This is a genomic window from Streptomyces sp. GbtcB6 (genome assembly GCF_019091475.1).
Taxonomy (GTDB): Bacteria; Actinomycetota; Actinomycetes; order Streptomycetales; family Streptomycetaceae; genus Streptomyces; species Streptomyces hyaluromycini.
Genome location: NZ_JAGXJL010000007.1, coordinates 57672 through 114748 on the forward strand (window position 1 = coordinate 57672; position 57077 = coordinate 114748).

Sequence of the window (57077 nt, forward strand, 5' to 3'; positions counted from 1 at the left end):
CCGGCCGTTCACTTCGATCCTCCCCTTCTTGTCGCAGCAGACCACATGGTCTCCTCCCACACCGACGACGCGTTTGATGTAGTCGGCGTCCCCGAAATATCCGGAGCCGTCGAACACCACGACATCTCCCCGGCGCGGCCCGGCACCGAAACGGTACGCCAACTTATTTACGAGAACCCGGTCTCCGATCCTCAATCCCTGTTCCATGGATCCGCTGGGAATCTGGAATGGTTGCGCCACGAAAGTGTTGAGGACGAGCAAAAACGCCAGGCAGGCGAAGAGGGTGAGGGTGAACCAGCCGCCCGGCAGCCAGTCGGTGACCCGCGCCACCAACGCGAAGCGCGACCGGTCCTCCGCGGCCTCTGGTTCGGGGCGGGAGGAGCGGTCGCGCTCCGTCTGCTGTGCTTCGGTGTCCATCGGGGCCAGATGCTATCCGGCCTCGCTGAGACTCCTTCTTACCGGCTCGTCGGCCTACGGCTTCCGGGTGCCGGCACGCGACATCACCTGTCGCGCTTCTCCTTGATCTTCGCGGCCTTACCGCGCAGGTCGCGCAGGTAGTAGAGCTTGGCGCGACGCACGTCACCACGGGTGACGAGCTCGATCTTCTCGACGATCGGGGTGTGCACCGGGAAGGTGCGCTCGACGCCGACGGAGAAGGAGACCTTGCGGACCGTGAAGGTCTCGCGGACACCGCTGCCCTGGCGGCGGATCACAACGCCCTTGAACTGCTGCACACGGGAGCGGTTGCCCTCGATGACGCGGACGTGGACGTTGACGGTGTCACCCGGGCGGAAGGCCGGGACGTCGCTGCGCAGCGACGCGGAGTCGACGGTGTCGAGCAGGTGAGACATTTCGTCTGCTTTCTTCGCAAATGCCACAGGTCATCGGCGGAAACTAGGTGTGCCATGAGGACTGCCGTGCGGGTCGGGGCGGGCGTCGTGTCCCCCTGTGGCAGGGGCGCACACCGGACGGACGCACAACAGCGGTCTATTCTTCCATGCCCTCTGGTCTGCGCCAAAATCGGCCGTGGGGTTCGCCCTCCGGGTCCGGGGCCCAGCCCAGGATGGAGAGCATCTCGCGGTCCTTCTTGTCGAAGGCCTTGGGGTCGCAGCGCTCGATCAGGTCGGGCCGGTGGGCGGTGGTCCGCTTCAGGGCCTCGTCGCGGCGCCAGCGGGCGATCTTGCCGTGGTGGCCGCTGAGCAGCACGTCCGGGATGTCCCGGCCGCGCCACACCGGCGGCTTGGTGTAGACGGGGCCCTCCAGGAGGTTCGCCATCGCGCCGGGTGCGAAGGAGTCGTCCCGGTGCGACTCGGCGTTGCCCAGGACGCCGGGCAGGAGCCTGGCCACGGCCTCCGTGATGACCAGTACGGCCGCCTCGCCGCCGGCGAGGACGTAGTCGCCGATGGACACCTCGTAGACCGGCATCCGGGTGGCGTACTCGTCCATGACGCGCCGGTCGATGCCCTCGTAGCGGGCCGGCGTGAAGATCAGCCAGGGCCGCTCGGAGAGTTCGACGGCGAGTTCCTGGGTGAAGGGGCGGCCGCTCGGGGTGGGCACGATCAGCGCGGGCGCGTGCGCGCCGGTCTCGTAGCCGTCGGCGAGCGCCGAGTCGAGGGCGTCGCCCCAGGGCTCGGTCTTCATGACCATGCCGGGCCCGCCGCCGTAGGGCGTGTCGTCGACCGTGTTGTGCCGGTCGTACGTCCAGGCACGCAGATCATGGACATGGACGCCGAGCTGCCCACGCGCGCGTGCCTTGCCGACGAGCGAGACGTTCAGGGGTTCGAGGTACTCGGGAAAGATCGTGACGACGTCGAGGCGCATCTCTTACGACTCTTCCCGCGAGGACGGCTCCTCGCGCAAGGACGGCTCCTCGCGCGACGACGCGATCTCGGCCTGGTCGTCGATCAGACCCGGCGGGGGCGCGATGACCGCCTTCTGCTCCTCCAGGTCGATCTCGGTGACGATTGCCTCGACGAACGGGATCATCACCTCGCTGCCGTCGGGCCGCTCCACGATGAAGAGGTCCTGGGAGGGCAGGTGCGAGATCTCGGTGATCCGGCCGACCTCGGTCCCGTCCTCGGTGACCACGTCCAGGTCGATGAGCTGGTGGTCGTAGTACTCGTCCTCGCCCTCGGGCAGCTCCTCCGGGTCGATCTCGGCGATCAGGAGGGTGTTGCGCAGGTTCTCGGCGCCGGTGCGGTCCTTGACGCCCTCGAAGCGCAGGAGCAGCCGGCCGCTGTGCACCCGGCCGGTCTCGATGGTGAGCGGTCCCGTGGACGCGGGATCGGTGGCGAGTACGGCGCCGGGCGCGAGCCTGAGCTCCGGCTCGTCGGTACGTACCTCGACGGTGACCTCGCCCTTGATGCCGTGGGCGCGGCCGATCCGTGCGACTACCAGCTGCACTGTGCCTGTTCTCCTGTCATCTCCTGCTCATACGACTGCGGGCCGGGGACGGCCGGTAGCGGCCCTCCCCGGCCCGAGCCGGTGCTGCGAAAAGCGTCAGCGGACGTGGTCGACGTCGACGAGGTCGACGCGGACTCCGCGGCCGCCGATGGCGCCCACGACGGTGCGCAGGGCACGCGCGGTGCGGCCGTTGCGGCCGATCACCTTGCCGAGGTCGTCGGGGTGCACCCGGACCTCCAGCACGCGCCCGCGACGCAGGTTGCGCGAGGCGACCTGCACATCGTCAGGGTTGTCGACGATGCCCTTCACGAGGTGCTCAAGCGCCTCTTCGAGCATGCTGCTCAGGCCTCGGTCGACTCGGACTCAGCCGCGGCCTCGTCCTTCTTCTCAGCCTTCTTCTTCTGGGTGATCGCCTCACCCTTGCCCTCGTCGTCACCGCCGAGCGCCTCGAACGACGGACGCGTGGCCTTCGGAGCGGCCACGAGCAGCGGCGCCGGGGCGGGCTCGCCCTTGAACTTCTGCCAGTCGCCGGTCTTCTTCAGGATGGCGAGCACGGGCTCGGTCGGCTGGGCGCCGACGCCGAGCCAGTACGCCACGCGGTCGGCGTCCACCTCGATGACCGACGGGTTGTAGGTCGGGTGGTACTTGCCGATCTCCTCGATCGCACGGCCGTCACGGCGGGTGCGGGAGTCGGCGATGACGATGCGGTAGTGAGGCGAACGGATCTTGCCCAGACGCTTCAGCTTGATCTTGACTGCCACGGGAGTGGGTTCTCCTGGTTTTGACGTGGTTGGGCACGGCGAGACTGCCGCGTGGGGTTGCGGTACCCGAGTGCCCGATGGACGCGTCAGCCGGAGGAGAGAGGGGTCCTGTGCGGCTGTCGAGTACAGCTAGCCATTGTGCCATACCCAGCGGGTCGCTTTTGGCCGACGGTCGGGTGAGGGGTGCGCGGGCATGACGGAGAGGCACCCGGCGTGGAGGTGAGGTCACGTCGGGTGCGCCGCCCGGCGCCGATGAGGTGCCGTCCGCGCCCACCCGTGCCGCCCCGGCGGCGCTACTGCCCGCGGGGAGACGGGGGGCCAAGGGTGTGGCGATGAGCAATGGCTGCGGCTGCCACGAGCAGCCGTGGCCTATGCCGCTCCCACGACCTCCGGGATACGGAAGGGCTTGCCGCAGCCGCCGCAGACGATGGGGGCCTGGGCCAGGACCGACGGGACCACCCGGACGTTGCGACCGCAGTCGCACACCGCCTTGACCCGGACGCCGCCGCCGGAGGAGCCGTGGCGGGCGGCCGGGCCGCGGAAGGTGCGGGAGGTGTCGGCGGACGTGGCCACCGTGTGCGCCTTGAGGGCGCGCTGCAGTCTCTCGATGGTCGGGCGGTAGCGTCGCTTCGCCTCGGGGTTGAGCGTGACCAGCGAGAAGCCGCTGCTGGGATGCGGCTCGTCGGGGTGGTCCAGGCCCAGCTCCTCGGCGATCGCGAGGAATCGGCGGTTGTGGTAGCGGCCGGCCCGGGAGGTGTCGCGGACTCCGCGGGAGGCGGCGATGCCGTGGACTGCCTCGTGGAGCAGCCGTTCGAAGGAGAGTTCGTGACCGCACGCGGACGACGACTCCCCGATCAGGGACTCTGGCGCGGCAAGGTCCGGCAGCTCGGGGTGGTACCGCTGAATGTCGGCCCACGCCTGCGCCAGCTCTGCGGCGAGAACAGGTGGTGTCTGTGTCGTGCTCACGTAATGAGAACGAGCGGGAGTGCCCCTGTGTTCCTATTCCGGGGCATCCCAAATAATTTGCACGTACCCGTCAGTTGCCGCTGATGCGTGGAGACGAGTACGGGTGCGCTGATCTGCGGAGAAGCCTCACAGCTCATACCAAGCCGGTGCGTAGCCTGACGTACGACCCGTCACGTACCCCTGGCCCGGACGCCTGGACGACGAAGGTCGGCGGATGCGCAAGAGGCGTTTCGGTCGCTCTCGTGGCGGGAGTCCCATCCCGGTCAGCGTGCGCGGCGGCCCCGACGTTACCCGCAGCCCGTCATCATCCGGCGCCGGCCCGTCTCCGGCGACCGGACACCGCGCGGTCACTGTGCCGGCCGACCATGGCCAGAACCGCCGTGCCGTGGGTCCGATGGTAGAGCCCCAAGTTGCCGGGATGTGAAATCTCGCCACAGTCACAGCCCACGTACAAGCCGGGACCCGCGACCTCTGGACGCCACCGCGAGCCCGGAGTTATGTGGCATAGGTGGGAAGTGCGAGCGCACGGCACGGGGGCCACGGAATCGGTCAGTGCGTAACTCTCGGCGGATTGGGGCGCTTACCTATGACACCTACGCTCGTGCGGCAGCTCCGGTCTCACGCGGATTCCACCCCCCGCGTGAACCTGTGGGCACGCGCGCGTGACTGGTCCGAGATCCAGGAGCGGATGCTGGTGCCGCTCTACGAGACCGTCCACGAGCGACTCGAAGTGGGCCCCGCCACCCGGCTGCTCGGCCTGCGTTGCGGTTCCGGTCTCGCCCTGCTGATGGCGGCGACCAGAGGGGCCGCGGTCACCGGTGTCGACTCCTGCCCCGAACGGCTCGCCCTCGCCCGTGAGCGCCTGCTGCCCGACCCGGCCCTGAGCGCACGCGCGCGTGGCCGTGCCGCCCGGATCGTCGAGGGCTCGCCCAGGGACGCGGCGGACACGCAGGCACCGGCGTACAACCTGATCACCGCCTTCGACCCGATCGGCTGCCTGGCAGGCGACGCCGAGGGGCTCGGTGACCTGCTCGCCGAGGCGACGCCGCTGGCGGAGCGCGGGGCGGCCGTGGTGCTGGCCGGCTGGGGGCCGCCGGAGCGCTGCGCGACCTCGTCCGTGCTGCGGGTGGCCGCGAAATTGGCCGATCCTTTGCGCAGTGCGAGCGGTTGGCGCCCGGCCGGTCGGGACGATCTGGAGGAGGTCGCCCAGCGGGCCGGTCTGCGGATCGACGGCTCCGGGCGGGTCTCCTGCCCGTTCGGGTACGCCGACGCGGACAGCGCGGCGCGCGGGCTGCTGTCGACCGGGCTGTTCGACGCGGCGATCGCGGCGACCGATCAGGAACAGGTCGGCAAGGAGCTGACCGAGGCGCTGCACCCGTATCAGCGTGCGAACGGGACGGTGTGGATGCCGAATGTCTTCCGGTACCTGATCGCGCGGCTTCGCTGACGCTGGGTCTCGGCCGACGATTCGAATGCGACGCCGTCGTGGCTGGTCGCGCAGTTCCCCGCGCCCCTTCGGGGCGCTACAGCTGGGGCGCTCGGATTCGGGGCAGTCGGATTCGGGGCGCCTCAGACCTCGTCCGGGTCCTTGGTCAGGCGGGTGATCCCCGCGATCCGGTACGCGTCCGCCTCCTCCAGCGTCTCGTTCTCCAGCAGTGCCTGGGCCAGCGCGTCCAACTGGCCCCGGTGGTCGCGGAGTTTGCGGCACGCCTCCTCGTAGCACTCGTCGACGATCCGGCGCATCTCCGTGTCGATGACGTCGAGGGTCTGGGGCGCTGCGGCGAGTCCGTAGGCCTGCTGGGCGTCGTTCGGGAGGGCGGAGAGGCGGCCGACCTCCTCGCTCATGCCCCAGCGGGACACCATCCCGCGCGCGATGTTGGTGACCTGTTCCAGGTCGCTCTCCGAGCCGGTGGTGATCACGTCGTACACGACGTGCTCGGCGGCCATGCCACCGAGGGCGCCGATGATCCGGCCGCGCAGGTACTCCTCGGTGTAGGCGTACTTGTCGGCGTCCGGAGTGGAGAGCGTGACGCCGAGGGCGCGGCCGCGCGGGACGATGGTGATCTTGCGGACCGGATCGGCGCCGGGCTGCAGCATGCCGAGCAGGGCGTGCCCGCTCTCGTGGTAGGCCGTGCGCCTGCGCTCCTCCTCGGGCATCACCAGCGGCCGTTCGGCGCCCAGCTGGACCTTCTCCAGTGCCTCCGAGAGGTCGGACTGGGTGACCTTGTCCTGCTTGCGCTTGACGGCGAGCAGGGCGGCCTCGTTGGCGAGGTTGGCCAGTTCGGCGCCGGTCATGCCCGGGGTGGTGCGGGCGACCTGGGCTAGGTCGACGCCCTCGGCGAGCGGGATCTGGCGGGTGTGGATCTGCAGGATCGCCTCGCGGCCGGTGCGGTCGGGGGGCGAGACCTGGACCACCCGGTCGAAGCGGCCGGGGCGGGTCAGCGCGGGGTCCAGGATGTCGGCGCGGTTGGTGGCCGCGATGACGATGACGCCCTCGGAGCCGGAGAAGCCGTCCATCTCGGTGAGGATCTGGTTGAGGGTCTGCTCGCGCTCGTCGTGGCCGCCCATGGAGGCGCCGCCGCCGCGGGCCCGGCCGATGGTGTCGATCTCGTCGATGAAGATGATGGAGGGGGCGACCTTGCGGGCCTCCGCGAACAGTTCGCGCACGCGGGATGCGCCGACGCCCACGATCATCTCGATGAACTCGGAGGCCGAGGCCGAGAAGAACGGCACGCCCGCCTCGCCGGCGACGGCCCGCGCGAGCAGCGTCTTGCCGGTGCCGGGCGGGCCGGCGAGGAGTACGCCCCTCGGCATCTTGGCGCCCATCCTGCGGTAGGCGTCGGGGTTCTTCAGGAAGTCGACGACATCGTTGAGCTCGCCCTCGACCTCGTCGATGCCGGCCACGTCCTCGAAGGTGGTCCGCTGCTGTCCGGGCTCCAGTTCGACCGGCTTGGGCGGCGCCTTGCGGCCCAGCATGCCGCCCGCGCCACCGAGCCCCGCGCTCATCCGGCGGGCGATGAAGACCCACACCGCGACCAGCAGGATGATCGGCGCCAGCGAGATCAGCAGGTTCGCGAGAAAGCTGCGGTGCTGGACGACCGGTTCGGCGGTGACCGTCACGTTGTGCTTGGTCAGGCTGGACCAGAGGTCGTCGCCGGCGAACGACGGGCGTTCGGTGTTGAACTTGGTGTAGTTCCCGCCACCGCTCTCGGGGTTCTTCTGTTCCTTCTTCAGCTGACCCTGGATCGAGTCGCCCTTGGCGTAGATCTTCTCGACGTTGCCCGCGTCCACCTGCTTGCTGAACTCGGTGTACGAGATCGTCGGCTCGTTGGCCTGGTCGAAGTACGACAGCACCAGGTTGGCCAGCAGGTACACGACCAGCGCCGTGACGATCAGCCGCCACCAGCCGCCGTGCATCCGACGCCCGCCGTTCGGCGGCTTCGGGGGCTCCTCGGGAGCCCCCTCGGTACGCCAGGGCTGGTCGGGTGACTTGCGCGGCGGCGCGGGGTTGGTCATATGCGGACCGTACGACACCGACCAACCCCTGGCACGCGCACAGGTGAACTCAGCCCATGAACTTCTTGAACTCGTCCGGCAGCTCGAAGTCCTCGGCGCCCTGCTGCGGCAGTCCGAAGGCGTTCCCGCCCTGTGCGGCGGCCTCGCGGCGCTGGGCCTCCTCCAGCTCCTGCTGCCTGCGCTTCATCGGGTTGCCGGAGCGCTGCTTGCCCTTGGCCTGCTTCGGCTGCTTCTTCTGCCGGCCGGGGCCGCCGCCCATGCCGGGGATCCCCGGCATGCCCGGCATACCGCCGCCCTGCGCCATGCGGGACATCATCTTGCGGGCCTCGAAGAACCGCTCGACGAGTCCCTTGACCGCGCTGACCTCGACACCCGAGCCCTTGGCGATACGGGCGCGGCGCGAGCCGTTGATGATCGTCGGGTCCTGGCGCTCGCCGGGGGTCATCGACTTGATGATCGCGGCGGTGCGGTCGACGTCCCGCTCGTCGAGGTTGTTGATCTGGTCCTTGATCTGCCCCATGCCGGGCAGCATCCCGAGCAGCTTGCTGATGCTGCCCATCTTCCTGACCTGTTCCATCTGGGCCAGGAAGTCGTCCAGGGTGAAGTCCTGGCCCTGCTTCGACGCCAGCTTGGAGGCCATCTTCTGGGCCTCTTCCTGGCTGAACGTCTTCTCCGCCTGCTCGATCAGGGTGAGCAGGTCACCCATGTCGAGGATGCGGGAGGCCATCCGGTCCGGGTGGAAGGCGTCGAAGTCCTCCAGCTTCTCGCCGTTCGACGCGAACATGATCGGCTTGCCGGTGACCTGGCGGATGGAGAGCGCGGCACCACCGCGGGCGTCGCCGTCGAGCTTGGACAGGACGACACCGTCGAAGCCGACGCCGTCCCGGAAGGCCTCGGCGGTGGTGACGGCGTCCTGACCGATCATGGCGTCGACGACGAAGAGGATCTCGTCGGGCGAGACGGCGTCCCGGATGTCGGCCGCCTGCTGCATCAGCTCCTGGTCGATACCGAGCCGGCCGGCGGTGTCCACGATCACGATGTCGTGGACCTTGGACTTCGCGAACTCGATGGAGTCCTTGGCGACCTTGACCGGGTCGCCGACGCCGTTGCCCGGCTCGGGCGCGTAGACGGCGGCACCGGCGCGCTCGGCGACCACGCTCAGCTGGTTGACGGCGTTGGGGCGCTGGAGGTCGGCGGCGACGAGCAGCGGGGAGTGGCCCTGCTCCTTGAGCCAGTGGGCGAGCTTGCCCGCGAGGGTGGTCTTACCGGCACCCTGGAGACCGGCCAGCATGATCACGGTGGGCGGCTGCTTGGCGAACCGCAGCCGGCGCGTCTCGCCGCCCAGGATCGTGACCAGCTCGTCGTTGACGATCTTCAGGACCTGCTGGGCCGGGTTCAGCGCCTTGGAGACGTCGGCGCCGAGGGACCGCTCCTTGACGTTCTTGATGAACGTGCGGACGACCGGGAGGGCCACATCGGCTTCGAGCAGCGCGATGCGGATCTCCCGCGCCGTGGCGTCGATGTCGGCTTCGCTCAGACGCCCTTTGCCGCGCAGATTCTTGAAGGTCGCTGAAAGGCGATCGGAGAGAGTGTCGAACACGGCGGCGTCGGTCCTCGGAGTCGGGGGCGGTGAGCGTCTTCCAGGGTATCCGGCCGCGCAAGTAAGTGGTCCCCGCCTTGCACGACCGTGCGGTCAGGCCCTGAGCGTCTCCTCCAGCTTGCGCGCCACGGAGGTCGCCTCCTCCGCCGGCAGCGGCGCGTGGTCGGTGCCGGTCACGTAGAAGGCGTCGACGGCGTTGGAGCCGAGCGTGCTGACATGCGCGCTGCGCACCCGTACCCCGGCGTCCTCCAGCGCCCGCCCGATCCGGAACAGCAGCCCCGGTGCGTCCTGGGCCCGTACCTCGAACACCGTCGCGTGCCGGGAGGCCGCCGAGGCCACCGTCACGCGCGGCGGCGGGGCCACCCAGCCCCGGCGCCTCGGGTAGGCCGCGTCCCGCTCCGCCAGGCGGCCCGCGATGTCCAGCGAGCCGTCCAGGGCGCGGACCAGGTCGGCGCGGAGCCGGGTCGCCTGCGGCAGGGAGCCGTACTCGGCCGCGACCCGCCAGTTGAGGAGCAGGACCGTGCCGTCGTCGACGTCGTCCGGGAGCCGGAGCGAGCGCAGCTCGGCCGTGCGGACCGCCAGGCGGTGAACGGCCAGCACGCCGGCGACGGCCGGGAGCACGCCCGGCTGGTCCGGTACGGCGATGAGCAGCTCGACGCCGAGCGGTTCGGGGTCGCCTGCGGGCTCCTCGTCCGTGGCCGCCGGCTCGGTCTGGGCGCGCAGGGCGAGGACCGGGGCGCCGGTGCGGAAGGCCTCGATGGCCAGCCGCTCCTGCTCGGCCGTGGGCGCGCCCGGTTCGGGCTCGTCGGCGGAGTCCCCGGCGAGGACCGCCGAGACCCGCTTCACCAGGTCGGTGACGAGCGAGCCGCGCCAGGACGACCAGGCCGCCGGGCCGGTGGCCAGCGCGTCGGCCTCGGTGAGGGCGTGCAGCAGCTCCAGGGTGCCCTGGGTGCCGACCGCCTCGGCGACCAGGCGGACCGTGGCCGGGTCCTCCAGGTCGCGCCGGGTGGCGGTCTCGATGAGCAGCAGGTGGTGTCGTACGAGCGTCGACAGGACCGCCACGTCGGCGCGGTCGAAGCCGATCCTCGCGGCCACGTCCTTGACGATGATCTCGCCGGCCACCGAGTGGTCGCCGGGCCAGCCCTTGCCGATGTCGTGCAGCAGGGCGGCGACCAGGAGCAGGTCGGGGCGGTGGACACGGCGGGCGAACTCGGAGGCGCGGACGGCGGTCTCGATCAGGTGCCGGTCGACGGTCCAGATGTGCACGGCGTTGCGCTGCGGCCGGCAGCGGACCCGCTCCCAGTCGGGGAGCAGGCGGGTGATCAGGCCCTCGGCCTCCAGCGCCTCCCAGACCTCGACGGTCGGGCGGCCGGAGCCGAGCAGGGTGACGAGCTGCTCGCGGGCCTCGGCGGGCCAGGGCGTGGGCAGGGGGCGTGCGGTGGCGGCCATGCGCCGTACGGCGTGCAGGGAGAGCGGGAGGCCGGCCTGGGCGGCGGCGGCCGCGGCGCGCAGCGGGAGCACGGGGTCGCGTTCGGGGCGGGCGGCGCGGGCGAGCACCACCTCGCCGTCCTGTTCCACCACGCCTTCGGCGAGCGGGGAGCGCTCGGTGACGGGCTTGCCGCCGCCCAGCATGGCGCGCAGCCGGGGACGCACAGCGCGTGAGCGCAGCACCCGTCCCACCTCGCGCCAGGTGACGTCACTGGCGTACGCGATGACGCGCGCGGACTCGTAGACCTGGCGCAGCAGGGTGTCGGCGTCGAGGAGGTCGAGTTCGGCGGCGACCTGGTCCTGCTCCTGCAGCGCAAGACGGTCGGTGGCGCGCCCCGTGGTCAGGTGCAGGGCGTCGCGGACGTCGAGGAGGCGCCGGCGGGCGTCGGCGAGGCCCTCGCGCGGGGCGTCGGCCAGCCAGGAGGCGGCGACGGCGCGCAGGGCGGTGGCGTCCCGGAGGCCGCCACGGGCCTCCTTCAGGTCGGGTTCCAGGAGGTACTGCAGCTCGCCCTGGCGTTCGGCGCGCTCGGCGCAGAGTTCCTGGAGTTCGGGGAGGCGTTTGGGTGCCTGGTTGCGCCAGTCGGCGAGGATCGCGGTGCGCAGTCCCGAGGTCAGGCCCAGGTCGCCGGCGATGTGCCGGGCGTCGAGGAGGCCGAGCTGGACCTTGAGGTCCTCGCCGGCGGTCTTGCGGGCCTCGGCGGGGGTGCGCACGGAGTGGTCGAGGGCCAGGCCCAGGTCCCAGACGGGGTACCAGAGCCGGTCGGCGACGGCGGCCACCGCGCCGGAGTCGCCGCCGTCGTGCAGCAGCAGGAGGTCCAGGTCGCTGCGTGGGGAGAGTTCGCTGCGGCCGTAACCGCCGACGGCGACCAGGGAGACGCCGCCCCTGATGCCCTCGGTGGCCGCCGCGAACAGCCCGGTCAGCCATTCGTCGGTCAGCTCGGCGAGGGCGGTACGGCGCGGCGGCCCGGACCGCGCCCCCTCGGTGAGGAGGCGCAGCCGGGCCGCCGCGTAGCCGCTGGGTCCCGTGTTCTCTGCGTCGTTCCGAACTTCCGTACCCGTCACCCAGCGACTCCTGCCTGTATTCAGATGGTTCTGTTCTACAGCGCGTCCGGACCGCGCTCGCCGGTGCGGACCCGTACCGCGGTCTCGACCGGGACCGACCAGACCTTGCCGTCACCGATCTTGCCGGTGCGGGCGGCCTTGACGACGACGTCGATCAGCTGCTCGGCGTCCTCGTCCTCGGCCAGCACCTCGATGCGGATCTTGGGCACCAGGTCGACCGTGTACTCAGCACCACGGTAGACCTCGGTGTGGCCGCGCTGCCGACCGTAACCGCTGGCCTCGGTGACCGTGAGGCCGTGGACGCCGAAGGCCTGCAGGGCCTCCTTGATCTCGTCGAGCCGGTGGGGCTTCACGACGGCGGTGATGAGCTTCATGCGTCCACCTTCTTGCTCGAGCCGGCCAGCGCCGCGGAGACGGAGCTGACGACACCGCCGCCCGCACCGCTGAAGTCGTATGCAGTCTCGGCGTGCTCGGCCTGGTCGATACCGGAGACCTCTTCGTCCTCGGTGACCCGCATGCCGAGGGTCTTGTCGAGGAGGAAGGCGAGGACCGCGGAGGCGACCAGGGAGTAGCCGAGGACCGCGCCGACACCGGCGAACTGCTTCCACAGCTGGGTGAAGGAGTGGTCGCCGTAGAAGACGCCGGTCGCCGCGGACTGGCCCTTGCCGGTGGCGAAGAAGCCGATGAGCAGGGAGCCGATGATGCCGCCGACCATGTGGACGCCGACCACGTCGAGCGAGTCGTCGTAACCGAACTTGAACTTCAGGCCGACGGCCGCGGCGCAGGCGACACCGGCGATGGCGCCGACGGCGATCGCGCCGAGCGGGGAGACCGCACCGCCGGACGGGGTGATCGCGACCAGACCGGCGACCGCACCGGAGGCGGCGCCCAGGGTGGTGAACGCGCCGTGCCGGATCTTCTCGTAGGCGAGCCAGGCCAGCATGGCGGCGGCGGTGGCGACCTGCGTGTTGACGAACATCAGCGCGCCGACGCCGTCGTCGTTGCCGAGCCACGAGCCGGCGTTGAAGCCGAACCAGCCGAACCACAGCAGACCGGCACCGAGCATGACCAGCGGGAGGCTGTGCGGGCGCATCGGGTCCTTCTTGAATCCGACGCGCTTGCCGATGACCAGGATGACGCCGAGGGCGCCCGCACCGGCGTTGATGTGGACCGCGGTACCACCGGCGAAGTCGATCACACCGAGCTTGTAGGCCCAGCCGTCGGCACCCCAGACCCAGTGGGCGACCGGGACGTAGACGATCGTGAGCCACAGGGCGACGAAGAGCGCCCATGCCGAGAACTTGACGCGGTCGGCGATGGCACCGCTTATCAGGGCCGGCGTGATGACCGCGAACATCATCTGGAAGACCATGAAGACGAAGATCGGGATCGTGTAGCCGTCCCAGAGTTCCGTCAGGCCGACGTTGCTCATGCCCAGCCAGTCGGAGTTGAATCCGATGAAGCCGTTGCTGGAGCCGAAGGCCAGGGAGAAGCCGTAGAGCACCCACAGGATGGTGACGATCCCGATGCTGACGAAGCTCATCATCAGCATGTTCAGGGTGCTCTTGACGCGGACCATGCCTCCGTAGAAGAAGGCGAGTCCCGGCGTCATGAGCAGCACCAGGGCAGAACAGATGAGCATGAAGCCTGTGTTCGCGGAGGACAGCTTGGGTGCCTCCGCGGCAAGCGTGATGGCGGCTGGTGCCATCGGCGTCTCCTCGTCAATTGGTACGGCCCCGTGTGCGGGCGTTGCCTGAATGCGGTCCGGTCAAGCGGGGGGTGGGCCGGTTATGCGCCATGAGATTGGCGCAGCGCGGTTTCGGTCGGTGCCCCTCGTTGTTTCGCCGGAGTGACGAAGGAGTCGCGGGTGTTACGCGTCGGTGAACTGCCTGATGTTCGCCGACTGGATCGTTATCGTGGCGCAACCTTCTCTCGGAGGAATAGAACCGGCCGCGGTGGCCTTCCGATGACCTGGCGTGGGGGAGCCGAGTCGGGCAGTTCGGGAGGGCCGGCCGCGGCCGGGGTCTTGGGGTTACCGGGGTTCAGACCGCCTCGGCGGTCTCCGGGAGGTCGACGGCGAGCTGGTCGGTGAGGTCGACGACCGCCGCGAGGTCGCCGTAGTCGCGGACGGCCGAGTCGACCGTCTTTCGAATACGAGTGTTCACGCGCTCGGAGCGCACCTTCTTGGCGATGCCCATGGCCTCGGAGGCCAGAACCGTGCTCTGGTCGGCCTCGCCCCGCAGCAGGTGCACGGTGGCCATGCCGATGAGGTTGAGTGCGTACGACCGCTGGTGCTCGGCGTCCTTGGCGAACAGCTCCACGGCCTTCTGCATCAGCGGCTCGGCCAGGGAGGCGTAGGTGGGACTGCGGCCGGCGACATAGGCGAGGTCGCGGAAGGAGTGGCTGTTCTCGCCGTAGAGCTCGGCCTCGGAGAAGAAGCGGATCCAGTCGGGGTCCGGGTCGTCCCACTCGTCGGCCTCGGCGAAGGTGTCCTCGGCCATCCGGACCGCCCGCTTGCACTTGCCGGGCTGTCCCATGTTGGCGTAGGCGCGGGCCTCCATCGCATACAGCATCGACTGGGTGCGCGGGCTCGCGCAGTCCCGGCTGCCGTACTGGGCGAGGTGGATCAGCTCCAGGGCGTCGTCGGGCCGGCCGAGGTGGATCATCTGGCGGCTCATGCTGGACAGGACGTACGAGCCCAGCGGCTTGTCACCGGCCTCCTTGGCCGCGTGCAGGGCGAGCACGAAGTACTTCTGGGCGGTGGGCTGGAGGCCGACGTCGTACGACATCCAGCCGGCCAGCTCGGCCAGCTCGGCGGCGACCTTGAGGAGCTTGCGGGCGGTGGCCTCGGGCTGGGGTTCCTGGAGGAGGTCGGTGACCTCGTGCAGCTGGCCGACGACCGCCTTGCGGCGCAGGCCGCCGCCGCACTGGGCGTCCCACTGGCGGAACATCACCGTGGTGGACTCCAGCAGCTCCAGCTCGGGCTTGGAGAGGCGCCCGGGGCGGCGGGAGTCGGCGGCCGACTCGGGGGGCGGCTGCGGTCCGGCGGGCGAGGGGACCAGCCAGCGCTGCATCGGCTCGATGAGGGACGGGCCCGCCGACAGCACCAGCGAGGTTCCGAGGAAGCCGCGCCGCGCCAGCATCAGGTCGCTGCGCGAGAACTCGCTGAGCAGGGCCACCGTCTGCGGGCCCGTCCAGGGCAGGTCGACGCCGGTCGCGGAGGGTGACTGGCGGGCGGCCCGCAGTCCGAGGTCCTCGACCGAGACGACGCAGCCGAACCGCTCGGAGAACAGCTCGGAGAGGATCCGGGGGATCGGCTCGCGCGGGTTCTCCCCGTCGAGCCAGCGGCGCACCCTGGACGTGTCCGTGGAGATGTGGTTGGCGCCCAATTGGCGTGCCCTGCGGTTCACTTGCCGCGCCAGCTCGCCCTTCGACCAGCCGCTGCGCACGAACCACGAGTTGAGCAGCTCATTGGGGCGCTTGTCCGTACTGGTCGCGGTCGTCCCGCTACCGCCGTTGCCGCCCACTGGAACGCCCCCATCCCTGAGACCACTTGATGCCGGATGCGCCAAGCCCTATCAGAATGCCGGTAAATACGGCCGCCCGTCCGGTAGTTCTCACCCTTCGAACGGGATACCGAGTTGCCTCCGGCATACCCACGAGTGCATGTGCCCCCAGGCCTCGTGCACACAAAGTAATCCTACGATCACTGCTCCAGCCATGGCGATCCCGGAAACGCCACCATTCGCCACCCCTTCGAATGAACTCACGATGCCCTTGTCGCGATTCACTTGACATAGGACGGCCGGGAGTAGGCGGAGCGATGCACTCAGGGGCGCACACCCCCAGGTGCACCACCTGGGGCGCTTCAGGGCGCTGCCATGACCTTGCGGGCGCGAGGGAAGGCGGAGCCGTAGCGTCACGTTCCGTTTCCGTCTCATTCCGTGTCGTAACCACCGGCGCGCCGGACCCGTTGGAGGGGGCATGGGCTTCACGATCGGCGGCATTCGCGAGATCCGCTCCGGCACGCGTCGGCGCGGTCGTTCATCGGACTGCACCGCCGTCGCCGAGTTCACCGGACTGTGGGGCTGGGACGTGGTCCCGGGTGCCCGGTCCGCGGCCGGCGCGTGCTCCTGCGGGCACGTCGACTGTCCCGCGCCCGGAGCGCATCCGCTGGACTTCGCGCCTCAGGTGTCCGCAGGCGCCACGCTCGACGAAGTCACCAAGGCCTGGGGGGAGTTCCCGGGTGCGGCGGTGATGCTGCCGGTCGGCCGCGCGTTCGACGTGATCGAGGTCGCCGAGCCCGCCGGGCGCCGCGCCCTGGCCCGCCTGGAGCGGATGGGCCTCCCGCTCGGCCCGGTCACCGCCACGCCGGACGGCCGCGCCCACTTCTTCGTCGCCCCCGGCGCCACCACCGAACTCCCCGAGCTGCTCTACCGCATGGGCTGGGACGACCCGACCTCCCTGGACCTGCGCGGCCTCGGCCCGGGCACGTACATCACCGCCCCGCCGTCCGACCGGGGCGGCCTGGGCCCGGTGCGCTGGCTGCGCCCGCCGGCCCTGGACTCGGCGACGAGGCCGCCGGCCGCGAGGCTGCTGCTGGGGACACTGGCGTACGTGGCGCACCGGTCGCGGGCGTAACGCCGGGCTCAGACGCCGAAGTGCCCGATCCCCCGCTGGATCTCGGGGATCGGGCACTTCCTGACCAGCTCCCAAATGTGGGAGGTGAGCTCGGTTCCTGAAAGCTGGAGGTCACTCGCCGATAAGGGCATCCACGAACGCCTCCGGCTCGAACGGCGCCAGGTCGTCCGCGCCCTCGCCCAGGCCGATGAGCTTGACGGGCACGTTCAGCTCGCGCTGGACCGCGATCACGATGCCGCCCTTGGCGGTGCCGTCCAGCTTGGTGAGCACGATGCCGGTGATGTCGACGACCTCGGCGAAGACCCGGGCCTGGACCAGGCCGTTCTGGCCGGTGGTGGCGTCGAGGACGAGCAGCACCTCGTCCAGCGGGGCGTGCTTCTCGACGACCCGCTTGACCTTGCCGAGCTCGTCCATGAGGCCGGTCTTGGTGTGCAGCCGCCCGGCGGTGTCGATGAGCACCACGTCGACGCCCATCTCCTTGCCCTCCTTCACCGCGTCGAAGGCGACGGAGGCGGGGTCACCGGCCTCAGGGCCGCGCACGGTGTAAGCACCGACCCGCTCGCCCCAGGTCTGGAGCTGGTCCGCGGCGGCGGCCCGGAAGGTGTCGGCGGCGCCGAGCACGACCGTACGGCCGTCGGCCACCAGGACGCGCGCGAGCTTGCCGGTGGTGGTGGTCTTGCCGGTGCCGTTGACGCCGACGACCATCACGATGCCCGGCTTGCGGTCCTCGGGCTCGGTCTTCACCGCGCGGTCGACGTCGGTGCCGATCAGCTTGAGCAACTCCTCGCGCAGCAGGCCGCGCAGCTCGTCGGGGGTGCGGGTGCCGAGCACCTTGACGCGCTCGCGCAGCCGGTCCACCAGTTCGGTGGTGGGCTGCACGCCGACGTCGGCGGTGAGCAGGATGTCCTCGATCTCCTCCCAGGTCTCGTCGTCGAGGTGCTCACGCGAGAGCAGCGTGAGCAGCCCCTTGCCGAGGGCGTTCTGGGACCGGGAGAGCCGGGCGCGCAGCCGGACCAGGCGGCCGGCGGTGGGCTCGGGGATCTCGATCTCGGGAGCGGGGGGCTCTTCCAGGACGACGGGAGCCGAGCCGTCGGGAAGGTCGACCTCCTCTATCGTCCGGCGCGGTTCGTCGCGCGGTGTCTCGGCCTCGTCGCCGACGTGCGGCTCGGCCGGGGGCGCGGTGATGTCGGGCGTGGCGGGGGGCGGCGGGGGCAGCGACTTCTTGCGCCGGCTGCCGACGATGAGCCCGCCGAGCGCGCCGAGCACGACCACGGCGATGACTACAGCAAGGATGACGGTTTCCATAACCCGTCCAGTATCCATCCCTCCCCCGCGGCCGACTTTGCTCCCTCGCGCGGGAGTTTCTGGATGATCCTCCGAATCCGGATGTCCCTTTTAATGGTATTCGTCGGACTAACGTACGATGACTACCTATGGGCACCACCGCCGGACACGATGGCGCGCTCGAACATCTCGAAGAGTCGCTGGAGCACCACGGCCTCGAAACCCGGGGCATCGAACCGGTCCCGGACTCCGAGCGCACCGGTACACCCCGCGGTCTGCTCCCCACCTGGATCGCCGCCAACATCACCGTCCTGCTGGTGACCATGGGCGCGAGCCTGACGGTGTCGTTCGGGCTGAACTTCTGGCAGTGCCTGGTGGTCGGCGTCGCGGCGCCGCTCGTGTCGTACGGCCTGGTCGGCCTGACCGGCATCGCGGGCAAGCGCGGTGGCGCACCGGGGATGGCCCTCTCCCGCGCGGTCTTCGGCCAGCGCGGCAACCTGCTCCCGGGCGCACTGATCTGGGTCGCGCGCTGGGGCTGGGAGACGATCAACGCGGTGACCGGCGCCTATGCGCTGCTGACCGTCCTGGACATCCTGTTCGGGATCAGGCGCAACACCGTCCTGGTCATCGTCACCCTGCTCCTCTTCGTGATCACCACGTTCGCGATCTCGGGCATGGGCATCAGGGCGGTGCGGTACTGCAACCGGTGGGCGACCTGGCTGTTCGGCGCCTTCTCCCTGCTGGTCCTCGGCCGGCTGATCGTGGCGGTGGACTGGACCGCGGTGTTCGGGCAGCGCGCCGGCCCCGCGGCCGCGATGGTCACCGGGGCCGGGCTGATCGCGGCGGGCGGGATCAGCTGGGCGCCGACCGCGCCGGACTTCACGCGGTACCTGCCGGGTACGGCGTCCTCGGCGGCGATCGTACGCAACACGGTCGGCGGTGCCGGGATCGTCGTACTCCCCCTGGTCCTGATGGGCGCGGTGACGGCGTCCGCCACCCCGGGCCTGGCCAAGGCCACCGACCCGGTCTCCTTCCTCGGCGAGATCCTCCCCCTCTGGCTCGCGGTCCCCTACCTTCTCGTCGCCCTGGTCGGGATGCTGCTGATCAACGCGATGTCGATGTACTCGGCGGGCTTCACCGCACAGACGCTGGGCTTCCGCGTCCACCGCCACTGGGCGGTCTCCGTCAACGCGGTCATCTCGCTGGTCCTCGGCGGCGTCCTGATGCTGGCAGCGACCTCCTTCATGGCCTCGTTCACCGCCTTCCTGTCACTGCTGGCGGTGGCGTTCTCGGCGTGGGTGGGGGTGTTCGGGGTCGACATGCTCCGGCGGCGCGAGTACGACGCCACGGCCCTCCTCGACACCACCCCGGCCGGCGCCTACTGGTACCGGGCCGGCTTCTCCCCCGCCGCCGTCACCGCCTGGGCGCTCGGCCTGGCCGCCGGCCTGGTCTTCACCACCTGCGACTGGTTCACCGGCCCGCTCGCCGCCAACAACCCCGTCGGCCGGTACGGCCTCGGCTGGATCGCGACGATCGTCGTCTCGGGCCTGCTGTACGCGGTGCTGCCGAAGCCGGCGGTGGTCCCGGCGACGGCCGGGAAGCCCGCACCCCTGGCTGTCTGACGCACCGTCAGCTACTGTCCCCGCACACCGCCCGGCCAAGGTGAAGGGGAACTCCCATGCCCGTCTCGGTCGTCCGCTTCAACCTCGTCGAGCCCGGCGCCTCCCCGGCCTCCCTGGGCGCCCGGTACCGAGCGGCCCTGGACATGGCCGCGTACGCCGACGAGCACGGGGTCACCACCGTGCAGACCGAGGAGCACCACGGCGTCGGCAACAACTGGCTGCCGTCGCCGTTCGCCTTCGCGGGCGCGGTGTTCGGGGCGACCCGGACCATCGCGGTGACCGTGTCGGCGGTGATCGGCCCGCTGCACGACCCGCTTCGGCTGGCGGAGGACATCGCCGTCCTTGACCTGCTCAGCGGGGGCCGGCTGGTGACGGTGGCCGGGATCGGCTACCGACCCGAGGAGTACGCCCTGTTCGACGTGGAGTGGAAGCGGCGCGGGCGGCTCCAGGACGAGCTGCTGGAGACGCTGCTGAAGGCGTGGACCGGGGAGGAGTTCGAGTACCGGGGCCGTACGGTGCGGGTCACGCCGCGCCCCTTCACCGATCCGCACCCGCTGCTCCTGGTCGGCGGTTCCTCCAGGGCCGCCGCCCGCCGCGCCGCCCGCCTGGGCCTGCCGTTCTTCCCTAGCGCGCATCTGCCGGAGCTGGAGGCGTACTACAAGGAGCAGCTCACCGAGTACGGCACGGAGGGCTGGACGATGATGCCCACGGCCGAGACACCGCTCCTGCACATCGCCGAGGACCCGGACCGGGCGTGGGCTCAGTACGGCGAGCACTTCCTGCACGAGGCCCGGACGTACGCGTCCTGGCAGTCCGGGGACATCCGCTCGGCGGTACGGTCCGCCGCGACCACCGTCGGGGAGCTGCGCGAGGAGGGCGTCTACCGCATCCTCACCCCGCAGGAGTGCGTGACGGCGGGACTGGACAACCTGGTCCTGCATCCGCTGGCGGGCGGGATGCCGGTGGCGGAGGGGTGGCGGAGCCTGCGACTGTTCGCGGAGACCGTGCTCCCGGCGCTGCCGGCCTAGCGGGAGCAAGGCATGCCGGCGGACGGCCACGGGAGCGGCGGCACCGCCGGACAGCGCCGTCGTGGCTGATCGCCGTTGCGGCGGAGAGACATTGTGCCCGGAGACCATCAGGGGCCTGTATGCGAACCGCCGCCCCGCCCGGGCAGTGACCGGGCGGGGCGGCGGGGGATACGAGGAGAGGGGCAGCGGGGACTTGGCCCTTCTCCTCGAGTCGGGGGGTGTGGTCAGCCCATCTCCTCCAGGGCCTTGCCCTTCGTCTCCTTGACGTACTTGAGGACGAACGGGATGGAGAGGGCCGCGAAGACCGTGTAGATCACGTAGGTCCCGGAGAGGTTCCAGTCGGCCAGCGACGGGAAGCTCGCGGTGATGGCCCAGTTGGCGATCCACTGCGCTGCGGCGGCCACGCCCAGGGCGGCGGCGCGGATCTTGTTCGGGAACATCTCGCCGAGCATGACCCAGACGACCACACCCCAGGACAGGGCGAAGAAGAGGACGAAGATGTGGGCGGCGACCAGGGCGGTCCAGCCCTGCGTGGACGGGAGCTTGCCGTCGACCAGGTGGTAGGAGAAGGCCCAGGCCTCCAGGGCGAGGCCGACGACCATGCCGACCGAACCGATGAGGGCCAGCGGCTTGCGGCCGATGCGGTCCACGAAGATCATCGCGATCACGGTGCCGATGATGTTGATGATCGACGTCGTGAAGGAGTAGAAGAACGAGTCCGTCGGGTCGACGCCCACCGACTGCCAGAGCGTGGAGGAGTAGTAGAACGCCACGTTGATGCCGACGAACTGCTGGAAGACCGAGAGGCCGATGCCGACCCACACGATCGGCTTGAAGAAGAAGGAGCCGCCGAGCAGGTCCTTGAACGTGGACTTGTGCTCGCTCTTCATCGCGTGCTCGATCTCGGCGACACGGGTGTCCAGGTCGGCGCTGTTGCCCTCGACCTCTTCGAGGATCGCGCGGGCGCGCTCACGCTTGCCGACGGAGAGCAGGAAGCGCGGGGACTCGGGGATCGCGAGGGAGAGCAGGCCGTACAGGACGGCCGGGACCACCATCACGCCGAGCATGACCTGCCAGGCCTCCAGGCCCATCAGCTTGCCGCGCTGGTCGCCGCCGGCGGCGTTCAGCAGACCCCAGTTGACCAGCTGCGAGATGGCGATGCCGATGACGATCGCGGCCTGCTGGAAGGAGCCGAGGCGGCCGCGGTAGGCGGGCGGGGCGACCTCGGCGATGTAGGCGGGGCCGATGACGGAGGCCATGCCGATGGCGAAGCCGCCGATGATCCGCCAGAAGGCGAAGTCCCACAGGGCGAAGGGCAGCGCCGAGCCGACGGCGCTGATGGTGAACAGCACTGCCGCGATCTGCATGCACCGGATACGGCCGATGCGGTCGGCTATGCGGCCGGCGGTCGCGGCGCCGATGGCGCAGCCGATCAGGGCGATGGCGATGACCTGGGCGAGGGCCGCGGACCCGATGTCGTAACGGCTCCGGATCGCCTCGACGGCACCGTTGATGACGGAGCTGTCGTAGCCGAAGAGGAAACCACCCATGGCGGCCGCCGCCGCGATGAAGATGACATGCCCGAGGTGATCGGGGTGAGCCGTCCCGGCTCCTGACTGGGGTGCCTGCGCAGTGCTGGTCACAAGAAACTCCTCGGGCCACCGGCAACGCCGCCGGGGGTGGGGGGGTGAGCCCTCTCAGGTTTAAGTGGCGCACATCAACACACCGCTCACACCTGAAGGTAAAAGCAACGTTGCAGAGACTATGCCTTCAAGTTTCGAAGTCAATAGGCGGTGGAGTGTGAAGTTGTAGATAGCACGCAAGAGACATGCGTTCACTTCTTGAAGAAGAGGAGGAGATGATCTACCAAGGGGCGCGGGGCTGTGTCGATTTGCGGCTCCGCCGCGGGGCGCGACCAGCCACAACGGCGCCGCACCCGGAACCGTCGGCCGAGACCCGGCGTCAGCGAAGCCGCTGGCTGATGACCTTCGACACACCGTCGCCCTGCATGGAGACGCCGTACAGCGCGTCGGCGACCTCCATCGTGCGCTTCTGGTGCGTGATCACGATGAGCTGGGACGATTCCTGGAGCTCCTGCATGATGCGGATCAGCCGCTGCAGGTTGGTGTCGTCCAGGGCCGCCTCGACCTCGTCCATGACATAGAACGGGCTGGGGCGCGCCTTGAAGATCGACACCAGCATGGCGACGGCGGTCAGCGAGCGTTCGCCGCCCGACAGCAGGGAGAGCCGCTTGACCTTCTTGCCCGGCGGGCGGGCCTCGACGTCCACGCCCGTGGTGAGCATGTTGTCGGGGTCGGTCAGGATCAGCCGGCCCTCGCCGCCCGGGAAGAGGCGGCTGAAGACGCCCTCGAACTCCCTCGCCGTGTCCCGGTAGGCCTCCGCGAAGACCTGCTCGACGCGCTCGTCGACCTCCTTCACGACCTGAAGCAGGTCGGTGCGGGTCTTCTTCAGGTCCTCCAGCTGCTCACTGAGGAACTTGTGCCGTTCCTCAAGGGCCGCGAACTCCTCAAGGGCGAGCGGGTTGACCTTGCCGAGCTGCTGGTAGGCCCGCTCGGCGGCCTTGAGCCGGCGCTCCTGCTCGGCCCGGTGGAAGGACTTCGGCTGGTTGCGCGGGTGCTCGGGGTCGTCCGGCAGCACCTCGCCCTCTGCGGGGAGCGAGGGCGGCACCGGCTGGTGCGGGCCGTACTCCTCGACGAGCCCCGCCGGTTCGACACCGAGCTCCTCCAGCGCCTTGGCCTCCAGCTGCTCGATCCGCAGCCGCTTCTCGGCGCCGAGCACCTCGCCCCGGTGAACCGAATCCGTGAGTTTGTCGAGCTCGGCCTTGAGGTCGCGGCCGGTGGTGCGGGCGGCGGTCAGCTCCTGCTCCCGCCGGGCCTTCGCGGCTTCGGCGGCGGCACGTTCCTGCTCGGCCCGGCCGACCGAGACCTCCACATGTGCGAGCAGCTGGCGCGCACCGGCGGCGACGGCCTCCGCGACCGCCGCCTCGTGGCGCAGCCGGGCCCGGCGCTGTTCCGCACGCGCGCGTGCGTCGCGTTCCGCGCGGGCGGCCCGGTCGAGGGAGTCGGCGCGGCCGGCGAGCCCCTTGACCCGCTCCTCGTGGGTACGGACCTGGAGGCGGGCCTCCATCTCGGTCTGGCGGGCGTTGGCGCCGTCGGCGGCCAGGCGGTCCCGCGCCGAGGTGTCGGGCTCCTCCTCGACGGGCATCTCCTCTGCCACGGCGAGCCGCTCGGCCAGGATCTCGACCTCTTCCAGGGCCTTGTCCAGGGAGTCCTGGGCACGAGCGGCGGCGGCCGTGGAACGCTCCGCCTCGCCTGCCGCGCCGCGGGCCTGTCCGGCGAGACGGCCGAGCTGCTGAGCCACGGCCGACTTCTCGCGGTCGGCGGCGCGGCGCCGCTCCCCCAGTTCCTCGACGAGTGCCGCGCACTCCTTGCGCCGCTCCCCTGCCGCGTGCTGTACCTCGGCCAGCTCCTCGCAGCGGACGGCGAGCTCCTCCAGCTCGGCGGCGGCCTCGTCCACGGAGGCCTGCACTTCGAGCAGGCTGGGTGCGCCGGCGGAGCCGCCGTGCGCGAAGTGGGCGCCGAGGAGGTCGCCTTCGGCGGTCACGGCGGTGAGGTGGGGGTGGCGGTAGACGAGGTCCTCGGCGACCTCAAGGGTGTCGACGACGACGATGTCCTTGAGGAGCCGTCGTACTGCGGGCATCAGGTCGGAGGGGCCTCGGACCAGGTCGGCTGCGAAGTTCCCTGACGGGAGGGCCGTGGTGGGTCGTCGGTCGGGTGCGGCGCCGTTGTGGCTGGTCGCGCCGTTCCCCGCGCCCCTTTGGGGCGCTACCGAGCCGGCGGTTTCTTCGAGGGCCGTGGTGGGTCGTCGGTCGGGTGCGGGGCCGTCGTGGCTGGTCGCGCCGTTCCCCGCGCCCCTTTGGGGCGCTTCGGACGAGGGCGCCTCAGGAGCCCCCGCCAGCAGCAGCGCTGCCCTGCCGCCGTCCTGTTTGCGTAGTAGGCGGATCGCGTCGGCAGCCGAGGACGGGGTCGTCACCGCGATCGCGTCCGCCGCCGTGCCGAAGGCTGCCGCGAGGGCGACCTCGTGGCCCGGGGTCACCGTGAGCAGTTCCGCCGCCGGGCCCAGGACGCCGGTGAGGCGGTCCCGCGCACCGAGCAGTATTCCTGTGCCGTCCTTGCGGCGCAGGCCCAGCGCCAGCGCCTCGTGCCGGGCCTGGGTCGCGGCGCGCTTGCGTTCCGCCGCCGTGACCGCCTCGCGGGCCGCGGTCAGGGCGGCCTCCGCCTCGACGAGCCGGTGCTTGGCCTGGTCGTGCTGTGCGGCCAGTTCCTCGTCGCCGGCGTCGAGCCCGTCGACCTCGGCCTTCAGCGCCTCGTACTCCTCCTGCGCCGAGACCGCCCGCTCCTGGGCCTCGTCGCGGGCGGCGGCCAGCCTGTCGATCTCGGCCTGGGCGGACGCGGCGCGGGAGCGGGCGGCGCCCACCTGGCCGTTCAGCCGGGCCAGGCTTTCGCGACGGTCGGCGATGGACCGGGCCACGTCCTTCAGGCGCCGCTCTTCGACGGCGAGTTCGCGCTCCAGCTCGGCGCGGTGGGCGACGGTGTCGTCCAGGGCGTGCTGGGCCGCCTCCAGGGAGGCTTCGAGTTCGGCCTCCTGCTCACGGATGCGGTGGGCCTCGCGCTCCATGTCCTCGGGGTCACGGCCGCGCCGTTCCTCGGGGGGCGTGGAGGTGGCGCTCTTCACCCGGGCGTCGGCCAGCGAGATGGTGCCGCGGACGCGTTCGGCGAGCTGGGAGAGCTCGTACCAGGTCTGCTGGGCCCGCTGCAGGCGCGGGGTGAGCTGCCGTACCTCGTCCTCCAGGAGCGCCTCCCGCTGGAGGGCCTTCTTCAGATCCTGCTCGGCGGCTTCCTTGCGTTCCTTGAGGGCGGCCTCGTCGGCGACCTCGGTCTGGAGTGCCTGGCGCAGTCGTACGAGGTCGTCGGCGAGGAGGCGCAGGCGGGCGTCGCGGAGGTCCGCCTGGATGACGGCGGCCCGGCGGGCGACCGCGGCCTGGCGGCCGAGAGGCTTGAGCTGGCGGCGGAGTTCGTCGGTCAGGTCCTGCACGCGCGCGAGGTTGGCCTGCATCGCGTCCAGCTTGCGCAGCGCCTTCTCCTTGCGCTTGCGGTGCTTGAGGACGCCGGCCGCCTCCTCGATGAAGGCGCGGCGGCCCATCGGGTCCGCGTGCAGGACGGAGTCGAGCTGGCCCTGGCCGACGATGACGTGCATCTCGCGGCCGATGCCGGAGTCGGAGAGGAGTTCCTGGATGTCCAGGAGGCGGCAGGTGTCGCCGTTGATCTGGTACTCGCTGCCGCCGTTGCGGAACATGATCCGCGTGATGGTGACCTCGGCGTACTCGATGGGCAGGGCGCCGTCGGAGTTGTCGATGGTCAGGGACACCTCGGCGCGGCCCAGCGGGGGGCGGCCGGTGGTGCCGGCGAAGATGACGTCCTCCATCTTGCCGCCGCGCAGCGACTTGGCACTGTGCTCGCCCATGACCCAGGTGAGCGCGTCCACGACATTGGACTTGCCCGAGCCGTTCGGACCGACGACACACGTGATCCCCGGCTCGAACCGGAGCGTGGTCGCCGAGGCGAACGACTTGAACCCGCGGAGGGTCAGGGCCTTGAGGTGCACGCCGCCGGACTCTACCCGGCGCCGCTACCGCACTCCACGACCCCTCGCAACCTCGCGGTTTCGCGCATGAACATGCAGGGCACACCAGACGTTAAAGAAGGTGAAAGGATGCGCGGGGCTGGACCGGGTCGGGGACGGGTGCGCAAGAAAGAAGGGACGCCGGGGCGTCCCTTGCAAATCTTGACAATTTAAGCGGTTGAAAGGGCTGCCCAACCGCCGCATGTGCTGTTGTGGAGCGATGCAGCGATCAGGTGAGCGCAGGCTCCGCCTGGTGTGCGTCGATGCTCTCCATGATCCTGTCGGGAGAAGCGGCAGCCGTCAGCTCGTCGTTCTCGGCCTGGATCCGTACCAGCTCGGATTCGAGGTCCTGGACTCGCTGCTGGAGCCGTCGCATCTCGGCGAGGAGTCGCGGGTCGGAGCCGCCGACGTAACCGAGAAGCGCCTTTGCCATGATGGATGGTCCTCCACACTGAGTGACCGACCGAAGCGGTGTGGGTCGTGAGGGATTCGCACCCGCGGTGCTTGACACATCCGAGTGTTGCTCGACTGTTGCGCCATGCCAAACAGCTAAGGTGCGCGGGGCTTTCAGCGTCTCACCAAAAAGTTTGACGGTCAACACGATCACGCCCTGTATTGGCGGGCGAACCCGGGATCGGGCGACCCTGGACGGGCGGCGCGGCGACTCCTGCGGGGCCCTCAGGGCGTGGCGATCATCTGTAAGTGCGGAGCCTGCCACGACACGCCGTTCTTGGCAACCACCAGGCCATTTCTGCTCGGGGCACATGCCGGTGGCAGATCACTCCGCTTCCGCCTGCGTCGCTTTACAGAGCGGGCTCAGCGGATGGCGAACCCGTCGTAGCCGCCCCTGGGTGTGTCCCAGATCTCGGTGACACCCTCCACCCGCCCGGGCGTGTCATCGCCCTGGAGCCAGTCGAGCAGCCCTTCGCAGTCCGCCCGGTCGCCCTCTGCGACCACCTGGACGCGGCCGTCGCCCAAATTGAGAGCAAAACCACTCAGGCCGCCGATCTCCAGCGCCTTGGCCCGCGTGAACCAGCGGAATCCCACACCCTGTACGCGTCCACGGACCCAGGCGACCAGTCGCACATCCTCGCTCATGCGTGCAACCTAACCGGCCAATGTCACTCGGGACACTTCCTCCCTCAGCGGTATGGGGTACCGTCCCCACCCAATGAATCTCATATGAAACTCACTCGATCGAGTGAGTCTGGTTGACCAGAAGGAGTCATTGGCCACACCGGCCCCTGGTCGACCCCGACCGCGAGGACGAGGGAAGAAGGCAAGGACATGGGACGCCACCGACGCCACGCCGCCGGCCGCGCCGCATCGGGCCACGCCACGGGGGTCACGGAGAACGACGGCTCGTACCCGGGCGGCCACGACCCGCAGGACTCGTACGCGGGCCTCCGCTACGGTACGGGCACGGCGGCCTACCTGCGCCAGGAGGAGTACGCCGACACCAACGCGCGCAGCTCGGCCTACCTGTTCGCGACCGAGGGCGACTACGCCCGCTTCATGAACACCGCCGAGTTCCCGGCCGAGGAGTTCACCCCGGCCGGCGGCCTCTCCTCGGGCGGCGGGCACCGGCGCCGGAAGAAGGCGGGGCGGCCCATGGCCACCGGGCTGCTCGGGGTCTCCGCCGCGGTCGCCATCGGCACGGTCGCGGTGGCCACCGGTGTGGTGCCGGGCCTGGAGAACTACAAGCTCGGCGGCGGCAGCAGCACGACCGGCGGTGAGCGGGTGCAGGCCGACGGCGTGCCCAGCAACACGGCCGCCGAGCAGGGCGGCACCTCCGGCAGCGCCGAGAGCAGCGGCACCGGCTCCTCTACCAGCCGGGACACCCAGCGCTCCGCCTCGCCGACCCCTACGGCGTCCGCCTCCAGGTCCGCGTCCGCCTCCGCGTCGCCCACCCCGACGAAGACGGCGACCGAGAAGCCGACGCCCACCGCCACGCCGTCCAAGCAGGCGACGGCCTCCCCGAGCAAGACGGCCACCAAGGCGCCGGTGAAGACCTCCGCACCGATCGCCGTGTCCGAGGCGGCCGCCGTCGAGGCCGAGGTGCTGAAGCTGGTGAACGAGGAGCGGGCCAAGGTCGGCTGCAGCGCGCTGTCGGCGAACTCCTCGCTGACCAAGCTGGCCGAGGCGTTCAGCGACGACATGGCCGCGCGGGACTTCTTCGACCACACCGACCCGGACGGCAAGACGCCGTGGGACCGGGCCGCGGCGGCCGGCATATCCAGCCTCGGCGGCGAGAACATAGCCCGCGGCCAGGCCACCGCCCAGGCCGTCATGGACGCCTGGATGAACAGCGAGGGCCACCGCGCCAACATCCTGAACTGCGACTTCAAGACCCTCGGGGTCGGGGTGCACTTCGGCGAGGGCGGGCCGTGGTGGACGCAGGACTTCGGCTACTAGTCGTACCGGGCATCGGACGAGGGTGCGCTAACCAATAGTTAGCGCACTCTGTCTGTTAGCGCTGTGCTCCCGTACGCTTGACACATGACCATCACCCAGGACAGCGTCGCGGAGCCGCAGCCTCCGTACGACGTCTTCGTTCGGGCCTGTCCCTCGCGCACCACCCTTGAGCACGTGATGGGCCGCTGGGGCGGGCTCACGCTGAGCGCGCTGCACGACGGCTCGTTCCGGTTCAACGAGCTGCGCCGGCGCGTGGACGGCGTCAGCGAGAAGATGCTCTCCCAGACGCTCCAGGCCCTGGAGCGCGACGGCCTGGTGCACCGCGAGGCGCAGCCGACCAACCCGCCGCGCGTCGACTACGAACTCACCCCGCTCGGCCGCGAGGTCGCCGACCGCCTGCTGGCCGTCGTCCACTTCGTGGAGAGCCGGATGGACGAGGTGCTGGCCGCCCGCGAGCGTTACGACGACTCGCGCGGCGCCCGCTGACACTTCGGGCAGAAGTAGCTGGACCGGTTCATCCAGGGCCGCCTGCGCATCGGCGTACCGCACCGCCGGCAGGGCAGCCCTTCCCTGCCGTAGGCGTCCAGCGAGCGGTCGAAGTACCCCGACTCGCCGTTGACGTTGACGTACAGGCTGTCGAAGCTGGTGCCGCCGACGGCCAGGGCCGCGTTCATCACGTCCCGTACATGGCCGAGGAGTTCGGCGGTGCGCGGGCGGGTGAAGCCGGCGGTCGGCCGCTCGTAGTGGATGCGGGCGCGCCAGAGGGCCTCGTCCGCGTAGATGTTGCCGACTCCGCTGATCAGCGACTGGTCGAGCAGCGCCCTCTTGATGGTGGACCGCTTCCGGCGCAGCGCCTGGTGGAAGGCCTCGTCGTCGAACAGCGGGTCGAGGGGGTCACGGGCGATGTGCGCGATGGCGTCCGGCAGTCCGTCGGGGGTGTTGTCGTGCAACGACAGTCCGCCGAAGGTGCGTTGGTCGACGAAGCGCAGTTCGGTGGCGCCCGCCGCGGCAGCGGCTGATGTCAGCGTGTCGGCGAATCCGACGCGGATTCTGAGGTGCTTCTCGTCCGGTGCCCCGTGCGGCTGCACCAGCAGCTGGCCGCTCATGCCGAGGTGGGCGAGGATCGACTGGCCGGTGTCCTCCAGCGGCAGCCACAGGTACTTGCCGCGCCGGCTCGGGGTGCCGATGCGGTGGCCCTTGAGCCGGTGCGTGAAGTCGTCGGCGCCGGCGAGGTGCCGTCGTACGGCACGCGGGTGCAGGACTTCGGCCTCGGCCACGACGCGATGGGCGACCCACCGCTCCAGGCCGCGTCGTACGACCTCGACCTCGGGCAATTCAGGCATCGGGACTCCCGGGAAGGACCGTGGACGATCCGAGCGCCCGCCTCCATGGAAAGGTGGCGGGCGCTCGGGCTGCGCTGTTCGTCAGGCGGAGGCGGCGGACGACGGCGGGCCGTCGTCCTCCTCGGCTTCGGCCTGGGCTGCCTGTTCGGCTGCCTTGGCCTTGGCGCGTTCGTCCGCAGCGGCGCGGATGGCGCGCCAGGCGGACTCGGCGGCCTGCTGCTCCGCCTCCTTCTTGCTGCGGCCGGTGCCGGTGCCGTACGAGACGCCTCCGACGCGGGCGGCAGCAGTGAAGGTCTTCTCGTGGTCGGGGCCGGTCTCCGTGACCAGGTACTCGGGCACGCCGAGGCCCTCCGTCGCGGTGAGCTCCTGGAGACTGGTCTTCCAGTCCAGGCCGGCTCCGAGGTTCGAGGACTTCTCGATCAGCGGGTCGAAGAGCCGGTGCACCAGCTCGGACGCCGAATCGAGGCCCTGGTCGAGATAGACCGCGCCGATCACCGCTTCCAGGGTGTCGGCGAGGATGGACGCCTTGTCCCGGCCGCCCGTGCCCTCTTCACCGCGGCCGAGCCGGATGAAGGAGCCCAGGTCGAGACCCCGGCCCACCTCCGCGAGCGCACGCGAGTTCACCACCGCGGCCCGGAGCTTGGCCAGCTGGCCCTCGGGCAGGTCGGGGTGGGTGTTGTACAGCGTGTCCGTGACGACGAGGCCGAGGACGGAGTCACCGAGGAACTCCAGCCGCTCGTTCGTCGGCAGGCCGCCGTTCTCGTATGCGAAGGAACGGTGGGTCAGCGCACGCACCAGAAGGGCGGACTCGAGCTTGTAGCCGAGCCGCCCTTCCAGAAGCGTGTGGGACGAGGCCGTGCTGTCCGCCTTCTTCTTGGCGGTTGGGTCCGCCTTGGGCTCTTCGCCCTTCTTGGGACTGGACACAGTGCCTCTCACCTGGCCGCTCAGACTTCGAGGACCTGGCGCTTGTTGTAGGTGCCGCAAGACGGGCACGCGATGTGCTGCAGCTTGGGCTCGTGGCAGCGCTCGCACGCAACCAGGGTGGGGACCGCAGCCTTCCACTGCGACCGGCGGTGGCGCGTGTTGCTGCGCGACATCTTCCGCTTCGGAACAGCCACGGCTACTTCTCCTGCTTCTCGTCGACGCCCGCTTCCGCGTCAGCGCCGGACATCTCGTCCTTCTCGCCGTCCTTCGTGGAACCGGCGAGTCCCTGCAAAGCCGCCCAACGGATGTCGACGGCGTCATGGTGGTGGTCCGGGTCGTCCGTGAGCCGCACTCCGCACTCGGAGCACAGGCCCAGGCAGTCGTCCTGGCACACCGGCTGCATCGGCAGTGCGAGCACCACCGCATCACGCAGCACTGGCTCGAGGTCGAACAGGCCGTCCTCGATGAAGTACCTGTCCTCGTCGTCCTCGGCGTCGTCGCCCGGTTCCGCGATCACGCGGCCCCGGTCGTCGGCGTCAGGGTACGAGAACAGTTCCTGGAAGTCCGCTTCGAGCTCCTGCTCGACCGGCTCCAGACACCTTACGCACTCCCCCTCGGCCTGTGCACGGGCGGTGCCTGTGACGAGCACACCTTCCATGACCGACTCGAGCCGGAGTTCGAGCTCCACCGGGGCGCCTTCCGGCACTCCGATGACCCCTTTGATACCGAAGTCCTGGGGAGCGTCGATCGTGCGGGTCAGGCGCTGCAGGGCACCTGGACGCCGCCCCAGCTCGTGTGTGTCGAACACGAACGGGTTGCGGTGGTCGAGGCGCGCGTGAGGAGCCATTCCTGCTTTCGATCTTCGAGCTCAGAGGGACGCTGTCCTGAGATGCCTCCGGGCAGCGTGGATCGCGGACGTAGACGCGACCGAAGAGCCAGGATACTGGACCTTTCGCTGTCGGCCCAATCCGCCTGCCTCCCGGCTGCCTTCCGCCGGGTTTCTACAGGCCCCGGCCCTGTTCGTACGCCCGCAGCTGCTCCGGCGTGATCATGCCGGTGTCGAAGAGACTGGTCTCGTCGAGGGCGTACGACTGGTGCGGCTGGTGCTGGGCCGCCGGCTGCTGCTGGGGGTCGTAGACGGGCTGCTGGCCGGTGTCGTAGCCCTGGTAGGCGGCGGCGTACGGATCGGCCTGCTGGTAGCCGTAGGGGTCCTGCTGGTAGCCGTACGCGTCCTGCTGGGCGTAGACGGGCTGCTGCTGGGGGTAGCCGTACGGATCCTGCGCCACGGGCTGCTGGTCGTACTGCGGCTGCTGCTGCGGCTGCTCGACCTGGGCCGCCTGCGCTTGCGCCTGCGCCGCCTGGGCGTCCTGGTCGGCGAGGGCCGCGAGGTCGGCGAGGTAGTCGGCGTCGCTGGAGTGCTGGAAGGTCGTGTCGTCGTCGGCGAGGGCGCCGAGGGCGTCGGAGGCGATCCGGCCGTGCAGCTTGGCGCGGCCCTTGCCCACCGCCTCCAGGGTCTTGGCGAGGACCGCCTCGAAGGCACCGAGCTTGACGTCGACGTAGGCGTCGGCGTCCCGGCGCAGGGTCTCCGGGTCGTGGCTGCGCTCGGGGGCGTCCTCGTCCTCGTAGCCCTGCTCGTCCAGGCCCGGGCCGGTGCCGAGCAGCTTCTCGCGGCCACGGCCGACCGAGCCGAGGGTCTTGGTGAGGACGACCTCGAAGTTCGCGAGCTTGGAGTCCACGTAGTCGTCGGCGTCGGCGCGGACCTCCTCGGCCTCCTGGCGGGCCTCGGCGAGGATCCGGTCGGCCTCGGCCTGGGAGCGGCGGGCCACCTCGGTGTCGGAGATCAGCGAGCCGCGCTCGGCATGCGCGGTCTCGATGATCCGCTCCGCTTCCATGCGGGCCTGCTCGACCATCTGGTCCCGGCCGCCGATCAGCTCCTCGGCCTGAGCGAGCGAGCCGGGCAGCGCCAGGCGCAGCTCTTCGAGCATCGCGAGCAGCTCGGCGCGGTTGACCACGCACGACGCCGACATGGGCATGGACCGGGCGCCGGTGACCGAGGTCACGATCTCGTCGAGCTTCTTCTGCACGTCCACCTGTGCTCGCCACTCTCTACAGCTGGGTTGGAGACGGACGGGACGACTGTAGCCCCATCAGTCCTTACCGAGACGCTCGTTGAGGGCCTCCAGAACGGCCGGCGGAACCAGATGGGCGATGTCGCCGCCCCACTGGGCCACCTCCTTGACCAACGAGGAGGAGAGGAAACTGTAGGTCGGATTGGTCGGCACGAAAAGCGTCTCGACACCCGACAGACCGTTGTTCATCTGGGCCATCTGCAGCTCGTAGTCGAAGTCGCTGACGGCCCGCAGGCCCTTGACGATGGCCGGGATGTCACGCTGCTTGCAGAAGTCGACGAGGAGGCCGTGGAAGGCCTCGACCCGGACGTTCGCGTAGTCCGCGGTGACCGTGCGGATCAGGTCGATCCGCTCGTCGATCTCGAACAGGCCCTTCTTGGACTTGTTGATCATCACCGCGACGTAGACCTCGTCGTAGAGACGGGACGCACGGGCAATGATGTCGAGGTGTCCGTTGGTGATCGGGTCGAACGACCCGGGACAGACGGCGCGGCGCACTTGTGATCCCTCGCTCTCCGGTCCGGTCATCGTGCGTCTTCGCACGTAGAGGCGGCGCGACCGTACCAAAACGTTCCCTCGCCGTAGCGACGGGACCGGAGGGCCTCGAAGCCGGCCGGCCAGTGGAAAACGCCGCCTCTGGTGCTGCGCTCCACGGTGACGAGGGCATCGGGCGCGAGCCAGCCCTCCGAGCGGAGTGTGAGGAGAATCTCCCGAAGATCGTCGTCCGTGACGGCGTACGGAGGGTCGAGGAACACCAGGTCGTACGGCTGCGCCGGGGGCGGTGTCCTGATGATCTGTTCCGCTTTGCCCGCCCTGACCTCGGCACCGGGAAGGCCGAGGTTCTTCACGTTCTCCCGTACGACGCGGGCGGCTCTCGCATCGGCCTCGACGAGGAGGGCGTGGCCCGCGCCCCTGGAGAGGGCTTCGAGGCCGACGGCTCCTGAACCGGCGTACAGGTCGAGGACGCGTTCGCCGTCCAGGGGGCCGCCGAGGAGGGACTGCCAGGTGGAGAAGAGGCCTTCGCGTGCGCGGTCCGAAGTGGGCCGGGTTCCTGTGCCGGGCGGCACCGAAAGGCGCCGTCCGCCTGCCTGGCCGGCGATCACGCGGGTCATGGGGGGTCCTTCTTCGGGGGCGGCTTTACGGGTTCAGTTTGGCAGGCCTACCGGGGTGGGTGCCTGGTGTGCGACGGCGGCTGCGGGTCCGCTGTGGCCGCTCGCGCAGTTCCCCGCGCCCCTTTCGGGGCGCGTCAAGCTCAGCCCTTCTCCAAGTACTGCTCTCTCTCCTCGTCCAAGAGGGCGTCCAGGGCCGTTCGCAGGCCCGGGAGGTCGGTCAGCTCGGGGTCTCGGGCGACCAGCGCCGTCGCCTCCTCTCTCGCCTCCGCGATGATCTCCTCGTCCTCGATCACCGCCAGGACGCGGAGGCTGGAGCGGGCGCCCGACTGGGCCTGGCCCAGGACGTCGCCCTCTCTGCGCTGTTCGAGGTCGATGCGGGAGAGCTCGAAGCCGTCCAGGGTGGAGGCCACCGCCGTGAGGCGCTGGCGGGCCGCGCTCGCCTCCGGCATCTCCGTGACCAGGAGGCAGAGACCGGCGGCCGAGCCTCGGCCCACCCGGCCGCGCAGCTGGTGGAGTTGGGAGACGCCGAAGCGGTCGGCGTCCATGATCACCATGGCGGTGGCGTTCGGGACGTTCACACCGACCTCGATGACCGTCGTGGCCACCAGGACGTCCGTGTCGCCCGCGGCGAAGCGGCGCATCACCGCGTCCTTGTCGTCGGGGTGCATACGGCCGTGGAGGACCTCGACCCGGAGGCCGTTCAGGGGGCCCTTGGCGAGGTGGTCGGCCACGTCCAGGACGGCCAGGGGCGGACGCTTCTCCGCCTCGTCCTCGGCGGACTTCTTCGCCTTCTTCGGGTCCTCCTCCTCGTCGCCGATGCGGGGGCAGACGACGTAGGCCTGGTGGCCGTTCCCGACTTCCTCTCTGACCCGTTCCCAGGCTCGGGCCAGGAAGTGGGGCTTGTCGGCGGCGGGGACGACGTGGGTGGCGATCGGGGAGCGGCCGGCCGGGAGCTGGTCCAGGACCGAGGTCTCCAGGTCGCCGAAGACGGTCATCGCGACCGTGCGGGGGATGGGGGTCGCGGTCATGACGAGGAGGTGGGGTGGTTGCTTGCCCTTGCCTCGGAGGGCGTCGCGCTGCTCCACGCCGAAGCGGTGCTGTTCGTCCACGACCACCAGGCCGAGGTCGTGGAACTGGACCTTGTCCTCGATCAGCGCGTGCGTGCCGATCACGATCCCCGCCTCGCCCGTGACCAGGTCCAGCATCGCCTGGCGGCGGGCCGCCGTGCCCATCGAGCCGGTGAGGAGGACGACCTTGGTGGCGTGGTCCGCGCCGCCGAGCATGCCGCCCTCGGCCAGCTCGCCCATCATCTCGGTGATCGAGCGGTGGTGCTGCTGGGCCAGCACCTCGGTGGGGGCGAGCATGGCGGCCTGCCCGCCCGCGTCGACCACCGTGAGCATCGCGCGCAGGGCCACCATGGTGTTGTGGGTGACTGTGAAATGGTCGGTTACGTACGCATGGCTCGGGTGAGCGACGCTGATGCACTGGACCGGCTTTCGCCCGACGTACTCAACCGCGCGGATTCCGCGTCGGAAGGTGTTGTATTTCGGCCGGGGCCGGATTCGGGCAGCCTTGCGGGACAGGCGGAACGGGGGGTATTCGTCAGGCAGTGCCACCGAGACGTTGAACGCGGCCCGCTTCGACAGTACGCGTGCGCGGCCGCCCAGCGATCGCACAAGCCAGGCAACATCGTCCGCGAGCCTGCGCGAGGCAGAACAGAGCGAGACGCTCATGCCATCGGCCTGGACGGTGCCATCGGTGTCCAGCAGTCCTTGCAGCAACGCGAGTCGGTTCTTGATCGAGGTGTTCTTGAAGTCGTCGGGAACGAATTTTCCGTGTGACGTCTCGCCCCACAGGTTCAAGTCCCGCAGAATTTGGATCACCGGATTGCGCAGTCCACCGGCGCGCTGCGAGAGCTGGATCGTGTAGTCACAGCGGGAGCCCTTCACGGGCACCAATCGGCATTCCGGTGTCACCGCGGCGGCCACAGCATCGCGAATCTCGTCGTCCATCGTCGAAAGACGCAGGTTGTGCCGGAAGGAACCGTCCCCGAGGAGAAGGCCCAGCAGGTAAGGATCCAGGGGCAGGCCCGTGTCGTATCCGAGATCGACAGGTACCGCCGCCGGGACGTACCACTTCGAGGACCCGTTTGCCTTGAACGTGTCAAGGCGGATTTCTCGAGTGGTCATGACCTTGGGTGCCTGGCCCCGGTGCCATCCGCAACTGGTTCCGACGATCCAGAGATGTTCGTCGTCGCATTCCACGGAACTTCCGTCGGAAAGGACCAATCGCCAGACATCGCGTTCTCCTTGCGGGAAGACCCCGTCGATGAGCGCGATCTCACCGTGGGGCACGATGACCTCGTCCCCCACGCTCAAGTCCCCCATCCGACGGAATCCGACGGGTGTCAGCACCAGGGAGTCCAGAGGCTGCGCCTTCCCCGAACCCACCTCCCCCTGGAGGAGGCGGTGCATCGGGTGTTCCGTCGCCAGGTCGTCGAAGATCTCCTTCGAGACCTTCTGCTGCCCGTCCGTGAGGGTGAACGGGAGGCGGTCGTCGAAGGCCGTCAGGAGGCCGTCGGGGGTCGGTCTGCGGGCCACCGCGGGAAGCAGGGCGTCCGCGTGGCGGCGGCGGGCCAGGGCGACCTGGAGGACGAAGGCCTCGTCCCACTTGAGGCGGTCGCGGGCCGCCGCGATGTCCGCCTTGGTGTGCGGGCGGTGGATCTTGAGGAGGGCTTCGGGGAGGGGGAGGAGACCGCGTCCTTCGCGGAGGGCCGGGGGGAGCGGGTCAAGGGCCTCCTGGGCGCCGGGGAGGACCGTCTGGACCGCCTTGCCGATCTTCCAGGACTCCAGTTTGGCGGTGGCCGGGTAGAGCGGGATCAGGGCGCCTGCCCAGGTCTCCACGGATTCGGCCGGGTCGTCACCCCGTAGCAATTCATAGGCCGGGTGGGCCAGTTGGAGGCGGCGGTTGAAGACCGAGACCTTGCCGGCGAACATCGCGCGGGTGCCCGGCAGGAGTTCCTTGTGGGGTTTGTGCACGCCGTTGCCGAAGAAGACCAGTTGGAGCCGGCCGCTGCCGTCGGTGATCGTGACCTCCAGGCGCTGGCCCTTGCCGCGGGGCGCCTTGGAGGAGGCGAACGTGTGCAGGCGGGCGTCGGCGACCATGGCGACCACCGTCACGTGTTCGTCCATGGGCAGGTCGGCGAGGTGGGTGAGCTGGCCGCGCTCCTCGTATCTGCGGGGGTAGTGGTGCAGGAGGTCGCCGACGGTGTGCAGGCCGAGATGCTCGGCCATCACCTTGGCGGTGGCTGGGCCGAGCACTTTCTTCAGTGGTTCTTCCAGTGCGGGCACGAGATCCATTGCACACCACACCACTGACAATGCCGTATATGTCTCGGGAAACCCCTGGTCAGACGGCCGTTTTGAGTCATAGGATGGCGCGCTCCGGCCATCCTTCCGCGGTCACCACCCCACCAGGGACCGCCCGACCCCGCGCCGACCACGTCTTCCCCCCTCCGGCGCAGCGACGATGGACTCCCAGACCTCACAGTCATCCCAGGCATCACAGTCACCTCATACGTTCCAGGTCGACCTGCGTGGTTTGGTGGACCTGCTCTCCCATCACCTGTACTCCAGCCCCAAGGTCTACCTGCGCGAGCTGCTGCAGAACGCCGTGGACGCGATCACCGCGAGACGGGCCGAACAGCCCGACGCCCCGGCGCGGGTGCGGCTGTACGCCGACGGCAGCGCCCTTCGGGTGGAGGACAGCGGCGTCGGGCTCACCGAGTCCGACGTGCACAGCCTGCTCGCGACCATCGGGCGCAGCTCCAAACGCGGAGACGGGCTGCAGGAGGCCCGCTCCGACTTCCTGGGCCAGTTCGGCATCGGGCTGCTGGCCTGTTTCGTGGTCGCCGAGCGGATCCGGGTGGTCAGCCGCAGCGCCCGGACGCCGGACGCGCCGCCCGTGGAGTGGACGGCCCGCGACGACGGGTCGTACACCGTGCGGACGTTGGCGCCCGAGGCCCGGCCCGAGCCCGGTACCACCGTGCATCTGGTGGCGCGGGCGGGTGCCGCCGAGTGGCTGGACGAGCAGCGGGTGCTCGCGCTGGCGCGGGACTTCGGGTCGCTGCTGCCGTACGACGTCCGGGTGGGCGACGAGGCGGTCACCGATCTGCCGGCGCCCTGGGACCGGCCGTACCCCTCCCCCAGCACCCGGCGGGTGGCGCTCGCCCGGCACTGCCACGAGCTGTTCGGGTTCACGCCGTTGGACTCGATCGCCCTGGACGTGCCGCTGGCCGGGATCCGGGGCGTGGCGTACGTGCTGCCGTCGGCGGTGAGTCCGGCGCAGCGGGCCACGCATCGGGTGCACCTCAAGGGCATGCTGCTCACCGAGCGGGCCGAACAGCTGCTGCCGGACTGGGCGTTCTTCGTACGCTGTGTCCTGGACACGGACAGTCTGCGGCCGACCGCTTCGCGCGAGTCGCTGTACGAGGACGAGACGCTGGCCGCCGTACGGGAGGCGCTCGGCGAAAGGATTCGGTCCTGGCTGACCGGGCTGGCGGCCGGTGATCCGGAACGCCTCGCCGCGTTCCTGTCCGTGCATCACCTCGGTGTGAAGTCGCTGGCGCGGCACGACAAGGAGATGCTGCGGACCATGCTGCCGTGGCTCCCCTTCGAGACCACCGACGGGCAGCTGTCCCTGGAGGAGTTCGCGCAGCGGCACCCGGTGGTGCACTTCACGCGGACGGTCGAGGAGTACCGGCAGGTCGCGCCGATCGCCTCCGCGCAGGGCGTCGGGGTGATCAACGGCGGTTACACGTACGACAGTGAGCTGGTCGAGGCGCTGCCGTCGGTGCGGCCCGGGACGGTGGTCGCGGAGCTGGACGCGGACACCGTGACCGCGCATCTCGATGCCGTGGACCCGGCGGAGGAGCTGGCGGTGGCGGGGTTTCTGGGGGTGGCGCGGGCGAAGCTGGACCCGCTGCAATGTGACATTGTACTGAGAGCGTTCCACCCCCTCTCGGTCCCCGCCCTCCACCTCGACGACCGTGCCGCCCGTCACGAACAGGCCCGTGCGGAGGCCGAGGAGCAGGCCGACGACCTGTGGGCGGGCATCCTGGGCTCGCTGCGCGGCAGCGCGCCCCGCGCCCGTCTGGTGCTCAACCACCTCAACCCGCTGATCCGGCGGATCAGCGCCCTCAAGGACCCGGAGCTGATCGGCACCGCGACCGAATCGCTCTACGGTCAGGCACTGCTGATGGCCCAGCGCCCGCTGCGGCCGGCCGACTCGGCGCTGCTCAACCGCTCGTTCATCGGCCTCCTGGAGTGGGCCACTCATGGGGAAGGCGATCGCTGATGGAGATTGCTGACTTCGACTCGCTGCGCCGGGCGATGGCGGAGAACTCCGAGGAGCCGGAGGGGCCCGCCCGCAACGCGCGCGCGGAGCAGCTGCTGGTGGAGGCCGAGAAGCTGAACATCCCGCTCGCCGTGATCGAGGCGCTCGGGCACCAGCTGAAGGTCTACAACTACAGCTCCGAGAAGGACAAGATGTTCGTCCCGTTCGCGCGGCTGCTGCGGATGTGGGACGAGCGGCCCGAGGACTTCGACGAGTACGAGACGCATTCGCTGCACTGGGTCTTCAAGTGGATGACGGCCGGCATGCTCGACCAGCCGCACGTCCCGCTCGCCTCGATCGAGAAGTGGCTGGGCGAGATGGAGCACCGCTACCGGCTGGCCGGGCACACCGAGCGGGCGGTGCGCGGGGCCGAGTTCAGTGTCGCCGGGCACATCGGTGACCTCCCGCGCGCGGAGCGGGCGTACGCGGCCTGGCTGGCGGCGGACCGGGACCGGATGGCCGACTGTCACGCGTGCGAGCTGCACGGGCAGGGCGGCTGGCATCTGAGGAACGGCCGGCACGCGGAGGCCCTGGAGGTGTGGGGGCCGGTGCTGGACGGCGAGTACAGCTGCGCCCACGAGCCGCACACGGTCCTGGCTTCCTCGTTGGTGCCGCTGCTGCGCCTCGGCCGCGTCGAGGAGGCCCGCGCGCACCATCTGCGCGGTTTCCGTCTCGTCCGCCCGATGGAGAGCATGCGGGGCGCCTACGCGGACCACGTCGAGTTCTGCGCGCTGACCGGCAACGAGGCGCGCGGTCTCGAGCTGCTGGCGGAACGTCCCGCCTACTTCACGGACACCGGGCAGCCGCGCAGCCGGATGGAGTTCCTGGCGGTGGTGGCGCTGCTGATGGACCGGCTGACCGGGCTGGGGCTCGGCGGGCAGCGGGTGCCGGGGCCCGCCGGACGGGCGTGGACCGCCGGGGAACTCGCCGGGCACGCGCGCGGGGAGGCCCTGGAGCTGGCCGCGCGGTTCGACGCCCGCAACGGCACCTCCTACGTCGGCGACCAGCTGCGCGAGCGGATGGCGCAGCAGCCGCTGGCGGACCGGCTGCCGCTGGGCGTGCGGGCGGCCAGGACGGCGCCCCCCGGCCCCGTCGTGCCGGTCGCCCCGGCGCCCGCGCCGGAGCAGCCGTCGCTGCCCGCGCTCCTGGCCGAGGCGCGGCGGCTGTCGGACACGCTCCAGCCGCACGCGCTGGAGGCCTGGGCGGCGGTGGCGGAGGCCGCCGAGGAGACCGAGGTGGACACGTACGTCCGCGCGGAGATCGCCGACCACACGGCGATGGGGCGCGGCCCCGAGGGCGTCGGGCTGTTCGAGCGGGCGGCGGAGCTGTACGCGGAGGCGGGTGACGAGGGCGAGGCGATCGCGGCACGCGCGCGTGCCGCGTACGTGCGTGCGTTGTCCGGGGAGCTGGACGAGGCGCTGGCCGGGATCGGCGAGCCGTACGACCGGATCCTCGCGCTGTACGCGGACGACGCGACCGGGGTGCGGCAGACGGCGTCCGTGCTGATGAGCCGGGCGCGGATCCTGATGCGCCGGGTGCACGAGCGGTCCGCGGGCGCGGGGGACGCCGAGCAGGCCGTACGGGAGCTGCTGGCGCTGGTCGGCGGGCGCGGCGGGTCCGACGTACGGCTGGTTTCCCGGGCGGCCGAGGGGCGGGCGATGCTCGCCGAACTGGCCGAGCACGCCGGGGACGCGGAGCGGGCCGGTGAGCTGTTCCGGCAGGCGACGGCGCAGTTCGTGGGCGCCGAGCTGCCGTGGTTCGCGGTCGAGTACGAGGTGCGGGTGGCCGCGCTCGCCCATGAGCAGGGCGACCCGGCCGAGGCGGAGCGGGCGCTGCGCGCGGCGCTGGAGCACGGCGGGCCGTACGTGGAGCCGGTCGGGCGGGCACAGCTGCATCTCCAGCTCGCGGAGGTCGTCGGCGGCCGCGGGGCGGCCGAGGAGGCCGCCGAGCACGCTCTGGAGGCGGCGCACTGGGCCGACGAGGCCGGGGAGAGCGGCACGCTGGGCGCGTGGGCCCGGCACCAGCTGGGCGGCTTCCTGCTGCGGCAGGGGCGGTTCGCGGAGGCCGCCGAGGTGCTGGAGTCGGCGCTGGCGGACCTGAGCGCCGAGACGCACGGCGACGGCGCGGTCGTCCAGACCCAGTGGTGGCTCGGGGACTGTCTGAGCGAGCTGGGCGAGCACCATGCGGCGGCCGAACGGCGGCTGCAGGCGGCCGAGATCGCCCGGCACTGGCCCGAGCAGCACGACCACGCCACCCTGGCCCATCTGGCCGCCGAGTCACTGGGCAACGCGGGGCTGCCCGCCGAGGCGGACCGGGCGTACACGCGGGCGGGCGAGTTGTGGCGGGCGATGGGCAATGTGCACTTCCTGGTGCGTTCGCTGCGTGCCCGCGCGTGGCTGGCGCTGCGGACGGAGGCGGGGACGGAGGGCGCGCGGAAGCTGATGGCGGACGCGGTCCGGGAGTGCGAGTCGGCGCTGGAGGCCGTCGGGGACCCGGCGGCGGCGGAGCGGCTCGGCGGTGAACTCGGGCACACCCACCGGCAGTTCGGTGACCTGCTGGCCCGTTCGGTGCCGGAGGACGCCGACGACCCGGCGATCCAGGAGGCGTTCGAGGCGGCGCTCGCGGAGATGACGGCGGCGATCTCGGTGTTCGCCACGCTGGGCGAGGAGGGGCTGCACGGCCGTACCGGCGCCGAACTGGCCGCGGGCTGGCTGGAGGCGGACCTGAGCCGGCCGGCGGACGCGGCGGCACGCGCGCGTGCGGTGCTGGACGCCTACGAGGGCGCCGACCCGGCCGACGAGACGGTCCGGGCCCGGCGGGCGGAGGCCCGGCAGCTGCTGGAGCCCACGGAGGAGTGAAAGAGGTGGGAAAGGGGCTCACTCGACGCCGATGAGGAGCGGAGCCCCCTGCCGGCCGCCCCGGTAGACCACCGTGTCGACGGCGAGGTACGCCTCGCGCACGCGGGCCTCCAGGCGGTCGGCGACGCCGTCGGGGGCCTCGTCGCCGAGGACGAGGGTGACCAGCTCGCCGCCGGCCTGGAGCATGCGGTCCAGGACGGTCTCGGCGGTGGCCGTGACGTCCGAGCCGATCACCGCCACGTCGCCGTCTATCAGGCCCAGCACGTCCCCGGCCTGACAGATGCCGGCCATGGTCCAGGACTGCCGCTCCGCGACCACGACCTCGGCGTAGCGGGTGGCGCCGGCCGCCGAGGTCATCTGGACGACGTCCTCGTCGAAGCGGCGGTCCGGCTGGTGCACCGCGAGCGCGGAGATGCCCTGGACCGCCGAGCGGGTCGGGATGAGGGCGACCCGGATGCCCTCCGCGCGGGCCTGCTCGGCCGCGGCGGCCGCCGTGTGCCGCAGGTCGGCGTCGTTGGGCAGCAGCACCACCTCGCGCGCGTGGGCACGCCGTACGGCGTCCACCAGCTCCCCGCTGGCGGGCGGCTCCCCGGGGCGGGCGAGCACGGTGGTCGCGCCGGCCTCGGTGTACAGCCCGGCCAGCCCCTCCCCCGGTACGACGGCCACCACGGCCCGCTGCACCCGCTCGCGCGGCGGCCGCTGCCCGCCGGTGTGCACGTCTCCGGCGCCGAAGTGCGTGATCCGGATCCGGTACGGCCGCCCGGCCTCGACCCCTGCCTCCACGGCGGCGCCGGCGTCGTCGACGTGCACATGGACGTTCCACAGGCCGTCGCCGCCGACCACCACCAGGGAGTCGCCGAGCGCGTCGAGCCGGGCCCGCAGCCGGTCCACGGCGTTGTCCTCAGCCTCCAGGAGGTAGATGACCTCGAAGGCGGGGCCGCCGGCGAGCTCGGCGCAGCTCGCGGCCCGGGCGTCGGAAACGGCGTCCACGCGCGCGTGCCCGGCCTGGCCCGCCACGCCCGCGTGCAGGTCGAAAGCCGTCGGTGCCTCCCCGGTGAACGCCTCCACCAGCGCCCCCAGCACCGCGACCAGGCCCCGCCCGCCGGCATCCACCACCCCGGCCCGCTCCAGCGCGGCCAGTTGTCCCGGGGTCGCGGCCAGCGCCTTGCACGCACCCTCATAGGCGGCCCGCGCGACCGCCCCGCAGTCGCCCTCGGCCGCGTCGGCGGCGTCCGCCGCGGCCGCCGCGACCGAGAGCACCGTGCCCTCCACGGGGTGGGCGACGGCCTGGCGGGCGGCGTCGGCGGCGTGCCGCAGGGCGAGCCGCAGCGCGTCGGCGTCGATATGAGTCGCGTCACCCTCGGTGAGGATGTGGGCCATGCCCCGCAGCAGCTGCGCCAGGATCGTGCCGGAGTTGCCGCGCGCGCCTATGAGAGCGCCGTGCGCCATCGCGCGGACGGCGTCGGCCAGGGTCGGCACCTCCTCGCCCAGCTCATAGCCGGCGAAGACGGCCTCCACGGCCCCCGCGGCCGACTCCACCGTCATGTACAGGTTGGTACCGGTGTCGCCGTCGGCCACCGGGTAGACGTTGATCGCGTCGATCTCCTCGCGCGCCCGCCCGAGCGCCCCGAGCGACAGTCCGCACCAGGTGCGTACCGCGAGAGCATCGAAGAATGTCTGCGGCACCTGCGCCACCTGCGCCTCCCTGAGCCGGCCGAACGTGGACGCAGCGTAGACCCCGGAGGGGTGTCCGCCGGAAGAGGGCCGGGAGCGGGCCCGTGAGCTGCCATGCTAGTTTCGTCTAACGGACGCAGCCGTTGTATGCTGCTCCGGTTGCCCGATCTGATCGGGCCATTCCCCTGGCAACGCCACTCAAGATCTTCGATCCGAAGGCTCTCGATCCCGGCACGCCGGGATTCAACCGTAAGTGCATCTGAAGTCTTTGGAGTGACCCGTGGCTGCCAACTGCGACGTCTGCGGCAAGGGGCCGGGCTTCGGCAACAACATCTCGCACTCGCACCGCCGTACGTCCCGCCGCTGGAACCCGAACATCCAGCGTGTGCGTACCGTGGTCGGCGGGACGCCGAAGCGCGTGAACGCTTGCACCTCGTGCATCAAGGCCGGCAAGGTCTCGCGCTGACGCACTGTCGCTGAGCGCGCGGCCAACGCTGGTTCGCTGCACTGAGCCGGTCCACCTCAGGGTGGGCCGGCTTTTTGCCATGCCCGGCACCAGGCCTGACAAGCTGATCCCATGCGCTTCGGCATCCTGGGCCCCCTGGACGTACGCACCGACGACGGCACCCCCCTCGACCCCGGCGGCCCCCGCCCCCGCGCCCTGCTCACCCTGCTGCTCCTGGACGCCGGCCGGTCGGTCTCCGCCCAGCGCCTCACCGACGGGCTGTACGGCGCCGAGCCGCCCGCCGGGGCCGCAAACGCGCTCCAGTCGCAGGTCTCCCGGCTGCGCAGGCGGCTGGCCCCGCACACGGAGATCGAGGCCACCGCAACCGGGTACCGGGTCGCCGTCGCCCCCGACACCGTGGACGCACACCAGTTCGAGGCCTGGTCCGCGGCCGGGCGCGCCGCCCTCGCCGCCGGCGACCACGGGACCGCCGCGGCCCGGCTCCGCGAGGCCCTCGCCCTGTGGCGCGGCCCCGCGCTGCCCGACCTCCCGGACGCGCAGGCCGAGGCCGCGCGGCTCGAAGAGCTGCGGCTGGCCGCCGTACAGGACCGGATCGAGGCGGATCTGGCGCTCGGCGGCGGCTCGGAGCTGGTGCCGGAGCTGCGGGCGCTGCTGGCCGCCAGGCCGCTGAGCGAGCGGCTGTACGGGCAGCTGATGCGGGCCCTGCACGCCGGCGGGCGGCCCGCCGAGGCCCTCACGGTGTACGAGGAGGCCCGCCGCGCGCTCGCCGACCGGCTGGGCGCCGATCCCTCCCCCGAGCTGTCCGCGCTCCATCTGGAGCTGCTGCGGGGCACGGCACCCGAGCGGCCCCGCCTCCCGGTCCAGCTCACCCGCTTCGTCGGCCGCGAACCCGAACTCGCCCGGATCGCCGCCGGCCTCGCCGAGTCCCGGCTGGTCACGCTGACCGGCCCGGGCGGGGCCGGCAAGACACGGCTCGCGATCGAGGCCGCCCGGCACCGCCCCGCCGCCTGCTTCGTGGAACTCGCGCCTCTCACCGACGCCTCCCGGATCCCGTACGCCGTCCTGGCCGCCCTCGGCGTCCGCGAGGGCCTGCGCAGTCCCGCCGCCGACACCACGGACCGGCTGCTGGCCGCCCTGGAGGAGCGCGAGCTGCTGCTCGTCCTGGACAACTGCGAGCACCTGGTCGAGGAGGCCGCCAGGGTCTGCGCCCTGCTCCTTGCCGCCTGCCCGGGGGTGCGCGTGCTCGCCACCAGCCGGGAGTCGCTGGGCATCACCGGAGAGATCCTGGTCCCGGTGCCCCCGCTGCCGCCGGAACCCGCGCTGCGGCTCTTCCTGGACCGGGCCCGCGCGGTACGCCCCGGCTTCGCCGGGCACGCGCGCGTGGCCGGCATCTGCACCGCCCTGGACGGGCTGCCGCTGGCCATCGAGCTGGCCGCGGCCCGGCTGCGCACCCTCACCCCCGACGAACTGGCCGACCGACTCGACGACCGGCTCGACGACCGTTTCCGCCTCCTGTCCCGCGGCGACCGCTCCAAGGCGCCCCGGCACCGCACCCTGCGCGCGGTCGTGGAGTGGAGCTGGGATCTGCTGGACGAGGAGGAACGGGAGCTGGCGCGGCGGCTGACGGTGTTCTCCGGGGGCGCGACCCTCGCGGCGGTCGAGGCGGTGTGCGGACTGCCGTATCCGGAGGACGTGCTGGCCTCGCTGGTCGAGAAGTCGTTCCTGGAGGTGTCCGAGGGCCGCTACCGGATGCTGGAGACGATCCGGGCCTTCGCCGCGGAGGGCGTGGCAGGCGCGGAGGACCTCCGGGACGCCCACGCCGGCTACTTCCTGCGGCTGGCCGAGGAGGCCGAGCCGCGGCTGCGCGGCGGTGGGCAGCTGCCCTGGCTGGAGCGGCTGGCCGCCGAGCAGGCCAACCTGGACACGGCTCTGCGTCACCTCGTGCGCCGCGACACCGGCCTGGCCCTGCGGCTCATGGGCCCCCTCTCCTGGTTCTGGCGGCTGCGCGGAGTGCACGGCGACCGGGTCGCGACGGCACGGGAACTGCTGGCCGCCGTCGGGGACGCCCCGCCGCCCGGGCTGGCGGAGGAGTACGTCCTGTGCGCGGTCAACGCGCTCTCCGGCGCGGGCGACGAACCGGAACTCATCGCGCGCGTGGACGCCGTTCTGTACGCGTACCGGGAGCCGTTGCGGCTGCCGTACATCCTCGTGCTGTGGGCGGTCGCGGCCGGTCCGCGGCCTGCCACCGACGCGCACGCGCTCACCCTGGCCGGCGGCTCCCCCTGGGCGTGCGCCCTGCTCGACGTGGGGCTCGGCTTCCGGGCGCAGTTCGCGGGCCGCCCCGGCGAGGCCGAGGAGTGCTTCGCCCGGGCCCTGGCCGGATACCGGGTCACCGGTGACCGCTGGGGCATGGCCAACTGCCTGGACCCGCTCGGCATGCTCGCCCACACCCGCGGTGAGTCCGAGCGCGCCCTGGAGCTGCTCGACGAGGGACTGGCGTACATGCGGGAACTGGCCGCGCCGGAAGAGACCGCCGACCTGCTGCGCACCCGGGCCACCGTGCTGCTGCACCGGGGCGACACGGCCGCCGCGGTGGCCCACTTCGACGAGGCGCTGACGCTCGCGCGGGGCGCCGGGCTCCCCGACAAGGTGGCGGCCGCCCGGCGGGGCCTCGGTGACGCGGCGCGGCTGTCCGGGGAGACGGCACACGCGCGCGTGCACTACGAGAACGCCCTCCAGGAGTGCGCCGCCAACTGGTTCAGTGTCGGCGAGACCGTCCGCAGCCTCATCGGGCTGGGCCGCACGGCCGCCGCCGAGGGGCACCCCGAGGAGGCCCGCGACTGGTTCCGGCAGGCCGCCGAGCTGGCCGTGGAGGGACCGGGCGACCTGGAACTCGCCGACGCGGCCGAGGCGCTGGCATCCGCCGCCGGCTCGGCCGAGCGGGCCGCGGTGCTGCTGGGCGCGGCGACGGGCCTGCGGGGCGGCCGGACCGAGGGCGACCCGGACGTCGTACGCGTCGAGCGGGAGGTACGGGCGAAGCTGACCGCCGAGGCGTACGGCCAGGCCTTCGAGCAGGGCCGACGGCAACGGTCAGCGGCGGTCAGCGAACGGTAGGAGGACGGTCAGCGCCCCCGCCGAAGCTCAACGCATGACGAAGAACACGGCGAACAACACGACGAACAACACGGCGAAGAACACGGCGGACAACCCGCCGAAGAACCTCGCGCACCTCAGCGTCCTGATCTCCGGCGCCAGCGTCGCCGGACCCGCCCTCGCCCTCAACCTCGCCCGGCTCGGTGCCCGCGTCACCGTCGTCGAGAGGGCCCCGGACCTGCGCGGGGGCGGCTTCGCGGTCGACTTCCGCGGTCATGTCCACCGCACGGTCCTGACCTCCATGGGCATCTGGGACGAGATCCACGCCCGCCAGACCCGCATGGGCCGCCAGACGGTCGTCGACGCGGACGGCAGCCCGCGCGTCGACCTGCCCGCCGAGCTGATGAGCGGCGACGTGGAGATCTTCCGCGGCGACCTCGCGCAGATCATGTACGAGCGCACCAAGGACGACGTCGAGTACGTCTTCGGCGACTCGATCACCTCCGTCGAGGAGGACCCGCAGGGCGTCGGCGTCACCTTCGAGCAGGGCGCGCCCCGCCGCTTCGACCTGGTCGTCGGCGCCGACGGGCTGCACTCCAACACCCGACGGCTCGTCTTCGGCGACGAGTCCCGCTACCTGCGCTTCTTCGACCACTACGTGGCCGGCTTCGACATCCCCAACCACCTGGGCCTGGACCGCACCGGCCGGGTCTACAGCGAGCCCGGCCGCGCGTTCGTCATCGGCAACTACGACGGGGACCCGGACCGGGCCGGCGCGCTGCTGGTCTTCCGGTCCGAGGAGCTGTCGTACGACCGCCGGGACGTCACGGCGATCAAGCGGATTCTGACGGACCGCTTCGCCGGGATGGGCTGGGAGACCCCGGCCGTCCTCAAGGCCCTCGAAGAGGCCGACGACCTGTACTTCGACGCGATCGCCCAGATCCACGTCGACCGCCTTGTCAAGGGGCGGGTGGCGTTGCTCGGGGACGCCGGGTACGGGGCGACGATGGGCGGCATGGGGACCGGCGTGGCGATCGTCGGCGCGTATGTCCTCGCCGGTGAACTCGCTCTCGCGGGCGGTGACTTCCGTACCGCCTTCGCGGAGTACGAGTCCCGGATCCGGGACTTCGCCAAGGGCTGCCAGAAGATCTCCGGGAACGCGGGCCCGTTCTTCGCCCCGCCGACCGAGCGGCGCATCCGCAGCCGGGACCGGATGTACCGGGTGCTCGCCTCGCGCCCGCTGGCCCGGTTCTTCAAGAAGATGACCGAGAAGGCGGCCACGGACATCAGGCTGCGGGAGTACCCGGCCCTGTCCGCGGCCTGAGGGCCCAGCCGTGGTCCACGGGCCCGATCCCGGCGCCGAGCGCGAACCCGGCCGCGATCGCCCCGGTGACGTACTCCTTGGCCGCCGTCACCGCCTCCGGCACGGACCGCCCCTTCGCGAGCTGCGACGCGATCGCGGAGGCGAGGGTGCAGCCGGTGCCGTGGGTGTGCCGGTTGTCGTGCCGTGGGGCGCGCAGCAGGAGTTCGTCGGTGCCGTCCGTGAGCAGGTCGACGGCCTCGCCGGGCAGGTGTCCGCCCTTGATCAGCACCCAGGTCGGGCCGTACGACAGCACGGCCGCCGCGGCCCGGCGCAGATCCGCCTCCGACTCGACCTGCACCCCGGTGAGTTGGGCCACCTCGTCGAGGTTCGGCGTGGCGACGGTGGCCAGCGGGAGGAGCTTGCCGCGGACCGAGTCGAGGGCGGAGGCGGCGAGGAGCGAGTCGCCGTGCTTGGAGATCCCGACCGGGTCGACGACCACGGGGGCGTCGGTACCGGCGAGCAACTCGGCGACCGTCTCGACGAGTTCGGCCGAGGCGAGCATCCCGGTCTTCACCGCGTCGACCCCGATGTCGTCGACCACGCTCCGGTACTGGGCCCGCACCGCCGCCGCCGGCAGCTCCCAGGCGCCCTGCACGCCCACGGAGTTCTGCGCGGTGACCGCCGTGAGCACGCTCATGCCGTGCACGCCGAGCGCCAGCATGGTCTTCAGATCGGCCTGGATCCCGGCCCCGCCGCCGGAGTCGGAGCCCGCGACGGTCAGTACGCGCGGCAGGCTCACGACTCGATGCCCCCGAAGTGGTCCCAGCCGCCCTTGCTGGTCCAGGGCGCCCCGTCGACGGTCACCTGGGGCAGCGCGGACGGGTTGAGGACCTCGCCGATGACCTTCCAGCGGGCGGGCAGCTTCACGTCCGGCGGGAAGGTGGCCACGATCGCGTGGTCCTCTCCCCCGGTCAGCACCCACTGGATCGGATCGACGCCGACGGCCTGGCCGATGTCGTTCATCTGGGTCGGGATGTCGATCGCGCCGGAGCGGATGTCGATCCGGACCTTGCTGGCCTCGGCGATGTGCCCGAGGTCGGCGATCAGCCCGTCGCTCACGTCGCACATCGCGGTCGCGCCGAGGGCGGCGGCGGCCGGGCCCGCGTGGTACGGCGGCTCGGGGCGGCGGTGCGCCTCCACGAACGCCCGCGGTGAGCGGAAGCCGCGGGAGAGCACCGCGTAGCCGGCCGCGGACCAGCCCAGCCAGCCCGTGACGGCGATCAGGTCGCCGGGCTGGGCGCCGGCCCGGGTGACCGGCTCCTGGTTGCGCAGATCGCCGAGCGCGGTGATCGACACCATGATCGTGTCGCCGCGGACCACGTCGCCGCCGACCACCGAGGCGCCGGCCACCTGGCACTCGTCGCGCAGGCCGTCCATCAGCTCGCTGGGCCAGGTCACCGGGAGCTCGGCGGGCACGACCAGGCCGAGCAGCAGGGCGGTCGGCACGGCGCCCATGGCGGCGATGTCCGCGAGGTTCTGCGCGGCCGCCTTGCGGCCGACGTCGTAGGCCGTGGACCAGTCGCGGCGGAAGTGCCGGCCCTCCAGCAGGATGTCGGTGCTCGCCACCACCCGGCGGTCGGGCGCGGCGACCACCGCGGCGTCGTCGCCGGGGCCGACCCGGACCGCCGGAGTGGTGGTGAGACGGGAGGTGAGCTCCCTGATGAGCCCGAACTCCCCCAGCTCACCAACAGTGCCCTTCATTGCCCTTACGCCCCTTCTCTGCCTTGCCGTGCCCGCTCGCGCGTCACCGTCGTCGTGGATACGGTCGAGGTGACCGTCAACATCTGTCGTGCCTGCACCCCGGCGCGCAAGCCCCTGTCCGCGCAGGTCTCCCCGCGGTGAGCGGCGACGCGATACCGTGGCGTTCCTTTTCCCCACATGATCCTCGTGGCCGCCCTGGAGGTTCCGTGGTACAGGCGTACATCCTGATCCAGACGGAGGTCGGCAAATCGTCGACCGTCGCCGAGACGATCAGTAAAATCCCCGGAGTCATCCAGGCCGAGGATGTGACAGGACCGTACGACGTCATCGTGCGCGCGCAAGCCGACACCGTCGATGAACTCGGTCGCATGGTGGTCGCGAAGGTCCAGCAAGTGGACGGCATCACGCGCACCCTGACCTGCCCGGTCGTCCATCTGTAGCCCCCGTCTACCCTTGGCCGGTGAACTTCTTCCGTCACCGGCCATCCGGTCTGCCCGCGCTCGCCGCGCTGATGATCGCGGCAGCGGGCTGCTCATCAGCAGACGACGCCCCGTCGGCGGCGGTTCCCAGTCCGGGCGGGGCCGTTGCCAAGCTGTGCCGGCACCTCGACGAGGTGTTGCCGCAGAAGGTCGACAAGCTGGGCCGACGTGACCCCGAGCCCTCGTCCGCGCTGACCGCCGGCTGGGGGGACCCGGCGATCATACTGCGCTGCGGTGTTTCGCGACCCGCGAAGATGGCCGACCCGGAAGCCGACGGGGTTGAGGTGAACGGGGTGGGGTGGCTGCTGGAGCAGGAGGCCGACAAATCGTTCCGGTTCACCACGACGTTGCGGAAGGCGTATGTCGAGGTGACGATTCCCGCGGGGCGGACCGGGGATGGCATGGCGCCGTTGGTGAGTCTGGCGCCTGCCATCAAGAAAGCGGTGCCGGAAGGGATTGCCGACTGAGCGCCGTAGGACTCAAGGTCGCTTGTCGGCTGCGGGTCGTCAGTGGTTGCCCGCGCAGTTCCCCGCGCCCCTAAAGGGGCGCTTCAGCTCGGGGCGTTTTCTAGCGCAGGCCCGTTGAACGGTTCAGGGCGGCCTGGACCAGGCGGTCGATGAGGTCCGGGTAGCTGACACCGGTCGCCTGCCACATCTGGGGGTACATCGAGATCGGGGTGAAGCCGGGCATCGTGTTGATCTCGTTGATGACGAAGCCGCCGTCCTCGGTGAGGAAGAAGTCGGCGCGCACCAGGCCCTCGCAGGACGCGGCCTCGAAGGCGTCCACCGCGAGCTTCTGGACCTCGGCGGTCTCCTCGGGGGTGAGGGGGGCCGGGACGATGCCGGGGGTGGAGTCGATGTACTTGGCCTCGAAGTCGTAGTACGCGTGCTCGGAGGGCGGCGGGATCTCCGCCGGGACCGAGGCGCGCGGGCCGTCCTCGAACTCCAGGACGCCGACCTCGATCTCACGGCCGCGGACGGCCGCCTCGATCAGGATCTTCGGGTCGTGGGACTGGGCCTCTGCGATCGCCTCGTCCAGGCCGGACAGGTCGTCGACCTTGGTGATGCCGATCGACGAACCCGCGCGCGCGGGCTTCACGAACAGCGGCCAGCCGTGCTCGCCGGCGAAGTCGACGATCCGCTTGCGGGCGGCGGACTCGTCCTGCTGCCACTCGCGGGGGCGGATCACCAGGTACGGGCCGACGGCGAGCCCGAAGGAGGCGAACACCCGCTTCATGTACTCCTTGTCCTGGCCGACGGCCGAGGCGAGCACGCCCGAGCCGACGTACGGGACGCCGGAGAGCTCCAGAAGACCCTGCAGGGTGCCGTCCTCGCCGTACGGGCCGTGCAGCACCGGGAAGACCACGTCGACCTCGCCGAGCGCCTTGGGCACCGAGCCGGGCTCGCTGTAGACGACCTCGCGGCTGGCGGGGTCGACGGGGAGGACCACGCCGCCCTCGGTGGACTCGGCGAGGTCGCCGACCTCGGGGGTGCGGCGCTCGGCGATGGCCATGCGTTCGGGTTCGTCGGCCGTGAGCACCCAGCGGCCTTCCCTGGTGATGCCGATCGGCAGGACGTCGTACTTCGTCCGGTCGATGGCGCTCAGGACGGCTCCGGCGGTGACCGTGGAGATCCCGTGCTCGGAGCTGCGGCCGCCGAAGACGACGGCCACGCGCGGCTTGCGAGCGGGCTGCTCAGGGCTCTGGGGGAGGTTCTCGGTGCTCATATCGCGTTGAGAGTACCCGGTGGTAGGGCCCCGAGACAGCGTCGGCAGGGCGGGTTCGCTCAGCGTCGCTCGGGCTTCGCGCTGCGCGACATCAGCTCCTTGAGGGCGACCACCGGGGGCTTGCCCTCGTGCACGATGTCCACGACCGTCTCGGTGATCGGCATCTCCACGCCGTGCCGGCGGGCCAGATCGGCCACCGACTCGCAGGACTTGACGCCCTCGGCGGTCTGCTTGGTGACCGCGATGGTCTCCTCCAGGGTCATGCCCTTGCCGAGGTTGGTGCCGAAGGTGTGGTTGCGGGAGAGCGGGGAGGAGCAGGTGGCCACCAGGTCGCCGAGCCCGGCGAGTCCCGAGAAGGTCAGCGGGTCGGCGCCGAGGGCGATGCCGAGCCGCGCGGTCTCCGCGAGACCGCGCGTGATGAGCGAACCCTTGGCGTTGTCGCCGAGCCCCATGCCGTCGGCGATGCCCACGGCGAGGCCGATGACGTTCTTGACCGAGCCGCCCAGCTCGCACCCGACCACGTCGGTCTCGGTGTACGGCCGGAAGTACGGCGTGTGGCAGGCCGCCTGGAGCCGCTGGGCGACCGTCTCGTCGGTGCAGGCGACCACGGCGGCGGCCGGCATGCGGGCCGCGATCTCCCGGGCGAGGTTGGGGCCTGTGACGACGGCGACGCGGTCCGCGCCGACCTTGGTGACGTCCTGGATGACCTCGCTCATCCGCATGACGGTGCCGAGTTCGACACCCTTCATGAGGGACACGAGGACCGTCTCGGGCGCGAGCAGCGGCGTCCATTCGGCGAGGTTGGCCCGCATGGTCTGGGACGGCACCGACAGGAACGTGAAGTCGGCGCCGGCGGCCGCCTCGGCGGGGTCGGTCGTGGCCCGCAGGTTCTCGGGAAGTTCCACGCCCGGCAGATAGTCGGGGTTGGTACGGCCGGAGTTGACGGCATCGGCCACCTCCGCGCGCCGCGCCCACAGGGTGACCTCGCACCCGGCGTCGGCGAGCACCATCCCGAAGGCCGTACCCCACGAACCCGCGCTGAAGACCGCCGCCTTGGCAGGCTTGCTCACTTGCCGCTCTCCTCTTCCAGACCGCTCTGCGCACGCGTCCGGCGCCGCTGCTCGATCCGCACCTGGCGTGGATCGTAGGGGGTCTCGGGAGCCTTCTCGCCGCGGATCTCCTCCAGCTGGCGGGTGATGGCCGCCATGATGACCTCGGTCGCCTCCTTGAGGACGTCCTGGGTCATCTCCTTGCCGTAGAAGCGCGTGAGGTCGACCGGCGGGCCCGCGAGGACGTGGTGCGTCTTGCGGGGCAGCAGGTTGGGCTTCTTCGCGTACGGCGGGAGCAGTTCGTTGGCGCCCCACTGGGCGACCGGGACCACCGGGCACCTGGTCTGCAGGGCGACCCGGGCGGCACCGGTCTTGGCGGTCATGGGCCACTGGTCCGGGTCGCGGGTGATCGTTCCCTCAGGGTAGAAGGCGACGCACTCGCCGCGCTCCACGGCGTCGATCGCGGCCCGGAAGGCGCTGAGCGCGTCGGTGGACTCGCGGTAGACGGGGATCTGGCCGGTGCCGCGCATCACGGCGCCGACGAATCCCTTCTTGAAAAGCCCGCTCTTCGCGAGGAATCGCGGAACGCGGCCGGTGTTGTACTGATAATGGGCGTAGGCGAAGGGATCGATGTGGGAATTGTGGTTCACCGCGGTGATAAATCCACCCTCGGCCGGAATGTTCTCCATTCCGCGCCAGTCCCGCTTGATCAGAACCACCAGCGGAGGTTTGCAGAGAACCGCAGCGAAGCGGTACCAGAAGCCGATTCTCCGGCGGGGCACGCGGACACCTTCCTCTAGGACTTCTTCCCGGCCTGGGATCGGGAAGAAGTGTGGCCCCGGCCCGCCGGCCTGTCGAGAACACCGTACGCCTCGGCATCGCGACCACCCCGTGAGCCCGGGTGACAATGAGGCAACAAGGGAGGGACGGTACGTCGGTGCAGTGGACCTTGGTCATACCCCTCAAACCGCTGGCTCGGGCCAAGAGCAGGCTCGCGGACACCGCGTCGGACGGTTTGCGTCCGTCACTGGCTCTCGCCTTCGCCCAGGACACGGTGGCCGCGGCGCTGGCCTGCCTGGCCGTGAAGGATGTGGCGGTCGTCACGGACGACACGCTGGCCGGGCGCGAGCTGTCGGCGCTGGGCGCGCGCATCGTCCCGGACACGCCGTCGAGCGGCCTGAACTCGGCGCTGCGGCACGGCGCTGCGGCCGTCCGGGCATCGCGTCCGGAAAGCCCCGTGGCGGCCCTGAACGCCGATCTGCCGGCGGTGCGCCCGCTGGAATTGGCCCGGGTACTGGATGCGGCCGCGGAATTCCCGCGCGCTTTTCTCCCGGACGCGGCGGCAATCGGCACCACCCTGCTGGCGGCTACCCCCGGCCATGAATTGGCGCCCGCATTCGGCCTGGATTCCCGCGCCCGCCATGCCGCCTCGGGCGCCGAGGAACTGCGACTGGTGGGCGTGGATTCGGTACGCCAGGACGTGGACACCGGCGCCGACCTGCGCGCGGCCCTGGCCCTGGGCGTGGGCCCCCGCACGGCCACGGTGGCGGCCCGCCTGCTGATCCCGGACCAGTAGGCTGCGCTCATGCAGGCGACCGCATACACGTACGACCCCGAGACGCACAGTGGCCAGGTGCTACTGGACGACGGGACACCGGTGCCGTTCGACGGCAAGGCCTTCGAGGCGGGCGGGCTGCGCCTGCTGAGGCCTGGGCAGCGGGTGCGGATCGAAACGGAGGGGACCGGAGCCGACCTCCGGATCACCCTGGTGACTTTGCAGACGCTCTGAGGCGAGAAACCAAGGGGCGCGGGGAACTGCGCGACAAGCCCCCACCGGCCCGCACCCGAAACACACCGCGGGCCGGACTCCCCAAGGGAATCCGGCCCGTCGCGTGAGTACCTCGGCGCTCCCCGCGTCAGCGAGCCGTGGCCTTCTTGGCGGGAGCCTTGCGCGCCGTCGACTTCTTGGCCGGCGCCTTCTTGGCGGTGACCTTCTTGGCCGGCGCCTTCTTCGCGGCCGTCTTCTTCGCCGTCGCCGTGGTCTTCTTGGCGGTGGTCTTCTTCGCCGCCGCCGTGGTGGTCTTCTTCGCGGCGGCCGTGGTCTTCTTGGCCACCGTCTTCTTCACGGCGGTCTTCTTCGCCACCGCCGTGGCCTTCTTGGCGGTGGTCTTCTTCGCCGCCGCCTTCTTGACCGTCGCCGAAGCGCCGCCGGTCAGGCTGCCCTTGGGCGCCTTCTTGACCGCGACCTCACCGCCGCGCGGCAGCTTCTTGGAGCCGCTCACCAGGTCCTTGAAGCCCTGACCGGCACGGAAGCGCGGCACAGAGGTCTTCTTGACCCGAACCCGCTCGCCCGTCTGGGGGTTGCGGGCGTAGCGGGCGGGGCGGTCCACCTTCTCGAAGGACCCGAAGCCGGTGACCGAGACCCGCTCACCCGCGACGACCGCGCGGACGATGGCGTCCAGGACATGGTCGACAGCCTCGGCGGCCTGCTGGCGGCCGCCCATCTTGTCGGCAATCGCTTCTACGAGCTGCGCCTTGTTCACGTCTTCCCCTTCGGAGACATCGCCAGAACGAATGTGTTCAAGCTTTTTCGCACGTTAGGCAGATATATACCGCAAATCAAACACGAAACGGGCTTATCACCCTTGTGCCGCAACGGACTCGGCCTGCTCGTACGGTCCGGTCAGCGGTCCTCTTCGGGGATTCGACCCGCGTCGAGGTCCGCGTTGAACCGTTCGAGCCGCCTTGCCGCGTCGGCGACGTCGTGTTTGGCCGCGGCCGTAATGACCAGCAGCTTCCGGGTCAGCGCCATCCGTACGCCCTCCGGGACTTGCAGTGCGCGCACTCTTGTGTGCGCTTCCTTGAGTTGGCCCGCGACCGCCGCATAGAGCTGGAGTTGGCCGTCGTGTTCCATGCACAGATTGTGCCATCTGGGGCGAGTTGTCGCCTGCGCAGGGTGCAACTGGCGCCTCAAATGGCCTTCCGAGCACTTGCGGAAGCCGCGGACACAGCACTCACGTACCCCGACAACATCCGCCCTAACGTGGGAAGTTGGCAAGACCTGCGACAACGCGAGCGCCCGTTCGGGTGCAGACATGGCTGTACCCCCAATCGTGGCGATCGGGGGTACAGGCGGGGTGTTGCGGTGGCTGAAACCAGCCGTATTCAGATGTGCCGATCACGCCCGAAGCGGGCTCGGGATCAGACCTGGAGCGTCCGCGGCTTGTACGACGGCCGCTTGGCCTCGTACTCGGCGATGTCGGCCTCGTTCCGGAGGG

Annotated in this window: 50 protein-coding genes (2 of these 50 cut by a window edge); 15 read left to right on the plus strand and 35 right to left on the minus strand. The window is 71.0% G+C overall.

The window, feature by feature from the left end:
• From lepB to KVT45_RS14140, 7 genes are all read right to left on the minus strand, one after another.
• Positions 1-417: the 5' portion of a signal peptidase I gene (gene lepB / locus KVT45_RS14110; protein WP_217547448.1), read on the minus strand. The gene continues 279 nt to the left of window position 1, outside the view; only the first 417 of its 696 coding nucleotides appear in the window; it begins with the start codon at positions 415-417; its stop codon lies beyond the left edge, outside the window.
• An 83-nt stretch (positions 418-500) separates the two neighbouring features.
• A complete protein-coding gene (gene rplS, locus KVT45_RS14115; RefSeq protein ID WP_217547449.1) occupies positions 501-851 on the minus strand; it encodes a 50S ribosomal protein L19 in 351 nt (116 codons plus the stop codon).
• Positions 852-987: 136 nt separating this feature from the next.
• Complete coding sequence (gene trmD / locus KVT45_RS14120) at positions 988-1821, minus strand: tRNA (guanosine(37)-N1)-methyltransferase TrmD (protein WP_217547451.1); 834 nt, start codon at positions 1819-1821, stop codon at positions 988-990.
• 3 nt (positions 1822-1824) lie between these two features.
• Positions 1825-2403, minus strand: a complete 579-nt coding sequence (gene rimM, locus KVT45_RS14125; protein WP_217547453.1) for a ribosome maturation factor RimM — start codon at positions 2401-2403, stop codon at positions 1825-1827.
• Positions 2404-2499: 96 nt separating this feature from the next.
• A complete protein-coding gene (locus KVT45_RS14130) occupies positions 2500-2739 on the minus strand; it encodes an RNA-binding protein (RefSeq protein WP_003973401.1) in 240 nt (79 codons plus the stop codon).
• 5 nt (positions 2740-2744) lie between these two features.
• Complete coding sequence (gene rpsP / locus KVT45_RS14135) at positions 2745-3164, minus strand: 30S ribosomal protein S16 (protein ID WP_089098502.1); 420 nt, start codon at positions 3162-3164, stop codon at positions 2745-2747.
• 369 nt (positions 3165-3533) lie between these two features.
• A complete protein-coding gene (locus tag KVT45_RS14140) occupies positions 3534-4130 on the minus strand; it encodes a hypothetical protein (RefSeq protein WP_089098503.1) in 597 nt (198 codons plus the stop codon).
• A 586-nt stretch (positions 4131-4716) separates the two neighbouring features.
• Here KVT45_RS14140 and KVT45_RS14145 point away from each other — a divergent pair.
• Entirely contained in the window at positions 4717-5577 is an 861-nt protein-coding gene (locus tag KVT45_RS14145; protein WP_217547455.1) for a class I SAM-dependent methyltransferase, read from the plus strand.
• 122 nt (positions 5578-5699) lie between these two features.
• On the opposite strand, the gene ftsH is transcribed toward KVT45_RS14145, so the two are convergent.
• The 6 genes from ftsH to KVT45_RS14175 form a co-directional block, all read right to left on the minus strand.
• Positions 5700-7646 carry an ATP-dependent zinc metalloprotease FtsH gene (gene ftsH, locus KVT45_RS14150; protein WP_217547456.1) on the minus strand — a complete coding sequence of 649 codons (1947 nt, stop codon included), beginning with the start codon at positions 7644-7646 and terminating at the stop codon, positions 5700-5702.
• A gap of 49 nt (positions 7647-7695) precedes the next feature.
• Complete coding sequence (gene ffh / locus KVT45_RS14155; RefSeq protein WP_217547458.1) at positions 7696-9246, minus strand: signal recognition particle protein; 1551 nt, start codon at positions 9244-9246, stop codon at positions 7696-7698.
• Between the two features lie 93 nt (positions 9247-9339).
• Positions 9340-11796, minus strand: coding sequence for a [protein-PII] uridylyltransferase (locus tag KVT45_RS14160; RefSeq protein ID WP_217547460.1), 2457 nt, complete (start codon positions 11794-11796; stop codon positions 9340-9342).
• A 35-nt stretch (positions 11797-11831) separates the two neighbouring features.
• Positions 11832-12170 (minus strand): P-II family nitrogen regulator, encoded by a 339-nt coding sequence (locus tag KVT45_RS14165; RefSeq protein WP_089098508.1) that lies wholly within the window; start codon positions 12168-12170, stop codon positions 11832-11834.
• Positions 12167-13504 (minus strand): ammonium transporter, encoded by a 1338-nt coding sequence (locus KVT45_RS14170; RefSeq protein WP_217547462.1) that lies wholly within the window; start codon positions 13502-13504, stop codon positions 12167-12169. Before KVT45_RS14170 ends, KVT45_RS14165 begins: the two co-directional genes overlap by 4 nt.
• A 334-nt stretch (positions 13505-13838) precedes the next feature.
• On the minus strand, positions 13839-15323 hold the full coding sequence (locus KVT45_RS14175) for a hypothetical protein (protein WP_217547463.1): 1485 nt from the start codon (positions 15321-15323) through the stop codon (positions 13839-13841).
• A 457-nt stretch (positions 15324-15780) separates the two neighbouring features.
• Here KVT45_RS14175 and KVT45_RS14180 point away from each other — a divergent pair, with 457 nt between their 5' ends.
• Positions 15781-16437 carry a bifunctional DNA primase/polymerase gene (locus tag KVT45_RS14180; protein ID WP_217547465.1) on the plus strand — a complete coding sequence of 219 codons (657 nt, stop codon included), beginning with the start codon at positions 15781-15783 and terminating at the stop codon, positions 16435-16437.
• Positions 16438-16548: 111 nt separating this feature from the next.
• Here KVT45_RS14180 and ftsY read toward each other — a convergent pair whose 3' ends face one another.
• Complete coding sequence (ftsY, locus tag KVT45_RS14185) at positions 16549-17742, minus strand: signal recognition particle-docking protein FtsY (RefSeq protein ID WP_217547466.1); 1194 nt, start codon at positions 17740-17742, stop codon at positions 16549-16551.
• A 128-nt stretch (positions 17743-17870) separates the two neighbouring features.
• On the opposite strand from ftsY, the gene KVT45_RS14190 reads away from it, so the two are divergent.
• Positions 17871-19343, plus strand: coding sequence for a cytosine permease (locus tag KVT45_RS14190; RefSeq protein WP_217547468.1), 1473 nt, complete (start codon positions 17871-17873; stop codon positions 19341-19343).
• 56 nt (positions 19344-19399) lie between these two features.
• Positions 19400-20371 (plus strand): LLM class flavin-dependent oxidoreductase, encoded by a 972-nt coding sequence (locus KVT45_RS14195; RefSeq protein WP_217547470.1) that lies wholly within the window; start codon positions 19400-19402, stop codon positions 20369-20371.
• A 224-nt stretch (positions 20372-20595) separates the two neighbouring features.
• Here the strand turns inward: KVT45_RS14195 and KVT45_RS14200 are convergent, their stop codons facing one another.
• The 4 genes from KVT45_RS14200 to KVT45_RS14215 form a co-directional block, all read right to left on the minus strand.
• The gene (locus KVT45_RS14200) at positions 20596-22014 is read right to left on the minus strand and encodes a sugar porter family MFS transporter (protein ID WP_217547472.1); all 1419 of its coding nucleotides are present in this window, start codon (positions 22012-22014) and stop codon (positions 20596-20598) included.
• 319 nt (positions 22015-22333) lie between these two features.
• Positions 22334-26056, minus strand: a complete 3723-nt coding sequence (locus tag KVT45_RS14205) for an AAA family ATPase (protein WP_217547474.1) — start codon at positions 26054-26056, stop codon at positions 22334-22336.
• 247 nt (positions 26057-26303) lie between these two features.
• Positions 26304-26507, minus strand: coding sequence for a hypothetical protein (locus tag KVT45_RS14210; RefSeq protein ID WP_089099736.1), 204 nt, complete (start codon positions 26505-26507; stop codon positions 26304-26306).
• Between the two features lie 383 nt (positions 26508-26890).
• A complete protein-coding gene (locus tag KVT45_RS14215; protein ID WP_217547475.1) occupies positions 26891-27172 on the minus strand; it encodes an acylphosphatase in 282 nt (93 codons plus the stop codon).
• A 189-nt stretch (positions 27173-27361) separates the two neighbouring features.
• On the opposite strand from KVT45_RS14215, the gene KVT45_RS14220 reads away from it, so the two are divergent.
• Positions 27362-28489, plus strand: a complete 1128-nt coding sequence (locus KVT45_RS14220; RefSeq protein ID WP_217547477.1) for a CAP domain-containing protein — start codon at positions 27362-27364, stop codon at positions 28487-28489.
• An 84-nt stretch (positions 28490-28573) separates the two neighbouring features.
• Positions 28574-28975, plus strand: coding sequence for a helix-turn-helix domain-containing protein (locus KVT45_RS14225; RefSeq protein WP_217547478.1), 402 nt, complete (start codon positions 28574-28576; stop codon positions 28973-28975).
• On the opposite strand, the gene mutM is transcribed toward KVT45_RS14225, so the two are convergent.
• The 8 genes from mutM to KVT45_RS14265 all read right to left on the minus strand — a co-directional run bounded on the left by mutM (position 28948) and on the right by KVT45_RS14265 (position 37356).
• Positions 28948-29832: a bifunctional DNA-formamidopyrimidine glycosylase/DNA-(apurinic or apyrimidinic site) lyase gene (gene mutM / locus KVT45_RS14230; protein WP_217547480.1), complete on the minus strand. Its 885-nt coding sequence runs from the start codon at positions 29830-29832 to the stop codon at positions 28948-28950. The two genes, KVT45_RS14225 and mutM, sit on opposite strands and share 28 nt — an antisense overlap.
• A gap of 81 nt (positions 29833-29913) precedes the next feature.
• Positions 29914-30768 (minus strand): ribonuclease III, encoded by an 855-nt coding sequence (gene rnc / locus KVT45_RS14235; RefSeq protein ID WP_217547482.1) that lies wholly within the window; start codon positions 30766-30768, stop codon positions 29914-29916.
• Between the two features lie 8 nt (positions 30769-30776).
• On the minus strand, positions 30777-30950 hold the full coding sequence (gene rpmF / locus KVT45_RS14240; protein WP_007493396.1) for a 50S ribosomal protein L32: 174 nt from the start codon (positions 30948-30950) through the stop codon (positions 30777-30779).
• Positions 30951-30952: 2 nt separating this feature from the next.
• Positions 30953-31603: a DUF177 domain-containing protein gene (locus tag KVT45_RS14245; RefSeq protein WP_217547484.1), complete on the minus strand. Its 651-nt coding sequence runs from the start codon at positions 31601-31603 to the stop codon at positions 30953-30955.
• Positions 31604-31757: 154 nt separating this feature from the next.
• A complete protein-coding gene (locus KVT45_RS14250) occupies positions 31758-32846 on the minus strand; it encodes an ATP synthase F0 subunit B (protein WP_217547485.1) in 1089 nt (362 codons plus the stop codon).
• Between the two features lie 57 nt (positions 32847-32903).
• Positions 32904-33383 (minus strand): pantetheine-phosphate adenylyltransferase, encoded by a 480-nt coding sequence (gene coaD / locus KVT45_RS14255; protein ID WP_217547487.1) that lies wholly within the window; start codon positions 33381-33383, stop codon positions 32904-32906.
• Between the two features lie 26 nt (positions 33384-33409).
• Positions 33410-33997, minus strand: a complete 588-nt coding sequence (gene rsmD / locus KVT45_RS14260; protein ID WP_217547488.1) for a 16S rRNA (guanine(966)-N(2))-methyltransferase RsmD — start codon at positions 33995-33997, stop codon at positions 33410-33412.
• 140 nt (positions 33998-34137) lie between these two features.
• A complete protein-coding gene (locus KVT45_RS14265; RefSeq protein ID WP_217547490.1) occupies positions 34138-37356 on the minus strand; it encodes a helicase-related protein in 3219 nt (1072 codons plus the stop codon).
• Positions 37357-37525: 169 nt separating this feature from the next.
• Between KVT45_RS14265 and KVT45_RS14270 the strand changes: the two genes are divergently transcribed.
• Positions 37526-39352 (plus strand): HSP90 family protein, encoded by a 1827-nt coding sequence (locus KVT45_RS14270; RefSeq protein ID WP_217547491.1) that lies wholly within the window; start codon positions 37526-37528, stop codon positions 39350-39352.
• The gene (locus KVT45_RS14275; RefSeq protein WP_217547772.1) at positions 39349-42249 is read left to right on the plus strand and encodes a tetratricopeptide repeat protein; all 2901 of its coding nucleotides are present in this window, start codon (positions 39349-39351) and stop codon (positions 42247-42249) included. The genes KVT45_RS14270 and KVT45_RS14275 overlap by 4 nt, the downstream gene beginning before the upstream one ends.
• A gap of 18 nt (positions 42250-42267) precedes the next feature.
• Here the strand turns inward: KVT45_RS14275 and KVT45_RS14280 are convergent, their stop codons facing one another.
• On the minus strand, positions 42268-43944 hold the full coding sequence (locus tag KVT45_RS14280) for a DAK2 domain-containing protein (protein WP_217547493.1): 1677 nt from the start codon (positions 43942-43944) through the stop codon (positions 42268-42270).
• 259 nt (positions 43945-44203) lie between these two features.
• Between KVT45_RS14280 and rpmB the strand changes: the two genes are divergently transcribed.
• The 3 genes from rpmB to KVT45_RS14295 all read left to right on the plus strand — a co-directional run bounded on the left by rpmB (position 44204) and on the right by KVT45_RS14295 (position 48806).
• A complete protein-coding gene (gene rpmB / locus KVT45_RS14285; RefSeq protein ID WP_003993230.1) occupies positions 44204-44389 on the plus strand; it encodes a 50S ribosomal protein L28 in 186 nt (61 codons plus the stop codon).
• A 111-nt stretch (positions 44390-44500) separates the two neighbouring features.
• Positions 44501-47503, plus strand: a complete 3003-nt coding sequence (locus KVT45_RS14290) for a BTAD domain-containing putative transcriptional regulator (RefSeq protein ID WP_217547495.1) — start codon at positions 44501-44503, stop codon at positions 47501-47503.
• 34 nt (positions 47504-47537) lie between these two features.
• On the plus strand, positions 47538-48806 hold the full coding sequence (locus KVT45_RS14295; RefSeq protein ID WP_254646768.1) for an FAD-dependent monooxygenase: 1269 nt from the start codon (positions 47538-47540) through the stop codon (positions 48804-48806).
• Here the strand turns inward: KVT45_RS14295 and thiD are convergent.
• Entirely contained in the window at positions 48769-49584 is an 816-nt protein-coding gene (thiD, locus tag KVT45_RS14300) for a bifunctional hydroxymethylpyrimidine kinase/phosphomethylpyrimidine kinase (RefSeq protein ID WP_217547496.1), read from the minus strand. The genes KVT45_RS14295 and thiD overlap by 38 nt on opposite strands.
• Positions 49581-50546, minus strand: a complete 966-nt coding sequence (locus KVT45_RS14305) for a thiamine-phosphate kinase (protein ID WP_217547498.1) — start codon at positions 50544-50546, stop codon at positions 49581-49583. Before KVT45_RS14305 ends, thiD begins: the two co-directional genes overlap by 4 nt.
• A 206-nt stretch (positions 50547-50752) precedes the next feature.
• Between KVT45_RS14305 and KVT45_RS14310 the strand changes: the two genes are divergently transcribed.
• Together KVT45_RS14310 and KVT45_RS14315 are read left to right on the plus strand one after the other, a co-directional pair.
• Positions 50753-50986, plus strand: coding sequence for an Lrp/AsnC family transcriptional regulator (locus tag KVT45_RS14310; protein ID WP_059131736.1), 234 nt, complete (start codon positions 50753-50755; stop codon positions 50984-50986).
• A 20-nt stretch (positions 50987-51006) separates the two neighbouring features.
• Positions 51007-51492, plus strand: coding sequence for a DUF3515 domain-containing protein (locus KVT45_RS14315; RefSeq protein WP_308310729.1), 486 nt, complete (start codon positions 51007-51009; stop codon positions 51490-51492).
• A gap of 100 nt (positions 51493-51592) precedes the next feature.
• On the opposite strand, the gene KVT45_RS14320 is transcribed toward KVT45_RS14315, so the two are convergent.
• The 3 genes from KVT45_RS14320 to KVT45_RS14330 are packed head-to-tail and all read right to left on the minus strand — an operon-like array spanning position 51593 to position 54581.
• Positions 51593-52750: a D-alanine--D-alanine ligase family protein gene (locus tag KVT45_RS14320; protein ID WP_217547499.1), complete on the minus strand. Its 1158-nt coding sequence runs from the start codon at positions 52748-52750 to the stop codon at positions 51593-51595.
• 59 nt (positions 52751-52809) lie between these two features.
• Positions 52810-53820 carry an NAD(P)H-dependent glycerol-3-phosphate dehydrogenase gene (locus tag KVT45_RS14325; protein ID WP_217547501.1) on the minus strand — a complete coding sequence of 337 codons (1011 nt, stop codon included), beginning with the start codon at positions 53818-53820 and terminating at the stop codon, positions 52810-52812.
• Entirely contained in the window at positions 53817-54581 is a 765-nt protein-coding gene (locus KVT45_RS14330) for a 1-acyl-sn-glycerol-3-phosphate acyltransferase (RefSeq protein ID WP_217547503.1), read from the minus strand. The genes KVT45_RS14325 and KVT45_RS14330 overlap by 4 nt, the downstream gene beginning before the upstream one ends.
• Positions 54582-54736: 155 nt before the next feature.
• Here KVT45_RS14330 and cofC point away from each other — a divergent pair, with 155 nt between their 5' ends.
• Both cofC and KVT45_RS14340 read left to right on the plus strand, forming a co-directional pair.
• Positions 54737-55375, plus strand: coding sequence for a 2-phospho-L-lactate guanylyltransferase (gene cofC, locus KVT45_RS14335; RefSeq protein WP_217547504.1), 639 nt, complete (start codon positions 54737-54739; stop codon positions 55373-55375).
• Between the two features lie 9 nt (positions 55376-55384).
• Positions 55385-55588, plus strand: a complete 204-nt coding sequence (locus KVT45_RS14340) for a hypothetical protein (protein ID WP_217547506.1) — start codon at positions 55385-55387, stop codon at positions 55586-55588.
• Between the two features lie 127 nt (positions 55589-55715).
• On the opposite strand, the gene KVT45_RS14345 is transcribed toward KVT45_RS14340, so the two are convergent.
• The 3 genes from KVT45_RS14345 to leuD form a co-directional block, all read right to left on the minus strand.
• Positions 55716-56342 carry an HU family DNA-binding protein gene (locus KVT45_RS14345; RefSeq protein ID WP_217547508.1) on the minus strand — a complete coding sequence of 209 codons (627 nt, stop codon included), beginning with the start codon at positions 56340-56342 and terminating at the stop codon, positions 55716-55718.
• A 140-nt stretch (positions 56343-56482) separates the two neighbouring features.
• Entirely contained in the window at positions 56483-56713 is a 231-nt protein-coding gene (locus KVT45_RS14350) for a hypothetical protein (RefSeq protein WP_089098538.1), read from the minus strand.
• 287 nt (positions 56714-57000) lie between these two features.
• Positions 57001-57077: the 3' portion of a 3-isopropylmalate dehydratase small subunit gene (leuD, locus tag KVT45_RS14355; RefSeq protein ID WP_217547509.1), read on the minus strand. It continues 517 nt past the right edge of the window; 77 of the gene's 594 nt are visible here — the last part of the coding sequence; the start codon falls outside the window, past its right edge; the stop codon is at positions 57001-57003.

Excerpts from the sequence above, each read along its gene's own strand:
- rplS (WP_217547449.1), bottom strand. The coding sequence starts at position 851 with ATGTCTCACCTGCTCGACACCGTCGACTCCGCGTCGCTGCGCAGCGAC.
- trmD (WP_217547451.1), bottom strand. The coding sequence starts at position 1,821 with ATGCGCCTCGACGTCGTCACGATCTTTCCCGAGTACCTCGAACCCCTG.
- KVT45_RS14130 (WP_003973401.1), bottom strand. The coding sequence starts at position 2,739 with ATGCTCGAAGAGGCGCTTGAGCACCTCGTGAAGGGCATCGTCGACAAC.
- KVT45_RS14145 (WP_217547455.1), top strand. The coding sequence starts at position 4,717 with ATGACACCTACGCTCGTGCGGCAGCTCCGGTCTCACGCGGATTCCACC.
- ftsH (WP_217547456.1), bottom strand. The coding sequence starts at position 7,646 with ATGACCAACCCCGCGCCGCCGCGCAAGTCACCCGACCAGCCCTGGCGT.
- KVT45_RS14165 (WP_089098508.1), bottom strand. The coding sequence starts at position 12,170 with ATGAAGCTCATCACCGCCGTCGTGAAGCCCCACCGGCTCGACGAGATC.
- KVT45_RS14170 (WP_217547462.1), bottom strand. The coding sequence starts at position 13,504 with ATGGCACCAGCCGCCATCACGCTTGCCGCGGAGGCACCCAAGCTGTCC.
- KVT45_RS14180 (WP_217547465.1), top strand. The coding sequence starts at position 15,781 with ATGGGCTTCACGATCGGCGGCATTCGCGAGATCCGCTCCGGCACGCGT.
- ftsY (WP_217547466.1), bottom strand. The coding sequence starts at position 17,742 with ATGGAAACCGTCATCCTTGCTGTAGTCATCGCCGTGGTCGTGCTCGGC.
- KVT45_RS14190 (WP_217547468.1), top strand. The coding sequence starts at position 17,871 with ATGGGCACCACCGCCGGACACGATGGCGCGCTCGAACATCTCGAAGAG.
- KVT45_RS14195 (WP_217547470.1), top strand. The coding sequence starts at position 19,400 with ATGCCCGTCTCGGTCGTCCGCTTCAACCTCGTCGAGCCCGGCGCCTCC.
- KVT45_RS14210 (WP_089099736.1), bottom strand. The coding sequence starts at position 26,507 with ATGGCAAAGGCGCTTCTCGGTTACGTCGGCGGCTCCGACCCGCGACTC.
- KVT45_RS14215 (WP_217547475.1), bottom strand. The coding sequence starts at position 27,172 with ATGAGCGAGGATGTGCGACTGGTCGCCTGGGTCCGTGGACGCGTACAG.
- KVT45_RS14220 (WP_217547477.1), top strand. The coding sequence starts at position 27,362 with ATGGGACGCCACCGACGCCACGCCGCCGGCCGCGCCGCATCGGGCCAC.
- KVT45_RS14225 (WP_217547478.1), top strand. The coding sequence starts at position 28,574 with ATGACCATCACCCAGGACAGCGTCGCGGAGCCGCAGCCTCCGTACGAC.
- mutM (WP_217547480.1), bottom strand. The coding sequence starts at position 29,832 with ATGCCTGAATTGCCCGAGGTCGAGGTCGTACGACGCGGCCTGGAGCGG.
- KVT45_RS14245 (WP_217547484.1), bottom strand. The coding sequence starts at position 31,603 with ATGGCTCCTCACGCGCGCCTCGACCACCGCAACCCGTTCGTGTTCGAC.
- rsmD (WP_217547488.1), bottom strand. The coding sequence starts at position 33,997 with ATGACCCGCGTGATCGCCGGCCAGGCAGGCGGACGGCGCCTTTCGGTG.
- KVT45_RS14265 (WP_217547490.1), bottom strand. The coding sequence starts at position 37,356 with ATGGATCTCGTGCCCGCACTGGAAGAACCACTGAAGAAAGTGCTCGGC.
- KVT45_RS14270 (WP_217547491.1), top strand. The coding sequence starts at position 37,526 with ATGGACTCCCAGACCTCACAGTCATCCCAGGCATCACAGTCACCTCAT.
- KVT45_RS14290 (WP_217547495.1), top strand. The coding sequence starts at position 44,501 with ATGCGCTTCGGCATCCTGGGCCCCCTGGACGTACGCACCGACGACGGC.
- KVT45_RS14295 (WP_254646768.1), top strand. The coding sequence starts at position 47,538 with ATGACGAAGAACACGGCGAACAACACGACGAACAACACGGCGAAGAAC.
- KVT45_RS14305 (WP_217547498.1), bottom strand. The coding sequence starts at position 50,546 with ATGAAGGGCACTGTTGGTGAGCTGGGGGAGTTCGGGCTCATCAGGGAG.
- KVT45_RS14320 (WP_217547499.1), bottom strand. The coding sequence starts at position 52,750 with ATGAGCACCGAGAACCTCCCCCAGAGCCCTGAGCAGCCCGCTCGCAAG.
- KVT45_RS14340 (WP_217547506.1), top strand. The coding sequence starts at position 55,385 with ATGCAGGCGACCGCATACACGTACGACCCCGAGACGCACAGTGGCCAG.
- KVT45_RS14350 (WP_089098538.1), bottom strand. The coding sequence starts at position 56,713 with ATGGAACACGACGGCCAACTCCAGCTCTATGCGGCGGTCGCGGGCCAA.